This window comes from Moritella dasanensis ArB 0140, assembly GCF_000276805.1.
Taxonomy (GTDB): Bacteria; Pseudomonadota; Gammaproteobacteria; order Enterobacterales; family Moritellaceae; genus Moritella; species Moritella dasanensis.
The window spans coordinates 1-57671 of sequence record NZ_AKXQ01000031.1; the positions used below are offsets into that span (position 1 = coordinate 1).

Below are 57671 nucleotides of genomic sequence, written 5' to 3' on the forward strand. Positions count from 1 at the left end.
ACAGGCTTAGTTACTTCAGCAGTAACAGGCTTAGTCACTTCAGCAGTCACCGGCTTAGTTACTTCAGCAGTAACCGGCTTAGTTACTTCAGCAGTCACAGGCTTAGCTACTTCAGCAGTCACAGGCTTAGCTACTTCAGCAATAACAGGATTAGCTGTTTCTTCTTGAGATTGTTCAGTTTTCTGAACATCAGTCGGCTTAGCATGTCGAGGGCTACGACGAGTACGCTTAGCAGATTGTGTATTTTCATCATGCTTAGGCTTATCCGAAATTTCAGCTATTACAGGCGTTTGTTCTAACTCTGTTGTTGCTTGATCTTCGGTGTTATGCACGCGTACTTTTTTACGCATAGAACGGCGTTGACGACGTTCAGTTAAAACAGCTTGATGTTGTGGGCTGCTTTCTTCTTTAACTTCCGTATTTATAGCCGGCGCTGTTGGACGCGTTTGACTTGGCTTTACGTCTTTTGCTTCGAACTTAGTATGTTGCTTAACTTCAACTTCGACTTCGACTTTTTTATTCGTGTCTTGTTGTTTGTTCTCAACATTTTCCGGATTACGAGGCTTACGATTACGACGATTACGTGGTTTACGTGGTTCGTCGTTATTACGGTTACTCGGTGTTTTATCTGTTACTGGCTTTTTAGGCACTTCTTTAACAGGTTGTTTTACAGTTTCTTTAACAACAACTTTTTCTTCGCTAGCAAAGAATCCTGTAATGGCTTTACCAAGACGACTAAATACTGACTCTTTATCTGCAACAGGCTTCGCTGACTTAGCTTGGGCTGGTGCTTGAGGTTTTGTATTTGGTGTTGTTTTTTGAACAACTGGACTTGGTTTAACCGTTTTTGCTTCAGGCGTATTCATTTGCTGTACAAGCGGCTGAACTGTTTCGGTATTTACCTTTGGTTCATAACGGATAAATTCGCGAGGTTGTGCTAGGTCTGTACTTGCTAAGTCAGAGTTATCATCATCCGCTTTAACACGAGAAACTTCAAAATGAGGTGTCTGTAGATTTTCATTTGGAATGATGAAGCTTTTAACTTTATAACGTTTTTCTAAACGCAGAATTGAATTACGTTTTTCATTTAGTAAGTAAGCAGCAACAGGTACTGGTACTTGCGCTACAATGTGATTGGTATTTTCTTTAAGCGATTCTTCTTCGATTAAGCGAAGAATAGAAAGTGCTAAAGATTCATTATCACGGATTGTACCTTGGCCATCACAGCGTGGGCAAACATGCGTGCTTGATTCACCAAGAGAAGGGCGGATACGTTGACGAGACATTTCCATTAAACCAAATCGAGAGATACGGCCTAATTGAATACGTGCACGATCTTGACGTACCGCATCGCGTAAGCAGTTTTCTACTTCACGTTGGTTCTTAACTGGACCCATATCGATGAAGTCGATAACAACAAGACCACCCAGGTCACGAAGACGTAGTTGGCGAGCAACTTCATCTGCGGCTTCCATGTTAGTCGTCAGCGCTGTCTCTTCAATATCACCACCACGTGTAGCACGGGCAGAGTTAATATCAATTGACGTTAAGGCTTCTGTTGGATCAATAACGATTGAGCCACCTGAAGGTAAGCGAACTTCGCGTTGGAACGCTGATTCGATTTGAGTTTCAATTTGGTAATGATTGAATAAAGGCACGTCACCTTGATACAATTTAATACGGTCGATAAAGTCGGGGCGTATTAATTTGATGCGGCTCTTTGCTTCTTCAAATGCTTTTGGATGATCGATCAGTATTTCGCCAATGTCACGACGAAGATAGTCACGGATCGCACGCGCAATCACATTACTTTCTTGATGAATTAAGAAGGTACCTTGACGGTCTTTAGCACTCTCTTGGATTGCTCCCCAATGATTTAAAAGTACTTTAAGATCCCACTCTAACTCTTCAGCAGATTTACCAACACCAGCAGTACGAACAATCAGTCCCATGCCTTCAGGTAATTCTAAGGTAGAAAGTGCAGATTTTAATTCAGTCCGTTCATCACCTTCAATCCGACGAGAAATACCGCCAGCGCGAGGGTTGTTTGGCATAAGAACAAGATAACTACCCGCTAAACTGACGAATGTAGTTAATGCTGCACCTTTATTGCCACGTTCTTCTTTTTCAATCTGTACAATAACTTCAGTACCTTCAGCAACAACATCCTTAATACTTGGACGTCCACGTTGCTTACCAGAACCTGGTTTGAAGTAAGTGCGAGAGATTTCTTTAAGAGGAAGGAAACCGTGACGGTCTGCACCATAATCAACAAAAGCAGCTTCTAAACTTGGTTCTACACGAGTAATTTTACCTTTGTAGATGTTCGCTTTCTTTTGTTCGTGACCTGGGCTTTCAATATCTAAATCGTAAAGGCGTTGTCCATCTACTAGCGCAACGCGCAACTCTTCTTTTTGAGTTGCATTAATTAACATTCTTTTCATTTTTTTTATTCTTATAAATTAATTTTCATGCTTGGATAAATTAGTTAGATGTACATCAGGCCTTGTGTCTGTAAGATAATCAACCTCTCGGTTGTTTAAATTAAGGCGCTGTCAGATGCTCTAAATGTGATCAAGTGTCTTACGATTATTTCTGCACTTATTAGATTCCATCAATAACTAACGTGTATAATTGCATTCGAAAAGGTGATTTATATAGAAGTTGATATGTGGGAGGCGGTATCCTGCTGGATAAATGAAACTCCCTATCAACGTTCACCTTATATACAAAATGTATGCTAAAAACCCGCAGCAAGAATAACGACATCCTGGTTATTCTGTAAATATTAATATAAATAAATGATTATTTACATCAATAGCAGATATACTAAAGCCATTATCACTCTTGGCTGTATTTTTTTAGCAGTACAGAGGGTATTATCCCACTGCCTGTATTAATATAGCAAGTTAACTTTCCATTCAATTTAGAAATAAGTTTCAAATTGATACCTAAACGCATTTTGAGTTAGACAATAAAAAAATTATGACCGATAAAATTTCACCTAAAGTAGAATATGTAACTATTACTGAAGATTATCAAGGCCAACGCATTGATAACTTTTTACGCACCAAATTAAAAGGTGTGCCAAAAAGTATGATTTACCGCATCATACGTAAAGGTGAGGTGAGAGTTAACAAAGGAAGAATCAAACCTGAGTATAAATTGCAGCCAAATGATATTGTACGTGTACCGCCAGTACGTGTTTCTGAAACTGAAGCTATTTCACCATCAGCGAATTTAGATTCTGTGCGTGCGCTCGAAACACAAATCATTTATGAAGATAACTACCTCATTGTTATTAACAAGCCATCTGGTATGGCTGTGCACGGCGGCAGTGGATTAAGCTTTGGTCTTATTGAAGGATTACGTGCGATCCGTCCTGATAGTAAATTCTTAGAACTTGTACACCGTTTAGATCGCGATACATCTGGTTGCTTACTTGTGGCTAAAAAACGTAGCACGCTGAAAGCGTTACATGAGCAACTGCGTTTAAAAACAATGCGAAAAGATTATCAAGCACTTGTTGCTGGTGCATGGCCACGCAGTTCTCGAATTGTAAATGCACCACTATTAAAGAACACTGTAAGTTCAGGTGAACGCCTTGTACGTGTTGACAGCGAAGGTAAGGAATCTCAAACTCGTTTCAGCATCCTACAGCGTTATGAACATGGCACGCTAGTGCAAGCAAGTCCTATTACAGGTCGTACGCATCAGATCCGTGTTCACGCATTACATGCGGGTCATCCGATTGCCTGTGATGATAAATATGGCGACAAAGTCTTTACGCAACACATGAATGGTCTAGGCTTGAAGCGCTTGTTCCTGCATGCGGCACGCTTACAGTTCTTTAACCCTGGTACAGAAGAAACACAAGAAGTTGAAGCGCCGTTAGATATGGCGCTTGTTAGAGCATTGGAAAAAATGAAGAAATGCTAAAACGATTGACCATTAAGGTTAATCCTATTTTCTAATTGATTTCAATTAGCTTAAAAGCCAGCATTCAACATGCTGGTTTTTTTTATCCAAAAACCGACTTTTTCTAAGCACTTAAAACGTCGTAGCCTTGTTGCTGCAGAATTTCCACTAAACTAATTAACGGTAATCCGATCAAGGTATTTGGATCTTTACCTTCTAATTTAGAAAATAACGCAATACCAAGTCCTTCACACATAAAACTGCCGGCACAGTTATAAGGCTGCTCAGTTTCAAGATAGTAGCGAATTTGACTGCTCGTTAATGTTCTAAAGTGCACAATAAACTGTTCAACTATCGTATCTGTGCGACCTGTGCATTGATTTACAACAGAAAGCCCTGTGTAAAAAGTTATATTTTGTGCAGAAACGGCAGATAATTGTGCAAAAGCTGTTTCATAATTACCAGGTTTACCTATTATTTTGTTATTTATGACACAAACCTGATCCGATCCGATAGATATTGAGTTACTATACGCACGACTGGCAGATTGAGCTTTTTCTAGTGCTAGGCGTGATACAAGCATTTCAGCCGTTTCGTTTGGCTTGACGGTTTCATCAACTTTTGGGTTGAAGGTATCGAAAGGGCAGTTTAGTTTTTCTAAAATCTGTTTACGAAATGGCGATGTTGAAGCAAGGATTAGTTTAGGTTTCATGGTTTATCTATCATCAATTATTTAATTATTTGATGATTTTAACGCCAACTGACCTATTTTTGTAGGGAATTTCGATTTTTTTTCATTTTCCTTTGACTCTAACATGATGAATCTATATTATCCGCAACCTATGAAAAAGGTAAAACTACCAGTAACTGTTGATCCTTATCGTACCGCTCAACAAAGATTGGATTTCAGCACTTGTGTTGAAGGCAGTCTGTTGAAACGTATTACGGATGCAACAGCAGGTGTACCAAGTGATGCAGATGTATCAATATCGTACAGCAAAGATGAACAAGGTCTTATAGTGATACAGGGTAACGTATCATTAACTGTAAACCTTGAATGTCAGCGCTGTGGTGAGATATTCACGCAAGCTTGTGACACCGAATTTAGATATAGTCCTGTGAAAAATGATTCCCAGGTCGACGATCTGCCAGATGCTTATGAGCCCATTGAATTGGATGCAAATGGCGAAATAAATCAAATATCATTGATTGAAGATGAAGTGATTATCAATTTACCACTTGTTGCTTTGCACGAAGTGGAAGATTGTTCAGTGAATCCAAATGACATGAGTTTTGGTGAAATCGAGCCTGCTGATGAGCAGCCCAACCCATTTGCCGCTTTATCTGAATTAAAGCGCAAGTAATCAGGAGTATAGGCCAATGGCTGTACAAAAAAGTAAAGTAACTCGCTCTCGCCGCGGTCAACGTCGTTCACATGACGCTCTAACTGCAGCAGCTACAACTGTTGACGTGACTTCAGGTGAAACTCACCTACGTCACAACGTAACAGCTGATGGTTACTACAAAGGCGTTAAAGTAATTAACAAATAAGTTATTTACTTTGCCTAATCTAGCGATTGCGTTAGATGCCATGGGGGGCGATTTCGGTCCCCATGTCACTATCCCCGCCGCAATAAATATACTGAAAAAGTATAAACATCTCTCCCTTTACCTTGTCGGTAACGAAGCTGAAATAATCCCATTATTACAGAATATTTCTGCATCTATAAAATCTCGTTATACAATAATTCCTAGTCTCGATGATATACCCATGGATCTTGCTCCCGCTTTAGCGCTACGTAATTTTAAGCAATCCTCTATGCGTATGGCATTGAATCTTGTTCGTGAAGGCAATGCACAAGCTTGTGTCAGTGCGGGTAATACCGGGGCTCTGATGGTGCTTTCTCGCCATTTGCTCAAAGTACTTCCGTTTGTTGATCGACCTGCACTTGTTTCTACACTTCCTTCGATGACTAAACAGCCTGTTTATATGCTGGATTTGGGTGTCAATGTGAGTTGTGATGCTGATGCATTACTGCAATTTGCCTTGATGGGTTCTGCACTTGCTGAACATGTCGGTAATATTCCGGCACCTCGTATCGCGTTACTTAATGTCGGCCAAGAAGACATTAAAGGTAATGATTTAGTTAAACATGCGGCACAGTTACTTTCTAAACACCATAATCTAAACTATATTGGTTTTATTGAAGGGAATGATATCTTCTCAGGTAAAGCGGACGTCATCGTATGTGATGGTTTTACTGGCAATGTCGCACTTAAGACAAGTGAAGGTGTTGTTGACTTGGTTATTTCTCAATTAACATCTGTATCAAATAACAACATATTTACTAAATTATTATCATTATTGGTCAAACCACTGATAATGAACAGTCTAAGACGTTTGAAACCCGACCAGTATAATGGTGCAACTTTGTTAGGATTAGCGGGTATTGTAATTAAGAGTCATGGTAATGCTAAACAGCTTGCCTTTGAGTTTGCAATTGAACAGGCTGTAAAAGAAATTGAAAGTGGATTAGTCAGTAAAATATCCACAAGTCTTGATGTAATTGATTAAGATTCAGTTTTTGTAATTTAATTTGCCTCTTCTCTTGAAAAATTCGACCAATATCCTCATATTACTTTCTAGTTAGATAAGTTCATTTTCACATTGATACATGAATCTTTATTAATTTTTTATAGGTAATTTATGTCAAAGTACGCAGTAGTATTTCCAGGTCAAGGTTCACAAACAATTGGTATGCTTGCAGACCTAGCTTCAGATAATCCGGTTGTAGAACAGACGTTTTCACAAGCAAGTGAAATTCTTGGTTATGACCTATGGGATTTAGTGCAAAATGGAACAGTTGAAGAATTAAGCCAAACACAAATCACGCAACCTGCATTATTGGCTACCTCTGTTGCATTGTGGCGAATAGCCGCTGCGAAAGAAAGTTTTAAACCAGCACTCGTTGCTGGTCATAGTTTAGGTGAATATTCAGCATTAGTTTGTGCTGGTGTGATTAAATTTGAAGATGCAATCGCACTTGTTGAATTACGTGGCGAATTAATGCAACAAGCGGTACCAAAAGGTATTGGTGCGATGGCCGCTGTTATCGGCTTAGATAACGATGCAATCATTGCGGCTTGTGAAAAAGCGGCAGAAGCTGAAGTTGTTGCCGCTGTAAACTTTAACTCTCCTGGTCAAGTTGTGATCGCGGGTAATAAAGCGGCCGTTTCTCGTGCTTCTGCATTGTGTGTTGAAGCCGGCGCTCGACGTGTAATGCCGTTGCCAGTTAGCGTACCGTCTCATTGTGCATTGATGAAACCAGCGGCTGATGAATTAAAAATGGCATTAGAAAAAGTGACTTTTAATACGCCTGTCATCAAATTGATTAACAATGTAGATGTGGCCGCGCCAGTAGACGCCGACAGTATTAAAGACGCCCTTGTTCGTCAACTTTATATGCCAGTTCGCTGGACTGAAGTGATTGAATTAATGGCACAAGAAGAAATCACCGCATTATATGAATTTGGACCTGGTAAAGTATTAACAGGCCTTGTTAAACGTATTGATAAAACTATCACAGGTAGTGCAGTTAATAATCAAGCAACTATTGCTGATTTTGCATAGACAGTAGGAATAAATAAATGAGTTTTTCAAGTAAAACAGTACTCGTTACAGGCGCAAGCCGTGGTATTGGTCGCGCAATCGCGGAACATTTTGCAAAGTTAGGTGCCAAAGTTATTGGTACTGCTACTTCTGCACAAGGTGCTGAGCGTATTGGCGCATATTTAGGCGATGCCGGTTTTGGTTTAGAACTTAACGTGACAAGCCAAGATTCGGTGGATGCATTGTATGCTGAAATCAAAACCCAAGTAGGGCACATTGATATTCTAGTGAATAACGCTGGTATTACAGCGGATAATCTCTTCTTGCGTATGAAAGAAGATGAATGGTGTAATGTTATTGATACTAACTTGACCTCGTTATATCGTCTATGTAAGCCTTGCTTACGTGGCATGATGAAACAACGTTTTGGTCGTATTATTAATATCGGTTCAGTTGTCGGTTCTACAGGTAATGGTGGCCAAGCAAACTACGCCGCTGCCAAGTCTGGTCTGTTAGGTTTTACTAAGTCACTTGCAAGTGAAGTTGCGTCTCGCGGCATTACTGTTAATGCAGTTGCACCTGGTTTTATCGAAACGGATATGACCGCTGAGTTAACAGAAGAACAAAAACAAACAATATTAGCTCAAGTACCAACCAGTCGTCTTGGTAGTACAAATGAGATAGCTGAAACTGTTGGATTTTTAGCATCTGATGGTGCAAGCTATATTACGGGTGAAACCATCCACGTAAACGGCGGCATGTACATGGCTTAGCCATTTATATTTGATTTTGTTTGTAAATTTGCGATCTTTTTCACCAATCGTGGTTTGACCACCGAGTTAAGGCTTGCAAGTTTATGAGTAATCAATAAACTACTAATCAAAGTATTATATATTTTTCAAAGGAAAGTAAAAATGAGTAACTTCGAAGAACGCGTAAAAAAAATCATTATCGAACAACTTGGTGTTAAAGAAGAAGAAGTTAAAAACGCAGCTTCTTTTGTTGATGACCTAGGTGCTGATTCTCTAGATACAGTTGAACTTGTTATGGCTCTAGAAGAAGAATTCGATACAGATATCCCAGATGATGAAGCAGAGAAAATCACTACTGTTCAAGCTGCAATCGACTACGTTGTTTCTAGCGCTGAATAATTCAGCTGATTAGTTCTCTCTGAGAAAAAATCAAGTTAAAGTAATTATGATAATTACTTATAAATTTTAAAAGCGGTCGCAAGACCGCTTTTTTTTTGCCTATTTGGAGAACGAGTGTGGCTAATAATAGAAGAGTTGTAATTACAGGATTAGGAATTGTTTCACCGGTTGGCAACACTATTGCCACTTCATGGGAAGCGATTAAATCAGGTACCAGCGGCATTGAAAATATTGAGCACTTTGATACCACTAACTTTTCAACAAAATTTGCTGGCTTAGTTAATGATTTTGACGCTGAAGCGGTGGGTATTAATCGTAAAGATTGTCGTAAAATGGATTTATTTATCCAGTACGGAATCGTTGCAGCGGAACAAGCACTAAAAGATTCTGGTTTAGTTATTACTGAACAAAATGCAACCCGTGTGGGTACTGCTATCGGTTCGGGTATTGGTGGACTGGGTCTGATTGAGCAAAATGTGCATAATTTTGCTAAAGGTGGCGCACGTAAAGTGAGTCCATTCTTCGTACCATCAACAATTGTTAATATGGTTGCTGGACACGTTTCAATTCGTAATAATCTTAAAGGGCCAAACATTGCGATTGCAACAGCATGTACTTCAGGTACGCATTGTATAGGTCAATCGGCACGTATGATTGCATACGGCGATGCTGATGTGATGGTTGCCGGTGGTGCTGAAAAAGGGTCTACCGAAATGGGTATGGCTGGTTTTGGTGCCGCAAAAGCGCTATCAACTCGAAACGATGAGCCACAAAGAGCAAGTCGACCTTGGGATAAAGACCGTGACGGTTTTGTACTCGGTGATGGCGCGGGTGTATTAGTGATGGAAGAGTATGAGCACGCCGTTGCTCGTGGTGCGACTATTTATGCCGAGTTAGTTGGCTTTGGCATGAGTGGCGATGCATTTCACATGACGTCACCACCAGAAGACGGTGCGGGCGCTGCGTTATCAATGAATAATGCGATTGCAGATGCAGGTATTACTGCTGATCAAGTGGGTTATGTAAATGCCCATGGTACATCAACTCATGCTGGTGATAACGCCGAAACTGCGGCTGTTAAATCAGTGTTTGGCGATCATGCTTATAAACTTGCTGTTAGTTCAACAAAATCAATGACTGGTCATCTTTTAGGGGCTGCAGGTGCAATTGAAGCGATTTTCACCATCCTAGCATTAAAAGATCAAATATTACCGCCAACGATTAACTTGGATAACCCGAGTGAAGGTTGTGATCTTGATTATGTGACTGATGGTGCTCGCCCTGTGAGCATGGAATACGCATTATCTAACTCATTTGGTTTTGGCGGCACGAACGGCTCGCTATTATTTAAAAAAGCCGATTAATACGTGTTTTTCTTTATTTGATATTCACATGCAAGGTGATTAAAGCCACCTTGCATGTATCAAACATTTTTTCATTGGTGTAAAATGTGCGCTGGATTTCATTTACGCATTGAGCTATGAAAAAAATAATTACGGCTATTTCCTTACTGTTTACCATCCTATTAATTGCATGCGCACTTTTCTATTCTCGCTATCAATCTTTTGTGTCTGTTGAACGCGTTCAAACTGAGCATGTTTTGACGGTTGCGTCGGGTGATACTGCACAATCAATTGCTAATAGCCTGATTGTAGATCAGGATTTTGAATCAAAAGTATTTTTGCGGTTATTCTTCAAACAACACCCGTCTACAACCAATATCAAGCTTGGTTCTTACAAAGTGACTGCTGGTTGGGATTTTAAAACCTTATTTGAACATCTTGTCTCTGGCGATGAATTCCAACACAAAATCACCTTTATTGAAGGTTCAACATTCAAAGAATGGCGAAAGCAGTTATCACAGGCCTCAGGCGTTATTGATGATACCGCTGATTTATCAGAACAAGAAATTGCGCAGTTATTAAATATAGATAACCCTAAACTCGAGGGCTTAATGCTGCCTGAGACCTATTTTTATCCTGAAGGCACATTAGTGTCAGCGCTGTATCTTAAGTCTCATAAAAAATTACAGGCTTATTTAAATGAAGTGTGGGAAACAAGAGATAAGAAATTACCGCTGAAAAGCCCATACGAAGCTTTGATACTTGCTTCTATTATTGAAAAAGAAACAGGCTTAGAAAGCGAAAGAACAACCGTTGGCTCCGTATTCATCAATCGTTTGAATAAAAGAATGCGTTTGCAAACAGACCCAACTGTTATTTATGGTATGGGCGATGACTATAAAGGTAACATCCGTCGTAAGCATTTACGCCAAAGAACAGATTACAATACGTACGTGATCAGAGGTTTACCACCAACGCCAATCGCTATGGTGGGTAAAACATCGATCGATGCCGCATTACACCCAGCAACGACAAGTTATTTGTATTTTGTTGCGAGTGGCGATGGCGGACACTATTTTTCAAAGAATTTGAAAGAACACAACCGAGCTGTTCGTAAATACATTTTAAAGAAATAAATTGAAGAGAGTTATTGTGCAAGCAAAATTTTTAGTAATCGAAGGCCTTGAAGGCGCAGGTAAAAGTACCGCAGTGAACACTGTTATTAATTGGCTGGCAGAGCAGGGCATCACCGATGTGATCACTACACGTGAACCGGGCGGCACAAAGTTAGCAGAGAAAATGCGTGCTATTGTTAAAGACGTGGATACAGAAGAACCGTTGACTGAATCAGCAGAGTTAATGTTGATGTATGCAGCTCGCGCTCAATTAGTTGAAAATGTCATTAAGCCAGCATTAGCAAAAGGCCAATGGGTTGTTGGCGATCGCCATGACCTTTCCTCTATTGCTTATCAAGGTGGTGGTCGCGGTTTTGATATTGGTGTATTGAATACATTACGCCACGTTGCGATTGGTGACTTCAAACCAGATGTGACGTTATTATTAGATATCGACCCTGCAGTTGGTTTAGAACGTGCAAAAGTACGTGGAGAGTTAGATCGCATTGAACTAGAGCAATTGTCTTTCTTCCAGCGAATTGGTGCTAAATACCAAGAACTTGCTGCCGCAGATGACAGTATTTATAGTGTTGATGCAGGTCAGGATATTGATAATGTGCAATTACAAATTCGTGACGTATTAGCGACTAATGTTGATTGTCATCATCACAATGCAGATTAATTGATGCTATATCCTTGGTTACTACCTCATTGGGAAAAACAGCAAACGCAAATGACTGCCGGTCGTATGCATCATGCGTTGTTTATTACCAGTGCTAGCGGCATGGGCAAGTTGTCATTTGCACAGACCCTCGCACAAACATTGTTATGCAAAGAACCTGTTTGTTGGGAACCTTGTCATCAATGCCATCCTTGTCAATTATTTGAAACCAGTGTGCACCCTGATTATTATCTGGTTGCCACCGAACCCGGTAAAATTATTGGTGTTGATCAAATAAGACAGATCAGTCAGAAATTAAATGAATATTCACAGCTGGCTGGTAATAAAGTGGTGATTATCGAGCATGCTGAAAGCTTTAATTTAGCATCTGCGAACGCGTTACTTAAAACATTAGAAGAACCGAGTGACGGTAGCTATATAATTTTGCTTGCCGAAAATAAAGCGCAGGTTTTGCCAACTATTTATAGCCGTTGTCAGAAGCTGCACCTGCCTGCACCTCCAGAACTGGAGACGCTGTCATGGTTACAGCAACAGTTTCCGATAGAAAGTCCAACACTGACGTCTATCCGTATTAATCACGGCGCACCTTTACACACATTAAGTTATTTAAATAACGGTGATGATGATTTACGTAAAGAGATATTCGCTAACATTTCGCTGTTAACACAACAGCCCGCAGCGATCACTCGACTATGTGAAATCATTTCTGACCGTACATTAGAAAAACTGTCTTGGTTACAATTTATCTTAATTGATTTACAAAAAGTAAATCGAGGGGTAAGCATTGATTACATAGTGAATACCGATCAACTTGAATGGTTAACGCATTTTTCAACGCAATTATCACAAGATAAAATTACTCAACTACAATCAGAATTAACAGAGCTTCGTGAGTTATTAATGAAAAATAATAATTTAACCGCTGAAACTTTAGTCCTGTCCTTTTTGATTAAACTTAAAAGATTCATAAATTAATATGCTAGTAGATTCTCATTGCCATTTAGATGGTCTAAATTACGATACCATTCATACCGATCTTGCAGACGTTGTTAACAAAGCAACAGAACGCGGTGTGTCGCATTTATTAAGTGTGTCAGTGACACTGCCGCGCTTTAAAACCATGATTGAGTTGATTGCTGACTTTGATAATATTCATGCCTCATGTGGTGTGCATCCACTAAACCTTGAAGACGAATACGAAAAATCAGAGCTACTGGCGCTAGCTGGTAATGAAAAAGTGGTGGCGATTGGTGAAACCGGTTTAGATTATTTCTATTCACCTGAAAACAAAGATATCCAGCAAGCGTCATTTCGAAACCATATCCAAGTTGCGATTGAGCTTAAAAAACCACTGATTATTCATACGCGTGGTGCAGTTGATGATACGATCCGTATCTTGAAAGAAGAAGGCGCAGAAAAAATCGGTGGTGTTATCCATTGTTTTACTGAGTCTGATGCGATGGCTGCTGCAGTATTGGAAATGGGCTTTTATATCTCGATATCGGGTATTGTGACGTTCAAATCAGCTAAAGACCTGCAAGCCGTGGTTAAAACGATTCCCGCTGACAGGTTACTAGTGGAAACGGATTCACCATACTTAGCGCCTGTGCCATATCGCGGTAAAGAAAACCAACCAGCTTATGTGCGTGCTGTCGCCGAGTTTGTTGCCGAGCTACGCGGTGTAAGCTTTGCTGAACTCGCTGCAACAACAACAGAGAACTACTTCACGCTGTTTAACGCGAAAAAGTAATTTGAGGCAGAGATTGAAATCACGCTCTACTTTTGACGAAAGAGTGGAATGTGGTATTATCACCACCAATTATGGCGACATACAACAATTTTCGAGTTTCAGTTCGATAAATTATCAGTACTATTTATATAAATAACAGTGCGATCTCTATAAATATCAGTACTATCTCGATATTCGTGTGACGACTATCGAATTCAATTATTATTTGGAGGCATTTTGGCCCACCTAGTTACCTATACTTATAAAAAACAAGATAAGAAAATTCCATTTTCATACCGACAGTTTCACCACATCTATGAAGCGGCGGCTGCAGAAGAAGGCATCGACTTAACGCAATATATGATGATGGAAAAACAAGTTGAAGATGTCTCGAAAGGGACTAAATCAGTAAGAGAATTTCGTAAAAATCATTTTACTAAATTAGGTTTCAGTAACGTTTGGTTTATTAAAGACGGTATTGAAGACTAGTTAGCGTGAAATAAATAGGTGGTCAACTATATACTTCTATAGGACCACCTATTAAACAACATCTATTACGACAGTAAGGTTAAACCCGTCGGTAAGCAGTCACCAAAGATACGCTTCATTACCGTTTCATCAGACGTTTGTACTTCTTGTACTAACGCTAACCAAGATTCCGATAATTTATTCTGCGTTAACTTTTCTATCACAGCATCCCTGACTTTATCCTGAACATCCATTTCTCTATCACCGGTCTTTCTCGCGATCATAACGGCTGCAAAGGCAATGTGCGGTTCTTTCTGCCAATTAGCATCAAGTAATGTATTCAGCCATGTTTCCACGATATGTCGCGGGATAACATTATGTTGGCTGCCATAAAAAGCAACACGTGATGCGATACGACCTAATGCCCACCAATGTAATTGCTGATTTTGTGGTTTGCTTAATTTAGCTAACAGGTATTCACCAAATTCAACTTTCAGTGCCACTGGAATGTGTTCTAGCGATGCTGCAAGTCGGATAATATCATCATAGCTGCGTAACTTAGCTTGGTTGATCATTTTAGCGTGTTTGTTACTGTCTTCTACAAAGTAGATCGAAATTGTTTCGTATATTTCAATCTGCTGTTGCTCATTCAGGCCACCAGCGATACGACGCCATAAATTCCACCAATCACTCCATGACTGTGTTGATTTATTGTATTGGATCGCCGATTTAAATATCGGCCAAATCTGTTCAATACGCCAATCATCGGCAGGGTAACCAAAACCAGGGCGAAGCAAGAAGCTCGTTAGCTTTAACCAATTACGTTCATGCTGTTCGGTACGGCGGCGGTTTTTAGCAAACTGTAAACAAGGTGCTACCAGTTCGCGTAATAAATCAGTATCCCAAGTATCACGTTTACCCAGACGTTTATCTAGGTCATTACGTAATGACTTAACTAACTTTGGATCACTTTTTTTACTACTTGCACCGTATACTGCTTCAATTAACTGAATTGCATCAGGCAAGTTAGGATGAAGCTGTTTAATATCATTGATATTCTTGCTGTCATCATTCGATTTTTTAGTCGCTAAACTTGGACGAACAGAGAATTCTAGTGCCCAACGTTGTTTGCTGTTGGTTTCACTCACACATTCTAACTGCAAAGTACCAATACTGCTTAGCTTGCAAGACAGATAAACAGATTCAAAACGTTTATGGTCTTTGTGCTCAGGAATTGTAACTACAAAAGGTGGTAAAGGTGTTTTGCCTTTCAGTTGTGTTTCAAACTCTTTTTCAACGATGTCGCCAGGTTTGAAATTACTTTCATGACTGGTGGTTGCAAGATTAAAACGAATTGGCTCACCAATGGTTAACGAAAACAAACGGCTATCTAAATTAATAACTTGTTCTTCTTCTGTCCCCTTAGGTAATAGACAGATAGATTGCGATTTACCTGAGCGATCAGTTATTTCTATGAAGTAGTTACGTGCACTACCGCCGCCAATTTGTTTTTGCTTGCCCATCTTAGCAAAACCGAACTCAACGGCGCCATAAGCAACAGACAGATCTGGATTACCATTGTGTAACATCTGCACTTTTTGTTGTTTCCAACCAGATAATACTTTTTCGATTTGCAGTTTTACTTGTTGGCTATTAAAAATACCACCGTTAACCAGTATTGCCGCAGGAACGACTGCAGGGTCATAATCGTCCGTTGCGTCGACATCGTAATAAGTATGAATGAATTCAGCAATGTGTTTTGAAATCGCTGGATCTGACGTATACGGTAAACCAAATTCTACAACGGCATTTTTTCGGTGTGTTGGTAATTCGTTAAAGCCGCTGTTTGGTAAGAAACCATTAAACACCATGTCGATGACTTCATTCTTTGTCAGTTCACATTTCTTCGATTGTGCAATCAGTTTTGAGCCACGACCTAGCAGTGTAATTGATGTTGTGCTGGGTGGTTGTTCAGATAAAAACAGTTCTTTGGCTTGGCGTGTTTGTTGTATTAGTTGCCCTAACGCCGCAGTTTTCAAACGTTGATCAGGGGATATTCTTGATTCAACAATATGCGCTAGTGCTAAATCGATGTTATCACCACCGAGCATCAAGTGATCACCAACCGCAACACGGTTTAAATTTAATTCACCATGTGCTAATGACATTTCGATTAAACTTAAATCTGTTGTACCGCCACCTATATCACAAACAAGCATGGTTTTGTCTTGTTCGATCAAATCTGTTTTAGCCTGTTTATTACGGTGATACCAATCGTAACAAACGGCTTGTGGTTCTTCTAATAACGTCACGTTTGTTAAGCCAACAAGATCTGCTGCAGCGAGTGTTAATGCGCGAGCCGTGTCGTTGAAAGAGGCTGGGACTGTGATGGTAATATTTTGATCGGCAAGTAGGTGATCAGGATTGTGATAATTCCAAGACGCCTGAAAGTGCGCTAAATAGCTGGCACTGGCAATCACTGGCGATACTTTCTGAATATTATCTTCTACAGCCCAAGGTAGGATTGCCGCTTGTGCGTCGATGCTTGGATGGGATAACCAACTTTTGGCACTGGACACTAAGCGACCCTTGGTTTTAGTGCCTAAATCTCTAGCCCATTGACCAACGATGACATTGGCTATTTCACCGTCAAATCGTGTTGATTGCCAAGGTAATACACAATCCGTTGTGGCAATTTCATTGTCGTTAAAGTGATAGCGGAATGAAGGGAGTAGAGGTTTTCTTGAGACTTCGCCAGGACCAATCAATTGGTCAGTGTGAAATACAGACGCACTAGCTTGATAATCATCGATACTTTTGAAAGAAAGCACACTGTGGGTGGTGCCAAGATCGATGCCAATGACATATTGCGCTGTTTTGGAAACAGGTGAGGGCATTAAAAACTCCATATAATAAAACTCAGGGCTAAGTGCCCTGAGTTAAGTACACGTGGTATAAATATATAGTATCCATATAACGTGTGTATTGATTATGCTAAATCCTATTTACTGTCTAACAGTAAGCTCGATTTCCCACGTTTCATCACTGTCATTGGCGATAGCCTCAACTTTCAGTGTGCCCACTTCAGTCACAGTGACAGACAATGATACTGGTACGACATCACCACTATTACGGTTAGCAGAGTCAAGCGTTACTTCGATGTCTGGAAGCTGGTCAAGATCATCAGGTTGCCAGAAATCAAGGTGCGTACCCACAACATCTTCACGGCGCACTGTTGAACCGAAGAATTTAAATTTAACCGGTTGACCAACAACGAGACCAAACTGATAAGTTGATACGTCGTGGTTCGTGCCTTCTTCAAGACCAAATGGGGCAATGCAGACTGCTTCCAACGGTGCTTCAAAGCCAGGAATTGCTGGCATTGAGCTTTCAACACCCACGTAGTATGCGCTAGCGAGACCGCCTTTAATACGTACGCCTTTACCTTGTTTCGCATAACCGTGGTAACAAGCACCATTGGCAACGGCAAGGTCTAGATCAATACCCGTTAATAGTTTTGCTTCTTCTTCAACGTCAGCAGTAATTAACCAGTCGTTAATAATACCGATGAGTTTAGAACTGATGGCATCAGACTTAAACACACCACCATTAAATAATACTGCGGTCGGTTTAATGAAATCACCGGCATCTGTTGCGATAGCATCGTGCTGTTTATTCAAGAAATGCGCGATGTGTTTGGTGATCGCTGCATCTTGTGCATACGGTAAACCAATCTGTGTTAACGCCGTACGGGTATTTTGTTGTGGCATTTCTGACACTGCAGTTGCAGGGAAGAAACCATCTAAAATAGTTTGCTTCACTTCATCGCGTGTTAGTTCTGTTTGCATTGTGCCAGCAATCAGTTTTGAACCACGGCTTGGGATAACAATCGGCATTGTATCGATATCATTATCAGATAACAGTTGCTCTTTGGCATCACGACAGGCATGGGTAATGGCTTGAATTTGCCAAGGTTGTAATTGCTTACCTTCTTGCATCAATTTCATTTTTAGACGATACGCCAGCGCAAGGTCCATATTATCACCGCCAAGTAGGATGTGCTCACCTACTGCAACGCGTGATAATGTTAAATTACCTTCTACTTCTTCAACCGAGATTAATGATAAATCGGTTGTACCACCACCTATATCAACCACAAGTATGGTATCACCCACATTAACTTGGTCACGCCATTCATCGCCACAGGCTTGTAACCAGCTATATACAGCGGCTTGTGGTTCTTCAAGTAGGTTTAAATGTTTAAGGTTTAGCGCTTGTGCGGCTTGCGCTGTTAAGTTACGCGCGGCCGGATCGAACGAGGCCGGAATCGTGATTGTCACATCTTGTTCTGAGATTGGAGCATCTGGGTGTGCGTAGTTCCAAGCGTCGGCTAAATGGCTTAAGTACTGACTTGTTGCCGTCACTGGTGAGATTTTTTCAACTTCATCAGGGCTTGAGAAAGGTAAGATCGAATCATGTGGGCTGACGGTAGCATGGCTTAACCAGCTTTTAGCGCTCGACACCAAACGAATCGGTGTTTTAAGACCAAGGTTACGTGCGACATCACCGACAAGTGTCGTATTATCTGCGTTCCAAGGTAATGGTGTTTGATCTTTACTGATCTCATCTTCATGTGCTTGATAGACAAAAGACGGCAGTTGATATTTTTCTGTGACAGAACCCGGTGCAGAGAGTTGCGGGATAGCAAACAGTTGCTTTGCTACTTTATCGCCTTCTTGTTCTAAATCGATATAGGATAATACGCAGTGTGTGGTACCTAGATCGATACCAATACTGTACTTTGCCGTTGTTTCAGTTATGTCGCTCATAGTTCCACCTCTGCTGCTGCAACGATATTCGCGTTGTGGCCTTGTGCAAGTTTAGGCAAGTTAACCTTGGTTATTTTCCAGCCTGCGTGTACTAAAATACCACGGTAAGGTGCTGAACCGAGTACGTTACCAATTAGCTTAATTTCAGATGGGTTAAAACCTTCAGCGACGGTTACTTGGCTTTCTTCTTCTTCAGTGCGAATTGGCGTGAAACTAAAGTATTCATTGATTACTTTTTTGCTGCCAGTATGAATAATACGTGCTGCGGCACCAATTTGTTCGTCAGACGCGCCGGTTAAATCTTCTTGGATAAAATCGATAAAACGCGCTTCATTTTGGAGTAATGACAAAAGCTGACAAGCGGCAGCAGGGCTTGCTTCTTGTAGTGGGGCTTTGATTTCGACAATCTTTTCAACTTCAACGATTTTCTCAACGTCAACGTGTTTGATTACCTCTACAATTTTTTCTACTTCCACTTTAACTTCAATTTCTTTTTCAACAATCTTTTCTATTTCAACTGTTTTTTTACCGCCTCGAATGAGAGTGAGTAGTAACAGGATCACGGAAAGCGCGAATAAAGCAATGTGCGCTGCGTCAGGGCCAGCAGGTAGTTCAGAGATATTTGTAAGGTCGAAGTTCATATATTTTACTCAAGTTTGTATAAATCAATATTATCGCGATTTTATCATAGTTATTTATGTTGCGGAGTATAATGTGATTTTTTAGCTTATTTAGCCTGTAGTTAGGTACAAATCATTTGTAGTTAGGAACAAAGAGTAGCCATATTAGCGGAAATAATTAGAAACGTATTTTCAAGCTTAGTGATATTTTAAGAAATATAAAAAAAATAAAAAAAAGCCCAGTACAAATCCTTGTAATGAGCTTAGGGAAATTGGTATGAACGTGTATTTAAATATAGTAAATTATTTACATATATCAAATTACCGTCATTTTATTGTGCGCTTAAGCAAATTCAGAACCCACTATCGATGGGATCTGAATTCATTAACTCTTTATTCATTAAACAAGTTGTTATCGCGTACTAGGTCGCGTGGGTAATTATTTTTCAAGCGTTGATTAACACGCTTACCTAAACCAAGCACACTGCCTTCAAGTAATACAACAAGCTCACCTTGTAGGGCATCTAAATCTTCAATCTCGATATCAGAGAAGCTAATATCACGACCCATGATGTATTGTTTCGCTTGTTCAATATTCAGTGACACCGTGTTTTTATCACAGTGATGACCAAAAATACGCGCCCATTCATGTTGAGCTCGGAAGCCTTTCTTGAATTTTTCAGCAATTTTGATACCGATACGATCAAATTTGAATTTGCCAATGAACGCTGGAAACTCTTTAGGGAATAACCAGATTTCACTATCGCGATGATAGAAAACGCCACTCTCAAATTCAAAGCTAAATGCATCACGGAAATAATCACGAATGGCGTCATTTTCGTCACGGCTAACAGGGCTGAATGGGAATATTAAGCGTTTTTTCTTTTTAATAGGGCGTAAACCCTGCGATTCTTTTTTAGTGAATTTAGCAACAAAGAAACCTTCACTGTTATAAATCTGCGGCCAAACGTGTAAGTAACCTTCCGCAGTAAGACAGTTATTCGCGGTTGGGAACAAATCGTTAAGCGGAACTACTTCGGCATGGTCTGGATAGAGGTCGAGTAAATGTTGGCAAACCGCTTGGTTTTCAGTGTTGTTTAGTGTGCAAGTTGAATAGATTAACGTGCCACCGGGTTTTAACGCTTTAAATGCGCTTTCAATTAATTCTTTCTGAATGTCGGCAATGTCATTGATACTTTTTAACGACCAATTAAGCATTGCTTTGTCATCTTTGCGGATAGCGCCTTCACCAGAACAAGGCGCGTCCAGTAATACCGCATCAAACATTTCAGGTAACCAGGTGCCAAAAACATTCGCGTCATAGTGACTAAGGGCGATGTTTTTAATGCCACAACGTTGAATATTTGCACTGAGTACTTTTAAACGGCTTGATGACAACTCGTTCGCAACGATGAAGTTGTTGTTATTACATAATGCTGCAATTTGGCTAGTCTTCGAACCTGGCGATGATGCACAATCAAGAATAGTGGCATATTGCGCGGCTACATCTGTTACTTGTGCTTTGAATAATGCTGTAACAGGCAGCATCGAACTTGCTTCTTGAATATAGAATAAGCCAGCGATGTGTTCCCAGCTATTACCTAATTTAGTCTCAGTATTTTCTTGTTCTAACCAAAACCCTTCTAAACACCAAGGGATAGGGGTTAATAACCACTGTTTTGTTTTCGCTAACTGTTGAAATTCTTCAACAGAGATTTTAAGCGTATTAACACGAACACTGGTTTTCAATGGTGTTTTACAACAAGCAATAAAGTCATCCATAGAGAGATGTTCGGGAATAATGTTACCCATTAATGTGAGGTAATCTTCAGGCAGTTTTATATTGGAATGCACTTTATAAGCTCAATTGAAAAATAAGGGGGTATTTTATCACATACCCAAGTTACTTCAAGATGCTATATCAGGGGCGAACATGGGTATTTACCCCAGCTACTTCAAGGTTGGGATTGTTGAAGTAGCTGGGGAGGAGGCGTTACTTAGTTGGTTTTTCTATTTTAGGATCCCACTTAAGCCAATCTGGATTCACTTCTTGAGCCAAATTGAATTGGGTAAAAGGTGCAGCTAATTGGCCGCTGCCATTTGAATTATTACCTGCATCCGGTGTTGCAAACGCAATACCACCCGCTAAAATCGTTTTTAATGATTCAGCTTTTAACGTCGCACCGGTTAGACCGATATCGACGTTAAACCCAGAAACAGCCCAGAACCGACTATTATTACGGACTAAGTGTTGGTACTTAGGCTCGATGTTAAGTGTAATCAGTACTTTATCACTTTGTGCTGATAATTCTGAATAGGTCACTGAACCGACTTCGACCTGGCGGAAGTAGACAGGGGTTCCGGGTGTTAAGCCCATTAACCGTTGGCTAACGACAGTGACAGACAAACCAACATTCTCAGCGGCGATGTCCGGCGCACTATTAAGGACTTTAAAGCGACTGACGTGCTTGCCTTGGCCTTTCGTTACATTGATATAAGCACCTGAAATGAGTGTATTGGCGTTTTTAATGCCATCGAGACCCACTTCAACACTTTCTAACCAGTACTGGCTACCTTGCTGCACGAAGTATTTGGCATAATCAGTTTCTAGTTTAGCCGTTGCTTCAATAAAGCCTTGTTCTACTTTTAACTTGATCGCGCTAATTTCACCAACCTTGATACCTTTGTGTTTAATTTCGGTTCCGACATTAATGTCAGCCCCAGATGTAAAGGTTAATGTGACTGTCGGACGGTCATCGGTTGCAGCAGCAAAGCTACGGAACAATTTGTAATGCGTGGCTTTGGACTTAGCGAGGCTGACTTTGTTGTCATTAACAGGTTTGATGTTATCGAAGTTGATACCCCCAGTTGCAATGGTCAGTAACGATTCGGTTTGCACTTTTAAATTACTCAAGCTACCAGAGATATCAATGCCTGAAACATCCCAAAATACACTGTTACTGTTAATTAAGTGTGCATATTGGCTAAAAATATCCAAGGTGATCACAATATGTTCGTTGTCGGCAGCCAAACGGAAATCAGCCACTGAACCAACGGCGAGTTTACGGTAATAAACCGGCGCACCATTTGAAATAACGTGACTCGGTTTACTTAACAGTGTAATCGTCTTATTCGCTTTAAACGCATTGCTGCCTAATTTTGCCAGCGCAAGAGAAGGGTAGAGTTGGTATTGTTGATGACGACTTTTTGATTTGAATGCCTTGTCGTTCACAAGTTCGATACCACCACTGATTAATGCCGCAATGGGTGCTGACTTGATATTAAGACCTGACACATTGGCGTCGACAGACACACCACTGATATTGATAAAACGTGTCGAACGTTTAAGTAAATGGGCATAATCTTGGTAGATGTTAACGCCTAAATCTATCAGGTTAGTTTTAGTGTTAAACGTTACGTGGCTAATGTGGCCAATCGGGTAGTTCTTGTAATAGACTTTATTGCCTACCGCTAATCCATTTGCATCATTCGCGGCAATCGAAATCTGCTTGTTTGGAATAAGATCATCGACGTTTGATACTAAGTCAAAGGTGGTTTGTAGCTCGCCTTGCCCAGGAGTGAAAAGAATGTAATTACCGGTGACAAAATTAGCCACATTCTTGGTTTCAGTAACTGACAGTTTTGCTTTTTCAACCCAAAATTGAGTCCCTGCACGTAATAACTCGGCAACGTCTGGGTCGACGTCAGCAAATGCTTTTGGTGTTACTTGTTGTGTTTTAGGATCTATAGATTGCGTAATGACCTGTGTGACTTCACCAACCTGTTGACCGTTTAAATAGATATTGTTACCTATTTTAATGTCATTGGTGTTGGATAAATTAAATTCAATTTGAACTGCACGTTCAGCATCGCTTATATTGCTATAAAGCGTATAAGCTTGATTATTTTTGACTTCAATACCGTCTGTTGGTGAATCAAATGCGAGCGCACCACTGATAATCGCGGTGAGACTTTCAGTTTGAATTTTAACGCCATCAAAGCCAAACTCGGCATTAATACCGCTTGCATTCCAAAAACGTGAGTTGTCTTTTACCAGGTAGCTGTATTGGTGATTGATCACGGCTTCGATTAATATGTTGTCAGTGTCTTTATCTAGTTTGAAACTGTGAACTTGACCAACGGGGATCTTTTTATAAAATATTTCAGAGCCAGGGCGAACGGAAGCCAGTTTATCTGTGCTTAATCGTACAATTAAGCCTTGATCATCGGGCAAGTTGTTTGGTGCTGTTTGTACCGCATTAAACTTAATGCTGTATTCGCCATCCCCTGGGGCTACATCAATGTAATTACCCGTCACTAATGCGTCAAGTCCTGATATGCCGGCAATAGATGCTTTGGGCGCGACTAACCAAAACTGCGTATTTTCACGTAATACAGGTTCGGCTTTACTGTCAACTTCAGCGGTGACATAAACACTTCTAAGATCATCATCTAAGGCAATCTTTTTGACTTTACCGATGACCAAACCTTGATACTTGATCAGGGTTTTACCTTCGACAATACCGTTGGCATTCGCAAAATGAATGCGGAATTCAATCCCGGCTTGGGCAATACTTTGATACATGAGGTATAACCCAAGCAAGATTGCGACAATCGGTAATAGCCAGATTGGTGACATCACATTAGGTTTATGCAATACCGGTTTCGGGGCATTACAATTTTCAGGCATGTCTGGTTCGTTATTTTCTTTCATTTTTATGGTTTAAATCCCAAATTAAACGTGTGTCAAAACTTTCAGCAGCTAAGATTGTTAATACAACAACCAAACCAAAGCAAGTCGCTCCATATCCGGGATCCACTGAGAGTAAATTACCTCGGTTGATCACCGCGACCATAATCGATATAACAAACAAATCCATAATGGACCATTTACCGATCCAATGAATTGCATTAAATAATAATAATTTCCGTTTTGGTGCAATAAATATCTTATTTTGCACGGATAACAAAATCAGCCCTAACCCTATTATTTTAAATAACGGCACTAAAATAGAGGCCACAAAAATAATAATCGCGATGCCTAAATCGTTACTTTTTGCTAGTGCGATGGTACCCGACATAATGGTGTCTGGTGTCGCCTTACCTGTGCTTGTTAATGTGCTAATCGGTAATAAGTTTGCTGGGATCATCATGAATGCAGCCGCAAGTAGATAAGCCCACGTTTTTTGGATGCTACTCGGGATCCTAAAATGGACTTGTGTAAAACAGCGAGGGCAGTGTTGACGCTTAATATCCTCTTTTACGCTGATGAGCAGATGACACTCATGGCACTTAGCTATCTGATTATCTTTAGCGTTTTGCATTTTTTTCCATTTTTTGCCAGAAGGTTTCAAGGTTTAACCTATACATAATAAGGCTAGAGACAAACATCAGTGATACAAAACTGAGTAAGCCAAATTGTAATTTGATATCAGCGATGTCGGAAAGTTTAAATACCGCGATTAAAAAACTGACGAGGTAAACTTCTAACATACTCCATTCGGTAAAAAATTTAACTAGCTTGAGTAATAAAATAAGTTGCGGTGTATTACGTTTTGTCAGTAACAATAAGCAAGCTTGGGTGAGGCAAGATAAAAACAGAAAGGGGGCAACGAAACTACAAAAAATAACCAATAGGCCGACGAAATAAAACTTTTTGTCAAATAATGTCCAAGCACCTTGAATCAGCGTTGCGGCCTCTTCGACACCTAACATGGTGATGGTAAACATGGGGAATACATTGGCGATAACAACAAGTATGAGGCCTGTAATTGAAAGTGCCAATATACTGCTTATCGAAAAATCATTGTTTTTGTAGAGTAGCGTATTACAGCGTGGGCAGTGTGCATGTCTATTTTTTGCTATAGGCACGTGATTGACAATTAGGTCGCATTTATTACACACATTAATATTTGACATTCAAACCCGCTAATAGCTAATTATTTATGCTTGTATACACGCACCATTTAATCATTAAAGGTAGCACGTTTCATAATGTGTTCATTAATAGCATTGTTTTATTACAAATATCAACACTATCACTAATTTATGCTACATGAATATAGAAACAATACGGTGTTTTTGTTTATACCGGACTGAATCAAGCATATTTTATGGCCAACGACTTGAATTCATCGTAAATACTAAATACACTGTCATAATATACAGTGTATTTAGGGGATTGGTTCATGGCCGTAATAGTAAAGTATGTAGTTGAACGAAATGGTGTGGAAAAAATGACGTCTACAAGTAAAAAAGAAGCTGATGCATATGACAAAATGTTGGATGTTGCCGAGGGGCTTACCGACTTCATCAGCACATCGTCGCTTGAAATCGATGATCGCCTCACTGAAGAGTTAGCATTATACCTGGCACAAAACAGTACATCACTACAGCACATTTTAAAAGGCGGTAAGTTAAAAGCGCCAGAAGAGAAAGAACAAAAGGCCCCTAAAGCTAAAAAGGCGGCAAAAAACACCTCAGAAAAAGAAGCTGCTTAATCTTTCATCCGGTTAATTATTGTTTATGAAAGCATAAAAAATAGCCAGAATAGTTATTTTTTAACACCTTTTGGGGTTATGACGGCGGATTAAAGATAGCATTTAATTGCAATCGCTCTATAATAGCGATAAATTTTATACATGCGATATAGCAAGATTACGTTTTGTTATATCAGAACAATTAGAAGTAATTTAAGGTCATTCATGGAAAACATTGAAAAGCTAAAAAATAGCAAAGAAGTTATCGCTTATTTGGTAGAAATATTCCCAAAATGTTTCACTGCAAAAGGCGAAGCTAAACCGCTAAAAATTGGCATTTTTCAAGATCTGGCTGAGCGTCTAAAAGAAGACTCTAAAGTTAGTAAAACATTGTTACGTACGGCTCTTCGTCAGTATACTGCAAGCTGGCGTTACCTTCACGGCGCTAAAAAAGATGCTGTACGAGTTGACTTAGATGGCAACGAAGCAGGTGTTTTAGATGCAGAGCATATCGAGCATGCACAAAAAACACTTGAAGAAAGCAAAACTAAATTCTTCGCTGAACGTAATAAGAAAAATGCAGAACAGAAGGCTAAAGCTGAAAAGGATAAGCCTGCTGTTAAACGTGCACCTAAAAAAGTAGTTAAAAAACCTGCACCTAAAGTAGCTCAAAAACCTACAATTCAAGTTGAACGCCCAGTAAATGAAGCGGAACTTAAATCAGGTCTAGCAGTCAAAGTTGTAATTGGTAAAGCACCGGTACAAGCAACTATCGTTGAAGTATCTAAAGATGGTGTTCAAGTTCAATTACTATCAGGACTTTCTCTAAAAGTAAAAAGAGAGCACCTTTTTGTGTAAAGCAATAAGAGTGTTCTGAATTTTTAATAGTTGAGTGTTAGCTAAATATATGAAATTTAGCTAATACTTGACTATTATTAATTTAGCGTTACTTATTCTCAAAAGGATTTTTAATGAAAAAAGTTTTAAAAAGAACTTTTATCAGTGCTTCGGTACTATTAGCCACACATGCGTTTGCATTTGAACCCGCTATTTCAATTCAAGAACTCCCCACATTAAAGCAAGAAGCTCAGCATTCTGAAGCAAGTAAACGTCTCGTCAATTTATTCACGCGCTCTCACTATAAATCTGTAGATTTTGATGACACTTTCGCTGTTGAAGTTTTCGATCGTTATTTAAAACACCTTGATGCTTATCGTACTATTTTCTTGCAAAGTGATGTAGATAGTTTTAATAAATACGCTCTTTCATTTAAGAATGATTTCCGTCAAGGTCGTCTTGCCCCTGCTTATGATATTTATACCGTCGGTTTACAACGTCGTTATGAACGCTTTGCTTATGCATTAACCTTGCTTGACACTGAAATTAAATTCGATACAGATGATGAGTACTATTTCGATACATCTGAGTCAGAGTGGGCTAAAACAACAGCACAACTTGATGAGTTATGGCGTCAAAAAGTTAAGTATGAAGCACTTAATTTAAAATTAACCGGTAAAGACTGGCCTGAGATAAAGAAATTACTGCATAAGCGTTATGATACTGCTATCAAACGTCTGAAACAGACGCAGAGTGAAGATGTTTTCCAAACATTGATGAACTCGTATGCACGTAGTATCGAGCCGCACACTTCTTATTTATCCCCCCGTAACGCCGACCGCTTCAAAACCGAAATGAATCTTTCATTAGAAGGTATTGGTGCGGTATTACAGACGATTGACGATTATACCGTTATTCGCTCTTTAGTTGCTGGTGGACCTGCTGATGCGACCAAACAATTAAAAGCCGAAGATAAAATCGTTGGTGTTGCGCAAGATGACAAGACCATCGTTGATATTGTTGGTTGGCGCTTAGATGACGTCGTTGATAAAATTAAAGGCCCTAAAGGCACTAAAGTTCGCCTTGAAATCGTTCGTGGTGAAGGTGCAAGCGAAAAGCACAAGATCGTCGAAATCATTCGTGACAAAGTGCGTTTAGAAGACCGCGCCGCAAAGTCGAAAGTGATCGATGTTGATGGTGAGAAGGTGGGTGTTATCGAAATCCCAAGCTTCTACGATGGCTTAACTAAAAATGTATTGACTGAATTAACCAAACTCAAAGAAGACAAGGTTAGTTCTATCATTGTCGACTTACGTGATAATGGTGGCGGTGCATTAAAAGAAGCTAACTTACTTTCAGGTCTGTTTTTTGATTCAGGCCCGACAGTACAAGTGCGAGATGCGCGTAATAAAGTCAACGTACTTGAAGATCGTGATGGCAAAACTTACTACGACGGTCCACTTGTTGTGTTAGTTAACCGTTATAGTGCATCAGCATCAGAGATCTTCGCGGCGGCATTACAAGACTACGGTCGCGCCTTAGTCGTTGGTGAACAGACATTTGGTAAAGGGACTGTACAACAGCACAGAACACTTGCGCGTTTGTATGATCTATATGACAAGCCTATTGGCAGCGTGCAATATACTATTTCAAAATTCTACCGTATTAACGGTGGCAGCACGCAATTAAAAGGTGTATTACCAGACATCGCTTTCCCGTCGGCTGTACAACCAGAAGACACCGGTGAGTCAATTGAAGATAATGCACTGGCTTGGGATCAGATCCGTAAAGCAAGTTATCAGCAATCATTAGTTATACAATCAAGTGTGAACACGTTAACTGAACGTCATAATAAGCGTGTAGCAACTAACCCTGAATTTAGTTATATCCAAGCCGATATTATTAAATATAAGCAGGAACTTGATAGTAAAACAATTTCTTTAAAAGAGTCTGTGCGTATTACCGAACGTGAAGAAAACGAAGCACTTCGTTTGAAACGTTTAAATGAGCGTTTAGTACGTAAAGAATTACCTGCGGTGAAATCATTTGATGATAAACCTGAGGACTTTGAGTTTGACGATGCCTTCTTATTAGAAGCCGCCAACATTGCTATTGATTTAAGTAAATCGAGCTAAACTACCTCCGTTTTTACTTCAAGTGCAGCGTGATGCTGCACTTTTTTTTCCTTTTTTTTATGTCTCTATCCGTCGATAGATTAGGACTATAAATGACAGTTAAGCCTAATGCCAAGCATTTAAAAGACTATACAGCCCCAAATTATTTCATTGATAATATTGATCTAGACTTTAACCTTGATGATAGTAAAACTAAAATTGTCGCTATTAATAAGGTGCGTCGTAGTGGTAGCCATAACGATCCGCTTATATTAGATGGCGTTGATCTCACCTTGCTCGCTGTTTCTATAGACGGTCATCAAATTGATAATTATTTAGTGAAAGACAATCAGCTTATTATTTCTGATTTACCGTCTGAATGTGTACTTATCATTGAGACCGAAGTAAACCCACAGGAAAATACCAGCTTAGAAGGGTTATACAAATCAGCAGACGCTTTCTGTACGCAATGTGAATCTGAAGGCTTCCGTAAAATAACTTATTACCTTGATCGCCCCGATGTACTTGCTGTTTTTAGTACTAAGATCACAGCAGATAAAGCGGCTTTCCCGTATCTATTATCTAACGGCAACTGTGTCGACAGTGGTGAACTCGATAATGGACGTCACTGGGTGCAATGGCGTGACCCATACCCGAAACCAGCGTATTTATTCGCATTAGTTGCGGGTGACTTTGATGTATTAAGAGATAGCTACATTACGACGTCAGGTCGTGATGTAAAGTTAGAGCTATTTGTTGATAAAGGTAATCTGTCACGTGGACATCATGCTGTTGAGTCGCTTAAAAAATCAATGAAGTGGGATGAAGATCGTTTTGGTTTAGAATACGATCTAGATGTGTACATGATTGTCGCGGTTGATTTCTTCAACATGGGCGCAATGGAAAACAAAGGCCTTAACGTATTCAATTCTAAATATGTATTGGCTGATGCGGCAAGTGCAACAGACGTTGATTACCTTGGTATTGAAGCGGTCATTGGGCACGAATATTTTCATAACTGGACTGGTAACCGTATTACTTGTCGTGATTGGTTCCAGTTAAGTTTGAAAGAAGGCTTAACAGTATTCCGTGATCAAGAATTCAGTTCTGATCTTGGTTCGCGTGCCGTGAATCGTATTCAAAATGTGAAAGTGTTACGTTCAGCGCAATTCCCTGAAGATGCAGGCCCTATGGCGCACCCAATTCGCCCGGCTTCCGTTATCGAAATGAATAACTTCTATACCGCGACGGTTTATAATAAAGGTGCTGAAGTTATCCGTATGATCCACACGTTATTAGGTGAAGCTAATTTCCGTGCCGGTATGGATTTATACATTAAGCGTCATGATGGTCAAGCCGTAACCTGCGATGATTTTGTTGCTGCAATGCAAGATGCCTCTGATGTCGATCTGACGTTATTCAAGCAATGGTATTCACAATCTGGGACACCAGAAGTAACGGTGACGGATCATTACGATGCACAAACTAAAACGTATACGTTATCAATGCAGCAGCATACACCAAGCACTGCAGACCAGAAAGTGAAGCAAGTGTTACATATCCCTGTTGATATTGAGTTACTTGACGAGCAGGGTAATCAACTCGCTTTAACCTTTGAAGGGAAGTCGGTTCATCATGTATTGAACCTGACTGATAAACAACAAGACTTTGTATTCGACAATGTGACATCAGCACCCGTGCCAAGTTTATTCAGAGAGTTTTCTGCACCGGTTAAACTGCATTATGCCTACAGCAATGCGCAACTTGCGATGCTGATGGTACATGCAACGAATGACTTTGCGCGCTGGGATGCTTCGCAGTTATTAATTAATAAACATGTTGTTGAAAATGTTGCCCGTCTTGCTGATAAGCAAGCGCTTGAGTTACCGGCTGAATTCGGCCAAGCTTTCCGTGATTTGGTTGCCAATGCGCAGTTAGACCCCGCGTTGAAAGCGGAGATGCTACAGTTCCCATCAACGAACAGCTTAATGGGCTTGTTTGTTGAAGTGGATGTTGATGCATTGTTAACAGTTACTGGTTTTATTAAGGCGCAAATTGCAACGAATGTAGCGACGACATGTGCTGCTATGTATGCCGATATGCCAACCCGAAAGTATGAAGTAGCGCACGATCATATTGCTATGCGTTCATTAAAGAATGTATGCCTGGAATATATCGCATTAGCAAATGTAACCAATGTTAACGAGTTGGTATTAGCACAGTTTGAACAGTCAGATAATATGACCGATACGATGGGGGCAATCAGTGCGGCAAACAAAGCGCAGTTACCTTGCCTTAAAATGATGATGTCTGCATTTGAATCGACTTGGTCGCATGACGGTTTAGTGATGGACAAATGGTTTATTCAAATTGGTCTTAATCCGAGTGAAAACTGCCTAGCTGTAGTGAAAGAAACCTTAACACATGGTAGCTTCTCTTTAGTTAATCCGAATCGAACACGTTCATTAATAGGTAGTTTTTCTGCACTCAATACCAAAGCGTTCCATGCGATTGACGGTAGTGGTTATGCTTTCTTAGCGGATATTCTGTGTCAGCTAAACAGCAGTAACCCACAAGTTGCTTCACGATTAATCACACCGCTTATTGAATTTAAGAAATTTGATTCAGTACGCCAAGGGTTAATGAAAGCACAACTTGTTCGATTAAGTAACATTGATGCTTTAGCCGCCGATTTGTTCGAAAAGATTGACCGTGCTTTAGCCTAATCTGACTGCAACATAACAAATTTAACATTTAGTTAAACGATTGTTTTATAAAAACGGGGTATATGGACCAATTCTGGCGTCATATACCCACTTTTAGTAATTTATCAATGTTTTATTCTTAAAAACTTCCATTTATCTTTCTATCTTGTTGCCTCTGTAGCATTTTTATTACAAATATTAATGTTAGAATGCCCGCTGAATTACCGTCATAAGTTACTTTTTTAGCTAGACTTAATAAACCGAGATTTAAAGGATTGCTAGTATGTTGAATAAAACGCCTATTCCTGTGTTACTGGAAAACGTAATCAGCCTTGTAAAGACCAAAGTAGATGCGAAAAGCAATACATTAGTCGAGCAGTTTGTCACTGCATTATATGCTGGAATGAGGCAGGAAGATCTCTCTTCGCGTAGTGATAGTGATCTGTATTGTGCTGCAATTAGTTTGTGGAACAGATTAAATAGTAGTAATAATAACGGCCCTGACATTTGTGTTTACAACCCAGAAATTAGCCTTAATGGTTGGCAGTCAACACATACGATTGTTGAAATCATTGTCGCTGACTCACCATTTTTGACTGAATCGGTCATGATGGCTTTATCTCGACTTGGCGTAATATCACATTTGATGTTACATCAGCCAATTGCTTTGAAACGAGATGATAATGGCCGTGTAAACAAAATTCTAACCAATCCTAAAAATGCCAAGAATTTTACCTCTGAAACCGTATTCTTAATTGAAATCGATCGTCAAACAGAAAACAGCAAATTAGATGCCATTAGTGCTGAATTAGCTTCAGTATTAAATGAGATTGCGTTGGCGGTTAATGATTGGTCTCCAATGCATGATAAGTTACTTGCTGTTATTGAACAGCTGTCTGCAAAGCCAAAGAAAAAAGGTATCGACTATGCTGATACACTTAAGTTCTTAGCATGGTTAGCTGATCACAATTTCACCTTGCTCGGCTACCGTCGTTACGATATCGAACCGGTAAAGGGTGACTATGTTATCACGCCTGATTGTGATTCAAGTTTAGGTATCATGAAAAATTCGGTCAATAACCAAGGTTATGGCTTATCTAATTTATCCTCTGACGCCAAACGTGAAGTATTATCTCAAAACACCCTTATTTTAACCAAGAGTGACGCTAAATCTCGCGTACACAGACCTGCAAATATCGATTATGTCGGCATTAAAATATTCGATGAAGATAATAATGTAATTGGTGAAGAGCGTTTTATTGGTTTATACGCGTCATCAATTTATAACAGCAGCGCCATTGATATTCCGCTTATCAGCGATAAAATTAAACGTGTACTTGATACGTCTGGTTACAACCCTGTAAATCATTCATATAAAGCATTGTTAAACATTTTAGAAACCTATCCGCGTGATGAATTGATCCAATCGAGCGAAGCAGATATTTTGCATTGTGCTTTGGGTGTTTTACACATGCAAGATCGCGATCAGGTTAAACTGTTTGTACGAAAAGACTTATTCGGTCGTTATTATTCTTGTCTGGTTTACGTGACGAAAGAACGTTACAACACGCACTTACGTGAGAAGACCCAGCAAGTACTGGCTGACTATTTAGGCAGTGATAAAGAAGTTGAATTTAATACCTATTTCTCTGAAGGTAATATGGCTAGAACACAATATATTGTACATGTTGATCAGAATGAAAAAGAAGTACAAGTAAATCTAGCTGAAATTGAGCAGAACTTAACTGAAGCGGCTAAGTCGTGGAATGATAAATTAAAAACATCGATCGTTAGTCATTACGGTGAAGAGAAAGGCCGTTCTTTATCTGAGAAGTACATTCATGCTTTCCCTCAGTCGTATAAAGAATATGTGTTACCTAACTCTGCAGTAGCTGATATTATCAAGTTAGAAACACTGTCGACTGAGCACAAACTTGAAATGATTTTCTACCGTGCGCAAGAAGAGCAACATGACTCTAACCACGTACGTCTAAAATTATTCCATAAAGACCAACCAATCCATTTGTCAGATGTATTACCTATGTTAGAAAACATGGGTTTAAAAGTACTTGGCGAAACACCGTTTAAAGTAAAAACAGCAGACGGTACGATATATTGGGTACTCGATTTCACCATGCTTTATACCGGTGATAACGTACTGGATACGACTGAACGTAGTGCTGACTTTATGTCGACGTTCCATCAAGTATGGGAAAATCGTTTAGAGAATGATGGTTTTAATAAATTAGTACTTAAAACTAATTTATCAGGTCGTCAAATCTCGGTATTAAGATCATATGCTAAATACATGCGTCAAATTGGTAACAACTTTAGCCAAGCTTATATCGAGAATACCTTAGCGTCATTACCGGAATTGGCCAATAGTTTGTATTGCTATTTCCATCAAAAATTTGCAATGGACCAAGGTGAAATTGATAGCCTAGATATCATTGCTAATTTTGAAACGAAACTTGAAAAAGTGAACAACTTGGATGATGACCGTATTATTCGTCGTTTCATCGACCTTATCACGGCAACATCACGTACTAACTTCTATCAAGTTGATTCAAGATTAAAAACAGCAAATAAAAGTAAAGCCTATATCTCATTTAAGTTTGAGTCGTCACTGATCCCTGACATGCCATTACCATTGCCAAAATTTGAAGTGTTTGTGTATTCACCGCAGGTTGAGGGTGTACATTTACGTGGTGGTAAAGTAGCCCGTGGTGGTTTACGTTGGTCTGATCGTCGTGAAGATTTCCGTACTGAAGTGCTTGGCCTCGTAAAAGCACAGCAAGTTAAAAATACCGTCATTGTGCCTGTTGGTGCTAAAGGTGGTTTTGTTTGTAAACAAATTCAACCTAGCCACAGCCGTGATGAAGCATTCAATATTGGTAAAGAATGTTACCGTACATTTATCCGTGGTTTACTTGATATCACCGATAACATTGTTGATGGTGAACTTGTTCATCCAACAAATGTACGTTTCTATGATGAAGCGGATTCATATTTGGTAGTAGCAGCAGACAAAGGTACGGCCACTTTCTCTGATATCGCCAATGAGATCAGTGATGAGTACAACTTCTGGCTAGGTGATGCATTTGCATCAGGTGGTTCAGTGGGTTATGACCATAAAAAAATGGGTATTACCGCAAAAGGTGCGTGGGAATCGGTTAAACGTCACTTCCGTGAAATGGGCATTAACTGTCAGGAAGAAGAGTTTACCTGTATTGCGGTGGGTGACATGGCTGGTGATGTATTTGGTAACGGCATGCTGCTATCAAAAAGCACGAAGTTAATCGCGGCATTTAACCACATGCACATCTTCATCGATCCAAACCCAGATTGTGCAACCAGTTATGCAGAACGTGATCGTTTATTTAAACTACCGCGTTCAAGCTGGACTGATTACGATCGTTCTATTATGTCTAAAGGCAGTGGTATCTTCTTACGTTCAGCAAAAGCGATTACACTAACGCCTGAAATTAAGAAAATGTTGGGTACGAAAGTATCATTAATGACGCCGACTGATTTAATCAAAGCGATTCTAACGTCACGAGCCGATTTACTGTGGAATGGCGGTATCGGTACTTATGTTAAAGCAGCAACAGAAACAAACAATGATGTTGGCGATCGTGCCAATGATCATGTCCGTATTAACGGCAGTGAACTTAACGTTAAGATTGTTGGTGAAGGTGGTAATTTAGGTTGTACACAACTTGGTCGTATTGAATACGGCAGGAATGGCGGTCGCATTAACAGTGACTTCATTGATAACGTGGGTGGTGTAGATTGCTCAGATAATGAAGTAAACATTAAGATCTTACTTAACAGTATCGTTAGTAGCGGTGACTTGACGCGTAAGCAACGTAATGAACTGTTGTACTCAATGACAGATGAAGTATCTGAAATTGTATTAAACAATGCTTACAAGCAAACATTGTCGGTATCTGTTACGCAAACACGTGCAGCAGAACAGTTAAAAGAACAAATTCGCTTCATCCAAATGCTTGAACGTAGTGGTAAGTTAAATCGTCAACTTGAGTTCTTACCAAGTGAAGATGAATTGGCTGAACGACTCGGTAAAAATGAAGGGTTAACACGACCAGAGCTTGCAGTTTTACTTGCATACGCAAAAATGCAGTTAAAAGAACAACTCAATTGCCCTGAAGTATTTGAAGACGAATTCTTATCTGAATTGCTTATCACTGCGTTCCCGCAGTTGCTACAAGACAAGTACAAAGTACAAATGCAAGATCACCCACTTAGAAATGAAATCATTGCAACACAGCTTGCCAATGAAATCATTAATGACATGGGCTTGAACTTTGTTGGTCGTATGCAAGACGAAACTGGTTCAACGGTTGTCGAAATTGCAAAATGTTTCGTTATTTCTAAGCATGTTATCGGCATGGAAAACATGTGGGACATCGTGACAGGGTTAGATAACAAGGTTGATTCTTCAACACAGCTAGATATGTTATTTGAAAGCCGCCGCTATATTCGTCGTGCTTCATGTTGGTTAGTGCGTTACCGTGACCGTAACATGAGTATTTCAGATACGATTGCTTTCTATAAACCTATTTATAAGGGTATGAAAGAAAATACCGAACAAGTACTTGTTGACGCAGATAAAGAAAAACAAAGTAAACGTATTAATGCATTTATTGAAAAATCAGTACCTGCAGATATCGCTAATGAGATTGTTCATCAGAACACTTTATTCTCGGTATTTGATATTGCAGACTTGTGTAAACAACATCAAGTACCAATGTCTTTAGTACAATCTGTTTTCTTCTCGTTAGGTAACAAACTCCAGCTGCATGACTTTATGCATCAAATCAACTTGCAACCTGTTGCTAACCATTGGCAAGCACTTGCAAGAGCCGCGTTCCGTGAAGAACTTGCGCTACAACAACGTAGCTTAACATCAGTGGTGTTATCTACTTGTTCATCAACAGGTAAGTGCGATATAATCATTGACGAATGGTTATCTGATCATGACGCGCTTGTTGTTCGTTGGCTGCAAATGTTAGCTGATTTTAATATGAGTTCTTCGCATGAGTTTGCTAAATTCTCAGTTGCATTACGAGAATTGAATTTACTTCACTTAAGCTGCAGAAATGCGAGCTAACGAGTAAATTGATATATGCGTAAGCACTCAATTAAAATGATTTAATTATGAAGCACTGTTGATACAGTGCTTTTTTATGAGGAATAGAAAATGTTATATCGTATTGCACGTGAATTTTTCTTTATGCAAGACCCAGAAGTAGTGCATGAAATGACAATTAAAGGCTTAAAATTAACGGGTTCTACTCCTTTAAGTTGCTTATATTCGCAGAAATTACCGAGCAAACCAGTCACGGTAATGGGACTGGAGTTTCCTAATCCAGTTGGTTTAGCTGCTGGCCTTGATAAAAACGGTGAATGCATTGACGCGTTTGCGGCAATGGGATTTGGTTTCATTGAAGTGGGTACCGTTACACCGCTTCCACAAGCTGGTAATGAAAAGCCGCGTATATTCCGTATTACCGAAGCTGAAGCGATTATTAACCGTATGGGCTTTAATAACGCCGGTGTAGACGCGCTTGTTGAAAACGTTAAAAATGCGCAATACAAAGGTATTTTAGGTATAAACATTGGTAAAAACAAAGATACGCCAATCGAAAAGGGTAACGATGATTACCTTATTTGTATGGATAAGGTTTACCAGCACGCGTCTTATATTACTATTAATATCTCGTCACCAAATACACCAGGGTTACGTACGTTACAGTATGGTGAAGCATTGGATAGTTTATTAAGCTGTCTTAAAGAATGCCAATCTGAACTGACGAAAACACATGAAAAATATGTGCCGTTAGCCGTTAAAATTGCACCTGATTTAACCGATGATGAGTTAGCGCAAGTTGCTGAGTCATTAGTTAAGTATAAAATGGATGGTGTTATTGCGACAAATACGACATTAGACAGAACATTAGTCCATGATATGCCACATGCGTGTGAAGCCGGTGGCCTAAGTGGTCGTCCAGTTCAACATGCAAGTACAGAAATTGTGCGTAAACTTGCAGTATTGCTTGATGGTCAATTACCGATTATCGGGGTAGGCGGTATCGACTCTGTTGTGTCAGCAAAAGAAAAATTTGTTGCCGGCGCAGAATTAGTACAGGTGTACAGTGGATTTATCTACAAAGGGCCTAAATTAGTTAAAAAGATTGTCAAAAGTTTATAACTTTATACTTGGTTTTAGTCTATATTTCTGATAAGGGTATTTACATATGGATGGGGTGTAGTTAAACTAGCAGACAGTTAATTACACTACTGGTATCAGGATGTTACTAGAACCAAGCAATAAGTGGTATTGGAAATATGACTGCGCAAGTCAAAGTATCGTGATTCAACTATCCGATGGACTTGCAATGTCGTGTCATTTAAATAAGCGGAATATGAATAATTTGTGCAAAGGTCGTGTTAACTTTTGCGCAGAAGATTCAAGCTATTATTACTATTTCTTAGAGGCGCTAAAAGATTTAGCCTTTAGTGTGCCTGAAAAAGTACAAATAGCATTAAACGCGGTGACTAATTTACGTTTTCAAAAAATAAAAATGCCGCAAAGCTGGTTCTTTGATTATAAATACTCTGATGTTTCGTTTAGTACTGGTGACCTTATTACCTTGTCTTTAAAAGGCGATAATGTTCAGTTTGTGATACTCGAAGCAGATGAACGCGTATCCATGTGTATGCTGTTAGAAGACACCGTAGAACTTTCTGATTCCAAAACATTAGTTAAATTTGATGTTATCCGGGTGATGAACGATCGTGTACAACTACAAAATACTGTATCAAAAGCATTAACAGATGATTCTTTTTCCTTCGTTCAGATCATGGCATAGCTTAATCCTTCAATAATCTAGCAAAAACCCCCTGTTTATCTAAGAATTTCCCCAACATGACTATGCGACTATAATGCCGCGTGGTATAGTTCGCCCCCATTAATAATCACATTGCTTACTTTCTTTTTTATTAGGAAGTATCTCGAAATAATATAGGCTTTCAAATTGACTACACTCAACACTTATTTTGCTTCTTCTCCTAAGGGTTTAGAACTTCTACTTAAAGAAGAACTAATTGAACTTGGCGCACAAGACTGCCGTGAAACAATGGCTGGTGTCGCATTTAAATCTACTCAATTAACAGCGTATAAAATTTGTTTGTGGAGCCGCTTAGCATCTCGAGTGACCTTGCAATTAAAAACATTCAAAATTTTCGATGTATTAGACCTATACCTTGCGGTAACCGGCATGCATTGGGACAAAATATTTGATATCGATAAAACGTTTGCTGTTTCTTGCTCAGGCACGAATGACAGCATCCGCGATACCCAGTTTGGCGCGTTGAAAGTAAAAGATGGTATTGTTGACCGTTTTAGCAAATCGATGGGCGACCGTCCAAATGTAGCTAAAAATGATCCGGATGTTCGTATTCACCTGCACATCCGTCGTGAAGACGCGACACTGTCTCTTGATTTATGCGGTAATGGCTTGCATCAACGTGGTTACCGTCAAGGTACCGGCGCGGCACCATTGAAAGAAAACTTAGCAGCCGCAATCATTAAACGCAGTGGTTACACTGATGGTTTACTTGTTGATCCTATGTGTGGTTCTGCAACATTACTCATCGAAGCGGCGTTAATGGCACTTAAAGTACCTGCTGGTATCTTACGTTCACGTTACTGTTTCCAACAACTGAATGATTATAATCAATCAGGCTGGGAAGAGTTAGTTGCACAAGCTAAATATCAAGCACGCAAAAACATCGCGGGTACTGATCTTAAAGTTTACGGCTTTGATAAAAGCTGGCGTGTACTTGACCAAGCTAAAGCCAACGTGCGAGCTGCGGGTCTAGAACACGTGATTGAACTGGAAGTGGGTGACGCTAAAAACCTCGTTAACGATTTCACCAGCGAAGGTACATTAATTTGTAACCCTCCTTATGGTGAGCGTATGGGTGAACAACCAGAACTAATTGTGTTACACCAAGTACTGGGTGAGCGATTAAAGAGTGAGTTTTCTGGCTGGCACGTTGCGTTTTTCTCATCAAGCCCTGATTTGCTATCTCGTTTAGGTATGCGTGCCAATAAACAATACAAATTGTTTAATGGTGGCCTTGAGTGTTTCCTTAAGCTTTACCAAATTTCATCGGTTGCACGTCAAGTGCAAGCGCATGTTGAAACGCAAATGACCCCTGGTTTCGCCGAAGACTTCCGTAACCGTTTGAAGAAAAACATCAAACTGTTGACCAAATGGGCTAAAAAAGAAAACGTTAACTGCTACCGTTTATACGATGCTGATTTACCAAACTACAATGCCGCTATCGATATGTATGGTGATTGGATTGTGGTACAAGAATATCAAGCACCAAAAGACGTACCTGAGCAAAAAGCGAAACAACGTATCATGGATATCGTTGCTGTAACGCTTGATGTGACTGGTATCGATCCAAACAAATTGGTATTGAAAGTACGTCAAAAGCAGAAAGGTAATAACCAGTACGAAAAATTACAACAAGTTAAGTCTGTATTCACTGTAAATGAATACGGCGCTGAATTTGAAGTGAACATGAAAGATTACTTAGATACAGGTCTGTTTATCGATCACCGTTTAACACGTCAGATGATTGGTAAAATGAGTGCTGGTAAACGTTTCTTAAACTTGTTCTCTTACACGGGTAGTGCGAGTGTACATGCTATCTTGGGTGGCGCAGAGTCATCTGTAACGGTAGATATGTCTAATACTTACCTTGATTGGGCTAAACGTAACTTCGAATTAAACAACATCAGTATGCGTAAGCACGAAGTTGTACAAGCGGATTGCTTAGCTTGGTTGGCACGTTGTGAAGACAAGTTTGACCTTATCTTTATTGATCCACCAACATTCTCAAATTCAAAGCGTATGGAAGATAGCTTTGATGTTGAACGTGATCATATTCAATTATTCACGTGGTTAGAAAACATTCTTTCTGCACGTGGTGAAATTGTTTTCTCTAATAACAAACGTAACTTCAAATTAGATACTGAAGCGTTAGAGAAACTAGGCTTGAAAGCGACAAATATTACCGAACAAAATCGTTCTAAAGATTTCGCGCGTAACAAGAACATCAATAACTGCTGGCTTGTAAAACGAGTAGGCTAATGACTAAGTTTGCATTCTACACCACAGAAGGTTGTCATTTGTGTGAACAAGCTTGGGCACTTATTATAGCGCAAGACTTAGTAACGGAAATGACACAAGTTGAAATTATTCACGATTCAGCGAATGTTGCTCTTTATGGCATTCGCATACCGGTGATTAAGAACAACGACAACGATAAGGAAATCGGTTGGCCATTTGATGCTGTAGAATTAGCCGACTTTATCGAGAAAGACTGATTTATCTGATTAAATCCGAGCCGCTTTCAATTACAAGGTGAATTTCTGTTCCCTTTTAAATGAAATAGTTAGGCTCGGATTTTTTCTATTTTACAACTTTATGTTAGAATCTCACTAACTGCTTGTGTCTTCGTATATGAATTTTCAGCGAAGCAACAATACATTATTTTATTAAGGAATTACCGTGGCTGTTATCACGTTACAAAATGCTTGTCTTGCCTTTGGCGACCTACCGTTATTAAATCATGCTGATGCTGTATTTGAACGCAAAGAACGCGTATGTCTTGTGGGACGTAATGGTGCAGGCAAATCAACAATGATGAAAGTTATTGGTGGCGAAATTCAACTTGACGATGGTGTCCTTAGAGTAGAACAAGATGCTGTTGTTTCTCGTTTAGAGCAAGATCCACCAAAAGTAAGTGGCGTGACCATTTTTGATTTTGTTGCGGGTGGTCTAGCTGACATCGGCCAAGTGCTAAAAGACTACCATCACCAAGCGATCCTTGTGGGTGAAGATTACAGCGAAAAAGCATTAAATAAATTGATGCGTTTACAAGAAGAACTTGATAACCGTAACGGTTGGGAGTTTGAGCAAAACATTGAACAAGTATTGACACGTTTAGATTTAGACGCTGATATGATGCTTGATGATTTGTCGGGTGGTTGGTTACGTCGTGCGGCATTAGCACGTGCACTAGCAAGCAAGCCTGATATCTTATTACTTGATGAACCAACCAACCACTTGGATATTGAATCTATTTTGTGGTTAGAAGAGTTCTTAAAAGATTTCGCCGGTACTATTATCTTCGTAAGCCATGATAGAAGTTTCATTCGTTCTATGGCAACACGTATTATTGATATCGACCGCGGTAACTTAATGTCTTTCCCTGGTAACTACGATGAATACATCGTTGGCAAAGAAGAAGCACTACGTGTTGAAGACGAACAAAATGCATTATTTGATAAGCGTTTAGCACAAGAAGAAGTGTGGATCCGTCAAGGTGTTAAAGCCCGTCGTACACGTAACGAAGGTCGCGTTAAAGCACTGAAAGAAATGCGTAACGAACGTAGTGATCGCTTGAACGTACAAGGTAAAGCCAAAATTAGTGTTGATGAAACATCACGTTCAGGTAAACGTATCTTTGAAGGTGAAGACGTATCTTACGGTTTCGAGAACAAGCAAATTGTTAAAGACTTTACCTTTAACATCATGCGTGGCGATAAAATTGCATTCGTTGGTCCAAACGGTTGTGGTAAGAGTACATTAATCAAGTTATTGCTTGAAGAATTACAACCACAAGCTGGTATCATCAAATGTGGTACTAAATTAGAAGTATCTTACTTCGATCAACATCGTACAGAGCTTGATCTAGAAAAAACAGTAATCGACAACTTAGCTGACGGTAAACAAGAAGTTGTAGTAAATGGTAAACCGCGTCATGCACTTGGTTACTTACAAGACTTTTTATTCCACCCACAACGCGCACGTACACCGGTAAAAGTATTGTCTGGTGGTGAACGTAATCGTTTATTATTAGCAAAATTATTCCTAAAACCATCTAATCTTTTGATTATGGATGAACCAACCAACGATTTAGATATCGAAACATTGGAACTTTTAGAAGAATTACTTGCCAATTATCAGGGTACGTTATTATTAGTAAGCCATGATCGTAACTTTATCGATAACACAGTAGAAAGTTGCTGGATGTTTGATGGTGAAGGTAACATCACTAACTTTGTTGGTGGTTACCATGATGCTAAGAATCAACAAGCAAATACAATCTCTATGTCAGCAATACCAAAAGCTGCTGTCGTTGAAAAATCAGTAAAAAAAGAGAAGCCAGCTAAAGCAGTTAAGACTAAAAAACTGCCGTATAACATACAAGTTGAACTCGAAAAACTGCCTGCAAAAATGGAGCAACTAGAAGCATTAGTTGAAACATTGCAAGCTGAAATTAATCAACCTGAATTCTTTAATAAGCCAGCTGATGAATCGAAAGTCATGCTTGAAAAACTTGCAAGTAAAGAGCAAGAACTAGAGACCGCTTTCGCTCGTTGGGAAGAGCTAGAAGAAATGAAAGGCTAAGGAAGTAATAAAACAATGCAATTAAAAAAGACTAAATTAGCAGGGATTATTAGTCTCTTATTCTGCTCGAATGCAATGGCGGTCGTCTTTAGTGATCCGCCTATTGCAGTTCTAGAAGACAGCAGTAGATTTGGACCATTTGTATCAGCTATGGATACATCAAGTGCTGCAACTGCAACAACTACTGCGATTAATACCAACACATATGCACAGCCATTTATGTATGATATTGGTGCGCCGTGGACATATAACGAATATTGCGTTTATGACGATGATGTCTGTTATATGTTTTGGGATGGAACAGGGTCTGGAGGTAGTGACGGATTTTTTGTTTGGCGTCGTAATATCTTATCTACTTATGCTGGTATTAACGGTCCTTACGAATCTGAATCTAAAACATCTGTAGATGGTACGGATATTGCCATTCCTAGCCTCTTAACTGAGTCTCGTAAGATTACAGCAATGACATCTGATAATCAGGCTGGTTATGCTACTGAGTCTGGATCTAAGATTGTTAGACGTGGTTTTTATAATGATATTCCACTTGTCCCTTTAGGTTTTGACGATAAGGGCGGTTTTAGTGCCGCGCATGACTTTGCTAAAGTAAGTCTAACTGGTGACAATGGTACATTTTCTCCTAAAACGCTTATTGTAGGACAAGCGAGTGTTCAGTGGGCTAATGCTGATGATCAAAGTCGTTTCGATTATTGTTTTAATTATTCAATTGATGATGATCGTTATGACTATGATGATCTTTATAACTGTCCTGGTTTTGATTTACAAGCAAGTTACTGGAATGATGATGGTAGCGTTATCGCATACTTATCAAATGATTCTGCGACAAATTGGATAGGTACTGGTGGTGATGCTATTTTTATTGCTAATGCTTATGCGATAAATACATCAGGTTTTTCTGTTGGTTTTTCTACGCAGCAGATCTATTCTTCGACAAGTGGCGGGCGTGCACGCGCAACCATTTTCAAGCCAACGGTAAGCGGTACTGATCAGCTTTCTTTTGCTATGACTGAGATTAAAAAGCCTAAAACGGATACTGGTAGTGATTATGATAATGTTATACGTGACACTGTTGCGGTAGACATTACTGATAAAACTTTTGTTGAGGCTAGTTCTACATTTGTAGATGCAGCAGGTACCGATGACCCTTCACAAGCGTTTATTGTCGTTGGTAACCGTACCTACAATCTACCTCAAAATAGAAGCTATGCAACTGAGTTCTATACTTATAACGTAGCGAGTGGCAAAACAGACTATCCACTTAAAGATAATCCGATTAAAGGCGCTAACTCACAAGTTAGTAAAATTAATAATGACGGTTTAGTTGTTGGTTGGCGTGATGCTCGTGGTGAAACGTCTCCTACAGCAGAAGGCTCAGCGCGCTTTCAAAGTGCATTTGTGTATGATTATAAACTCGATAAATCAGTATATTTAGATGACTTATATTGTAAATCAATAAATGAAAACCCAGCCGACGGGCCGATTAAATATCGCTTCGTCAATGCAATAAGTATCAGTGATAACAACAGTGATACTTATACTATTGTTGCTAATGGTTTTGATTATGGTAACGCAGAAAACTATAAGAATCGAGTTGGATCAACACCAGTTGTGTTATCGATGACAGTTACTCAAGCTGATTTAACTGATTTTGATAATTCATCTCAATGTCCGATTAAAGCTGATGAACCTTACGAACGTAGTGGCGCAGGCATGGGTTGGTTTGTACTACTACCGACTATGATGTTGTTATTCCGTCGTTTTAAACGTTAATCGTTAAGCGAAAACATCGTTTTTATGTTTCTTAAAGGCACAGTAATTTAATTACTGTGCCTTTTTTATTTGATTTGTTGAATATCTTAATCTATTAGTTAATAGAGGCATGGAAAGTCTCAGCTTTAAGTTATACATTTTTTGAGGAATCTAGAATGAAGAGACAGAAACGAGATCGTTTGGAAAGAGCATATTCGAAAGGCTATCAGGCTGGTTCAGCGGGTCGCTCGAATGAAGTTTGTCCATTTCAAAGTGCGGATTCGCGAGGACAATGGTTAGGTGGGTGGCGTGAAGCACAAGAGAGCCGAGGTACAGGGCTCCTGATTAAATAGTCACTTCACAAATGAAAAATACAACAAATCAGAAAATTAAAACGTCAATAAATAGAATAATAGTATAAATACAATAAAGGCCCATATAGGATCTTATTACCCCCGTTATATTAGGCTTAGCCCCAGTTAACGGGGGTTTTCGTGTTTAATGGGTACCGTAAATAATACTCATCGGCGTACTATCAATCAATCTCACTCAATATCAATCACTTTCAATTCTGCCGCTTTATTCCAACGCACAAAATACGATCCAATCATATCTGATTACGATTCATTGTTGATCAATCTTATTATTCTTATTGGGATAATGTGGACGGTGTGCTGACAAACTCAAGTGAGTTCGCCCCTATCTAACTTTACCTTATGGGGCTAATTAGCGCGCCAGATGGCGTAGATCGCAATGTTTGGGATATGGATACTGGTATGGGTAGCGAAACTATTTATAACGCGTGGCAAAGCAGCCCTGAGTTTACAGAGAGAGAACCAACATTAGGCTCTACCCAAACATCATATCGCGCCTTTGTTGTCATGTTAACGCATGAAGGGAAACGGCTTAATACTGTGATGAAGGATAAACTAAGTGCAAATATTACAAATTTTGCACGAGAGGATGGCAAGCACAAAATATACAATGGCGGTACATTTTCAAGCAGAAACTTTTGGCATGCAACAGGGCAAAGAGCTATGATTAATCTTGTTGATCTGAAAGAAGAAAAATTAATTAAAGATAAATAGAACAGACACAAAAAAGCCCCAAATAATGGGGCTTTTTTATTACTCTATATTCGTAAAACTTAAAATACAGTCGTATCTTGGAATAAACCAACTTTCAAATCTTTTGCAGTGTAAATGACTTTACCATCTACAAGCATTTCTGCGTCAGCAATACCCATTACTAAGCGACGAAGTACAACACGCTTCATCACAATTCTGTAGGTCACTTTTTTGTTTGTTGGTAATACTTGACCAGTGAATTTAACTTCACCCACACCCAGTGCGCGTCCTTTACCTTTAGCGCCATTCCAACCAAGGAAGAAGCCAACTAACTGCCACATTGCGTCTAGGCCTAAGCAGCCAGGCATTACAGGATCACTGTCGAAGTGACAGTCAAAAAACCATAAATCAGGTGTAATATCGAGTTCAGCTATGATTTCGCCTTTACCGAATTCACCGCTTGTGCTGTCAATGTTTAGAATGCGATCCATCATCAGCATATTGTCTTTTGGAAGACGGATATCAGATTCGAATAACTCACCGTTACCACATTTTACTAAGTCTTCTTTATCGAAGCTATTGCGTTCTGTTGCTGACATAGATACCACTTCAACCTCTAATTCATTTATCATAATATAATCCCTTTTTTCTTGAAGTCATCTTAGCGTACAAGTGTACGCTTAACAAGTCCAATCAGTTGTCACTTCCCTGTTTACCAATGATGTTAGCCCACAATTGTTTAAGTTTGGTGACAAACTCGTGTTCATCATCATCTAATTTGTCATTTTCTTCAGCAATCTGATGAATGATATTGTAGAGCGTTTTTTCTTCGTCAATACTGCCGGCTTTGATGTCCATTAACAATTCAATCGCTTGATCTATATGGGTAACAGGATAGATAGCTAGCTGTTCATTGTTAACGGCAGTGATGAGCTTATCACTTAAATTTAAATTGATTATATTCGCAGCGGGAATTAAAACGCCCATATCTGTTTGGCCATTGAGTTCACAGATGCGAAGGAAACCTTCCAGTTTCTCATTAATACCACCAACAGCCAGCACGGTACCAAATTGATCGATAGCGCCAGTCACCGCGAGGTTTTGCGCTATTGGTCGATTCGCCAGTACAGATAACAAGGCGCACGTACCTGCTAAGGCCGCACTATCACCATCAATTTCGCCATATGATTGTTCAAATACTAAATTTGCACTGATAGGTAAAGGTAATGGTTTGGCAAATGTATGAGTGAAAAAGCCCTGGATAATCATCATCGACTTGGCGTGAATGTTACCCGCTAATTCAGCTTTACGCTCGACATCAGAGATATCGCCATCGCCATTAAGGTGACCTGTCGCGGTAATACGGATTGGTTCACCAAAGCTCTCGGGATGGCCATCTATTTCAAGCACAGATAAACCATTAATTTGGCCAACTTTACTGCCATGAGTTTCTAAGATAATTTGTTTTTCGATAATACCTTCGTTACTCATACGAATATGGCCATTCAGCGCTTCATGTTGCAGTGATAACACGGTATTGATGGTGTCACTGTCTATATGATCTAACTGGTTCGTTAATGCAATTTGATGGCAATAGCTTAATAAGGTTAATAACTTGGCTTCGTTAAGACTCAGGTAGTTATTATGCTCGCACCAACGACTGCTTAATTGTAAAAGGCGTTTAAGGCCGCTGCTTGAAAGAGTTAGCAGTTTAGCGTCTGTAATCAATAATTTAATATAACCGATATAGTTGGCTATGTGTTGCTCGCTGAGATTAAACTCAGTAGAAAAATCAATGAATGAACTGGCAATACTTGATAATTCTCTTTCACCTTCAGCCAGTTGACTTATCGCGAGTCGGTCACCAACTAAGATAACTTTAACGTCGATAGGTGCTGGATCTGGTTTTAGCTCTGTTTGAACGGTTTTATTACTCGACTGCCAGTTCAAAGACCCTTGTTTGATCACTGATTTCAATTGATACCATAAGGCGGAGTTACTAATAAACTCATCGATCTTGATCACGATGTAGCCGCCATGGGCTTGATGTAACAGACCTGGTATTAACTGCGCTACGCTGCTGGTATAACTGCTGTTTTTATACAGCGTATCTAAGTTACCAAACAGGGTCGTTACATCTAAGTTTGTTGCATTGATTAGACTGGTAGTAGGGGATTGCTCATCCGCTAATACTTTGAACGCCTGCTCGACATTAAATTCGTTGAGGTTGCGTAACAGTGGCACAAGGTGAGGGTATGGCTTGATAAGGCATAAATTAAGCTGGTCTTCAGCAATCTCACCCGTGGCAATAATTTGTTCAATGAGTTGCTTAAACAGGCCTGTTTGATCGCGCCAAATTTCAAATGCATGTGCGCGGCCAACTTTAGTGACATCTTCAACATAACAAATAGATTTAGCACGTTTATTTGGCATGTTTTGCAACATGTCTGAGAATGATTTTATGTGGTCAAAACCGTCAAAATCTGTTGCTACAAGTAACTTAGCCGTTGCAGTCTTATGGAATAGCGCAAACAGTTCGTTATTTTCAGGAAACAATTGATCTCGCGTTACTGTATCAAACTCTTCAAGTTTGCAGCGCGAGCCAAGGTCAAAGACAGGAACAAGTTTATCAGCAGTAATTTTCTCAGTTAGCAAGGCTATCACTCATTGTAAGGTAGATAGATAAATTATATGAGATTGTCTTATAAACAGATAGGTTTATTCGCCGCTTAAATCAAATAGTCTACTTTTGAGCGGGATTAATAACCAGATTCGATGTGGTTAACAGAAATAGTCGAGATAGGAATTACATTATGATCATCCCGCTTAAAAATTAACACCAGGTTTATTTTAAGCGGGATAACAAAGACTAATTAATGAGCGTGATTACCACATTAAGTCATCTGGAATTTCGAAATCTGCGTACGGGTCATCTTCGTCAACTTCTGTCGCGGTATTCTCGTTCAATACAAGTACGTAGGCTTCATCAACCGCTCTGATTTTTTCTATTGCAATACCAGGCATCACATAAGACTTACCTTCTAGTACACATAAACCAATTTGGCCTCTGGTTAATGCGTTGTAGCTTGGTTGATCAACTGATAATGTTTTAACTTTATTATCCAATACGTAGTTAAATGAAAGCTCACCGATAAAATCAGTGATATGAAGCTGTTGGATCATTTGCTTCACTTTACCATGCTCTGATTTCAGCTCAATTTGTTCTTGAATTGCTTTATTACGTGCTGCGTCTAGTTCTGCTTGCGCATTTTTTTTAATTTTGATCTCATCTTGCAAAGTCGTGTCGGCACTTTGCTGATTTTTACGTACTGCTTTATTGGTTTTATTTTTTTCTTTACGAATCTTTTTCGCTTTTTTTTCATCGCCTAAGCCGGCTTTTAAAAGCTGATCTTGTAGTGAAGCCATGTTTATAATTCCTATCGATTTGTTTTATAGGCGGATCATAGCAGTGTTAAGTTTAATTCGCTAGAGCAAAACACTTGTCGCTACTAGAGTTATATTTCGAGATCAAAAAAGGCGGTGATTAGCCGCCTTTGTCGTATTAAATGAGTAAATAAGCCTGATTACTGCTCGATACCGGTAATTAACCACGGCGCGTTAGCCTGGGTTAGGTTTCGTTCTAAATGCCACACTTCATCGATGTCTGCTTCTACATCTTCGTGGCTATCACGGTAGCGACCGTTAAATTTAACACTGACTTGTGAAAGTGATGCTGTTGACTCGGCACGCACTAACTCAGCGTCAAGGAACATCACTTCTGTATGTTGTACGCCTTCTAGTTCTTTACGTTGCACATGGAGTTCATTGTAAAGTTCGATAGAAACATATTCTTGGATTGTTTCTAAATCGTTTTCATTCCACGCTTTCTGTAACGTCTTATAATGGCTACGAGCGCCAGTTAAGAAGTTCGTCAAATCAAAATCAGCCGGTAGGTTAAAAGGTACGTCATTGTTTGCACCCGCAAAGCCACCTTGGCTTGCCGTGTTGAATGTTGCGTCAGGCTGTGCTTCTTGTCTAAACGCAGGACCAGATGCTGGCTGTGGTCCACCTTGTTGTGACGCTGCTTTAGCGCGCATCATCCCTTTGAACAAGCGGAATAATAAGAAGGCAACACCAGCCATGATGATCATGTCCATGAATTGGAAACCTTCGAAAGCGCCACCAAACATAGACGCGATTAAACCACCCATCAGTAAGCCACCAAGCATACCGCCTAGCATGCCTTTTTTGCTCATACCTGGTTTAGCAGGCGTCGCAGCCGCTGGTGATTGTTTTTGGGGTGCTGTTTTATAGCTTTTACCAAAAGACTTACTGCCACCGAATTTTTTAGCGTGAACGTCAGGCGCCGCTAATGAGAAAGCGAATACCATCATTAGAACTGTTAAAATGTTTTTCATTATATCCCTTCAATTAATACATATATTAAATACGTTTTTATGTAATTAGCATCATAGCAACGGTATACTGTGCGTCAATTGCCTTTGCTTACTTTTTACATTAGTTGACATAAAATGTCATAGGATATGTTTTTTTAAGTAATTAAGTGACCTACGCACAATATTTCACCTTAAATGATGGCACGACATAAGCTATCCCTGGTTGGATTTATTTTATCCATATTGTAGTGCTCGTTAGCGCTATACTTACGTTATGAAAATGAACAGTGCTGACGATTAACCATCACTGTAATAACAAACTCGAGAGAGGCTTATTTTGAAACTAATTAAAGTGATTACAATTTCCGGAATCATATCACTCTCAATAAGTGCTTATGCCAATGATGACATAACACCTTATGTCGTCGGGGGGGTTGATAGTAAAGCATTAGAATTACCTTGGCAGGTATATATAGAAATTGAAAAAAATGGCGCTACCTATGCCTGTGGCGGTACATTAATCACAGATACTTGGGTTGTTACTGCAGCCCATTGTCTGAACGCTAGTGATAGCCGCTCAGTATTTGTCGCCGTTGGTGCTGGTCAAGTAACCGTGTACTCGGGGTCCATTGATAAAACCAGTAGCGGTAATAGATCAAAGAATACAGTAACTAATTTAATTGCGAATTTAGATTATGAGCAAAATAATAATACTGGTGATATTGCGTTGTTAAAGTTGTCCTTACCAGTGGCGTTACCAGCACTTCCAATCAAACTGATGAATAACGCGTCACAACCTGTTGCTGATGCAGAATTTGATAATGGATTTTCTGATAATCTGGTGGTTTCTGGTTGGGGCAGAACATCCGCCGATCGAGTCGAAAGGACTGATATTCTTCAGAAAACGGTAGTGAGTGGCGTCGGTGATGCAAGCTGTGCATTAAATTGGGGCTTTTTTGGGGTTGAATCTAATTTCATTTGTGCGAACGCATATGAACGCGGTTCTTGTAACGGTGACTCTGGTGGTCCATTGATATGGCAAGACAAAAGTGCCGCAAGTGATAATGATCGTGGCTATCGATTGGCTGGTGTTGTCAGCTTTGGTCACTTGGACCAATGTGCAAATTACTTATATCCTGATGTTTACACTGAGGTAAATAACTATAGTGAATGGATCAAAACCGAGATTGATAAGGTTGATGGACCAGACTCTTATCAATCCCCGGAATCTTCATTCTCTCAAGACATCTTCTTTTTTGAAGAATATCCTCAGCCATCAAAAAGCAGTGGCGGTGGGATCGGTTATGCATTCTTGACCTTATTAACAGGGCTATTATGGTACCGCCGTAAACGTTGAAATGTAACGTCGTACTCGGTCTTATATAAGCATTAAATATGTCTTATATAGAAGGCTAAATATTTCTTATAATAATCCCTGATAATAATCCCTGATAATAATCCCTGATAATAATGTCCTGTAGGGTAAGTCATATCATTGATCCTATACTTACCTTACAAGATATTATATTAAAGGGATGACTATGTTCGTAAAGTCTAAGCTTAACTTCCTATCAAAATCACTCGCTATCCTATCCTTGGTATTCGTTGGACCCGTGATCGCACAACAATATACTCTGCCAAGTTCAGATTCGAGACTGATTGGTGAACGTATTCAGCATAAAGTCGAAGTGGGTGATTATTTTCATTCTCTTTCACAGCAATATAATATCGGGCTGATCGCATTGATGGCGTCTAATCCAAGCGTAGACCCATTTTTACCGTTACCCGGTACTCGGTTAGAGTTACCGACGTCTATGCTATTGCCAGACGTTGAATACAAGGGCATTGTCATTAATCTACCTGAACTACGATTGTATTACTTTCCGAAAAACACCAACGAAGTACATGTCTTTCCCGTCGGCATTGGTCGAGAAGGACGTGAAACGCCACAAATGAAAAGTGTTGTTAAAACCAAGATAAAAGATCCGGTTTGGACACCCACCCAAACAACACGCTCCGAATATTTAGATAAACATAAAATGGTGCTACCGCGAGTTGTACCAGCAGGAAAGCATAATCCTTTGGGTAATTTTGCTTTGCGATTGGCTTACGGACAAAGTAATTATCTTATTCATGGCACCAATTCAGATTTTGGCATTGGTATGCGTATCAGTGCGGGTTGCATTCGAATGAATCCTGATGATATTGAGTGGTTATATAATAATGTGAAGGTGAATGAGTCTGTCAGGATCATTAATCGACCGATAAAGTTTACGCTAGAACCTGATGGTCAAAATTTATTGGAAGTCCATTCGCCATTATCAACTAAAAAATTGAATCGGGAAGTGAATACCACAAAGGTCATTAATGCACTAAAAGAGAATAGTCTGGTGGACAATAATGCGGTTCAAGAGGCCTTGCTACTCCATCACGGCTTACCGATTAATGTGAGCATTTAACACTCTAGAGATACATTGTATAGACTAACGCGGTATAGGGTATAGGTAAGATAGACAATGATGGACGGGAATAGGCGATAGGGGCAAGCTAATTTAAGATAGATTAACAATAGCGATTGTTAATCTATCTTAGGTCATGTGAGTAATTATTTGCTGTATGATGCTGCGATATTATCTATACGTGAATTCGCACGCTGTGCGTCTTCTTGTGCTTGCATGGCGGCATCTGTCGCTGATTGTAGCTGAGATTTCAAGCCTGCATGTTCAGATTCTAAATTTTGTACTTGTGACGTTAATTCGGTGACTTCAGAGGTCAGGCTACCAACACTTTTTTGTACATCGGCTTCGTTGCTGGCACAACCACCTAGAAAGACTGATGTTGCAATAGCACCTGCAATTAGTAATTTATTATTCATTGAAATACCTCTTTCTGTTAGTTATTCAATACTTAAAATTTGACTCGTGTCGCAATTAAGTATGTCAGAGATTTGTCAATTTGCCAGTTCACTACGCTATTAATCAATTGTAATGACTACTTTATCTATGTGAATACGAATTCAACGTTATATTAACACGCCTTTAGACGCCTATTATCGATCATAAACTTACCGTGTGATGGCGAGTGTTTCGTTGTCATTTTACTGGCAGGAAACGCACAACAGGGTAATAAATCAATGCTATTGCTTAGGTAATGACTGGGCAAGATGTTCTATATCTCGGTGTAAGAGCGCTTCGTCAGCTAAATTTAACTGCACCAATCTTCGTAATTCAGAAATGCTATTAATATCAATGCGCGTACAGCGCATACCTAATACATGTTCTTCATTATGAATAAGCTCAGCTTCCATTATAATCACTTGTTCAGGAGATAATTTAATTGATAATGTCATGAGTTGATTAACATCAAAAGTAACATTTCTTGGTTTTGTACAAGAAAGTCCTCGCAACGATAAATCGATTACATTTGTTGACCATTGATGCTCATTACATGTTAATGAAGCATCGTGATTGAATAACACACGTTGAAATTGACGCTTATTTTTCATATCTGCACCTAATAATTAAACTATATAACTTAATATTTTAGGCTAAAAATCAGCATTTTGCTGGTGGCTATATCGCACTATTCAACTAATTAGCTGGTTATTTTTCAGCCGAGTTTAGATTAAATCACAATAATACAATATAATTCACAATGCTCTTATAAATTAAACCGCAATAATGAAATCGTAAGCTATTGTTTATTATGAAGCAGACGAAATAATATGTTTATGATATATCAACCTATGCAGTTGAAGTACACCAAGTCAGACCACGTAGTATTGTTGCAAAAAAGCGCATAGTGTAAAGTGCATAAACCAACAGTTGGTAAAGACTGACGAGTAACCTGAATATGAAAATTGAAGATTCATTTTTACCTATTTTAATTATCCGCGATGGACAAATTAAGTCTTGTAATAAAGTGTTTTCAACACTGGTTGGTCTGACCTGTCTGAAAATTGTTGACATGAAAATCAATGACTTATTACGTTTGGATAATAACCAAAATATCAATAATACAAGTCAGTTATTCGATAATTTTTACGTGAGTGAAGTGGGGGTTTTTGCCACTGCTGAACTTGTCGATTGTAATTTTTATCATTTAAAAGTCGAGTTATATTGTAAAAAATTAGACCGTGACGAATTTAAATTGTGTTTTAAAGTCATCGAAAATAAAGCCATAGATCCGATTTCAGGCCTGCCAAATGGCTGGGCAATGACTGCGCGAGCTACAAACTTATTCAATACTGTTCACTCTGCCACTCCTAAAATGCGCTTACTTGTACTCAGTGTTGATAATTTCTCGACCATCAATTTTCGATATGGCTTTGATGCTGGCGATAATTTTCTTGCTGTCTTTGGCAATAAGTTAAAGTCTGCAGTCCAAGACGATGGATTAGTTGTACGTTTTTCAAATGCCCGCTATGGTATTTTAATTGAAAACCAACATAAACTATCTCACGCTGATTTCACTGCATATATAACCCTGCTCAGTCAGGAGCTATGTGATTTATCACGTAAACCGTTAATCCTCGCCAGTGGTATAGCGATCAATAAATCCATTAGTATCGGTATCAGCGGCGAGCATTGTGACTATGAGAGTTTTTTCGCGATGGAAATTGCTGGCGAAACGGCAATGAGAGAATCTGAACGTCATAGTAACTCATATTATTGTTTTGCAAAGCCAGAATTGAAACCTCAGTTGATGACAGATAAACTCATTATTGATGAATTCCCTAATGCAATTTCACAATGCTTAATTAAAATTCATTATCAACCACAATACGATCTCAGTAACAATGCGTTAGTCGGATTTGAGGCGTTATCACGTTGGATACATAAAGATTTAGGTTACATTGCACCTGACGTATTTATTCGGATCGCCGAAGAAATTGGCCTACACTTTGAATTTGATTTGTGGGTATTTACGCAAGTTTGTAACCAGATTGTACAATGGCAAGAAGCCGGTATTTACACGCCAAGGATTGCCATTAACGTCTCTTTCAAAACGCTGGAAATGTCCAATTTTGTATCTCGTATCGCGGCGATCATTGAAGAGTCTGGTTGTCCTAAAGACTTACTTGAAATTGAAGTGACCGAAACGGCTTCTATCAGTAATATGGCCATGTTAATTGACAATGTAAGAGCAGTAAAAGCACTCGGTATATACATTGCAATTGATGACTTTGGTACGGGTTATTCCTCACTAAGCTTAGTCAGGAAACTACGCTCATCGCTTGATACATTAAAAATTGATCGTTCATTAGTCGCAGATATATGTTCATCAAAGCTAGATCGTGAATTTGCGCGCAAAGTGATTGGCTTGGGTGAAGTACTCGAGGTTAAAGTACTTGCTGAAGGTGTTGAGACGTTAGCGCAGCGCGATCTTTTACAACAACTGGGTTGTGATTACGCACAAGGTTACTATTTTGACAAAGCCTTATCTAAACAAGATGCTGAGATCCTTATCATCAAGCAAACCTGCGAACAGCCGCGCTACTAATAACGTTCAATAAATCGTCATCATTATTCATGAAACCTCGAAGATCCTGATATTTCCTTATTATTTATAAATATGTAGCCACTTTTGTATAAAGTTAGGATAATTTTCGATTTGTGACTGTCTGATTACTTGACCAGAACAACCACAAACAGATAAACAATGATTATGAGAGGTTATTTCGATGAACAGATATTTACTCGCAACCGTGTTGACGGCTAGTGCTTTCATTTCTCCCAGCCTGATGGCTGCAGAGGTAAGTTTCCCTCATTTAGAAACAACGGGAATGGGCGAAATTATCACTTCACCCGATATGGCTGTGTTTTCAGTACAAGTATCTGAAAATCGTAAGTCGGCTAAAGCAGCAAAATCTGCAGTTGATAATGTAATTGCGGCTTTCAATAAACGATTAGAGGCTCAAGGCGTTGTTCGTACAGATATTGAAAGTACCAATATTACATTACGTCCAGAGTATCAGTATAAGAAAGACAGCAAACCAGAACTGATAGGCTATCGAGCAAATCGTATCGTCAACGTTACTGTTCGTGATTTAGATAAACTCAATGACTATTTAGATGGGGCGCTTGGTGATGGCATCAATAGCATTACCAATATTCAATTAAAAGTCAGTGATGAATCTACATATATTGAACAAGCGAGACAAGCGGCAATCGTCGATGCGAAAGAAAAAGCTGCATCGTTGGCAAAAGGCTTTGGCGAAAAAGTGGATGGTGTTTGGAAGATAACATACAGAAATTCATCACCAAGACCAATGCTAATGCGCTCCATGGCAATGGACTCTACGGCTAATGTTGAATCAACTTATCAAGACGCTCAAATTATTATTCGTGACCAGGTAGATGTTGTTTTCCGTCTCGAAGATTAAACTGTTATTAAAAAAACGCCACACTGTTAGAGTGTGGCGTTTTTTTGATTATTTATTTAGAATGACATTAATTAAAACTGAGTTAACTACTATAACGTAACTCTATAATTTAACTCTTATAACTCAAAGGTTTAGTGCTGATCGCCACGTTATCAAAGTACGCAGTTGAATCTCGATCTACAGCCCAATCGCTATTATTACCACCATGCCATAACTGGAAGTATTGATAATTGATTGCGTATTTGCCATTTTCCGAAAATGTCATATCTGTTTTTTCAAGTACTTTAAAACCATTCACATAAATTTTAACAATGCCATTTGCTTGATTTGCATCGTTCATTTTTACGTATTGCTCAATTAAATATGTTTTGTCACGTTTAAACGAAAAGTTCTTACCTTCATATTGATAATCAATTTCATCACCACATTTACTCGTTTTGTCTTGATGGTAAAAATAGCCAATTGCACGGCCGTCTTCACGGAACATCGAACGTAAACTAAAGCCATCATCTTCACCAACAGTATCACAACCGTCAGGCTTGGTGCTTACGTTTGGATTTAAGCCGGCTAAGCCAGGCATCTTACCACCCATAGAGAAATCGTAATCTTTACCGAATGTAATCTCATATGAAAAGTTTAATTCGTTAAATTCGTTTAAGTTTTTACCACTCGAAATACCTTTTTTATAATGATCTTTTGGGTGGGTGATTGCTAATACCTTTGAACCGTCTTTATCGGTAATATTCGCACTACCAGTAATACTTTCCCATTCATTATTAAAGTCTGTGTCGAACATGTCTTCTGTATATTGACCGTTAGATCTGTCATTAAAGTTAACATAATCAATAACAGCCGAACTATTATAATCGACACCAGGTACAACATCATGAATATTCGCAGGCGCATCTGGATCTGGTGTTGGATCTGGTGTTGGGT

At 39.4% G+C, this 57671-nt stretch carries 46 protein-coding genes (1 of these 46 running past the window's edge); 30 read left to right on the forward strand and 16 right to left on the reverse strand.

Annotated features, from left to right (window positions below):
* Window positions 1–2444 (reverse strand): ribonuclease E (gene rne, locus A923_RS0119365; protein ID WP_272942724.1); only part of this gene is annotated, 2444 nt, incomplete at its 3' end.
* Window positions 2445–2985: 541 nt separating this feature from the next.
* Here rne and rluC point away from each other — a divergent pair.
* A complete protein-coding gene (gene rluC / locus A923_RS0119370) occupies window positions 2986–3939 on the forward strand; it encodes a 23S rRNA pseudouridine(955/2504/2580) synthase RluC (RefSeq protein WP_017223350.1) in 954 nt (317 codons plus the stop codon).
* Window positions 3940–4042: 103 nt separating this feature from the next.
* Here the strand turns inward: rluC and A923_RS0119375 are convergent, their stop codons facing one another.
* Window positions 4043–4630 (reverse strand): Maf family protein, encoded by a 588-nt coding sequence (locus tag A923_RS0119375; RefSeq protein ID WP_017223351.1) that lies wholly within the window; start codon window positions 4628–4630, stop codon window positions 4043–4045.
* A 103-nt stretch (window positions 4631–4733) separates the two neighbouring features.
* Between A923_RS0119375 and yceD the strand changes: the two genes are divergently transcribed.
* The 12 genes from yceD (at window position 4734) to A923_RS0119435 (ending at window position 14037) form a co-directional block, all read left to right on the forward strand.
* Window positions 4734–5282, forward strand: a complete 549-nt coding sequence (gene yceD, locus A923_RS0119380; protein WP_017223352.1) for a 23S rRNA accumulation protein YceD — start codon at window positions 4734–4736, stop codon at window positions 5280–5282.
* Window positions 5283–5298: 16 nt separating this feature from the next.
* Window positions 5299–5469: a 50S ribosomal protein L32 gene (gene rpmF / locus A923_RS0119385; protein ID WP_006033904.1), complete on the forward strand. Its 171-nt coding sequence runs from the start codon at window positions 5299–5301 to the stop codon at window positions 5467–5469.
* Window positions 5470–5479: 10 nt separating this feature from the next.
* Window positions 5480–6493 carry a phosphate acyltransferase PlsX gene (gene plsX, locus A923_RS22375; protein ID WP_026006369.1) on the forward strand — a complete coding sequence of 338 codons (1014 nt, stop codon included), beginning with the start codon at window positions 5480–5482 and terminating at the stop codon, window positions 6491–6493.
* Window positions 6494–6625: 132 nt separating this feature from the next.
* Window positions 6626–7549 (forward strand): ACP S-malonyltransferase, encoded by a 924-nt coding sequence (fabD, locus tag A923_RS0119395; RefSeq protein ID WP_017223354.1) that lies wholly within the window; start codon window positions 6626–6628, stop codon window positions 7547–7549.
* A 17-nt stretch (window positions 7550–7566) separates the two neighbouring features.
* Window positions 7567–8301, forward strand: a complete 735-nt coding sequence (gene fabG, locus A923_RS0119400; protein WP_017223355.1) for a 3-oxoacyl-ACP reductase FabG — start codon at window positions 7567–7569, stop codon at window positions 8299–8301.
* Window positions 8302–8442: 141 nt separating this feature from the next.
* A complete protein-coding gene (acpP, locus tag A923_RS0119405) occupies window positions 8443–8679 on the forward strand; it encodes an acyl carrier protein (RefSeq protein ID WP_017223356.1) in 237 nt (78 codons plus the stop codon).
* A gap of 116 nt (window positions 8680–8795) precedes the next feature.
* On the forward strand, window positions 8796–10043 hold the full coding sequence (gene fabF, locus A923_RS0119410) for a beta-ketoacyl-ACP synthase II (protein ID WP_017223357.1): 1248 nt from the start codon (window positions 8796–8798) through the stop codon (window positions 10041–10043).
* A 116-nt stretch (window positions 10044–10159) separates the two neighbouring features.
* Entirely contained in the window at window positions 10160–11158 is a 999-nt protein-coding gene (gene mltG, locus A923_RS0119415) for an endolytic transglycosylase MltG (protein WP_017223358.1), read from the forward strand.
* A 16-nt stretch (window positions 11159–11174) separates the two neighbouring features.
* On the forward strand, window positions 11175–11819 hold the full coding sequence (tmk, locus tag A923_RS0119420) for a dTMP kinase (protein WP_017223359.1): 645 nt from the start codon (window positions 11175–11177) through the stop codon (window positions 11817–11819).
* A 3-nt stretch (window positions 11820–11822) separates the two neighbouring features.
* Window positions 11823–12794 (forward strand): DNA polymerase III subunit delta', encoded by a 972-nt coding sequence (gene holB / locus A923_RS0119425; RefSeq protein ID WP_017223360.1) that lies wholly within the window; start codon window positions 11823–11825, stop codon window positions 12792–12794.
* Between the two features lies 1 nt (window position 12795).
* Window positions 12796–13569 carry a TatD family hydrolase gene (locus A923_RS0119430; protein ID WP_017223361.1) on the forward strand — a complete coding sequence of 258 codons (774 nt, stop codon included), beginning with the start codon at window positions 12796–12798 and terminating at the stop codon, window positions 13567–13569.
* A gap of 216 nt (window positions 13570–13785) precedes the next feature.
* Window positions 13786–14037: a DUF2960 domain-containing protein gene (locus A923_RS0119435; RefSeq protein ID WP_017223362.1), complete on the forward strand. Its 252-nt coding sequence runs from the start codon at window positions 13786–13788 to the stop codon at window positions 14035–14037.
* Between the two features lie 65 nt (window positions 14038–14102).
* Here A923_RS0119435 and A923_RS0119440 read toward each other — a convergent pair whose 3' ends face one another.
* The 7 genes from A923_RS0119440 to A923_RS0119470 all read right to left on the reverse strand — a co-directional run bounded on the left by A923_RS0119440 (window position 14103) and on the right by A923_RS0119470 (window position 25249).
* Window positions 14103–16913, reverse strand: coding sequence for an Hsp70 family protein (locus A923_RS0119440; RefSeq protein ID WP_017223363.1), 2811 nt, complete (start codon window positions 16911–16913; stop codon window positions 14103–14105).
* Between the two features lie 108 nt (window positions 16914–17021).
* Window positions 17022–18845, reverse strand: a complete 1824-nt coding sequence (locus tag A923_RS0119445; RefSeq protein ID WP_017223364.1) for an Hsp70 family protein — start codon at window positions 18843–18845, stop codon at window positions 17022–17024.
* Window positions 18842–19486, reverse strand: a complete 645-nt coding sequence (locus A923_RS0119450; RefSeq protein ID WP_017223365.1) for a DUF2760 domain-containing protein — start codon at window positions 19484–19486, stop codon at window positions 18842–18844. Before A923_RS0119450 ends, A923_RS0119445 begins: the two co-directional genes overlap by 4 nt.
* 372 nt (window positions 19487–19858) lie before the next feature.
* Window positions 19859–21319 (reverse strand): 16S rRNA (cytosine(1407)-C(5))-methyltransferase RsmF, encoded by a 1461-nt coding sequence (rsmF, locus tag A923_RS0119455; RefSeq protein ID WP_026006370.1) that lies wholly within the window; start codon window positions 21317–21319, stop codon window positions 19859–19861.
* Window positions 21320–21458: 139 nt separating this feature from the next.
* Window positions 21459–24179: a PqiB family protein gene (locus tag A923_RS0119460; protein WP_017223367.1), complete on the reverse strand. Its 2721-nt coding sequence runs from the start codon at window positions 24177–24179 to the stop codon at window positions 21459–21461.
* The gene (locus A923_RS0119465) at window positions 24166–24789 is read right to left on the reverse strand and encodes a paraquat-inducible protein A (protein WP_017223368.1); all 624 of its coding nucleotides are present in this window, start codon (window positions 24787–24789) and stop codon (window positions 24166–24168) included. The genes A923_RS0119460 and A923_RS0119465 overlap by 14 nt, the downstream gene beginning before the upstream one ends.
* Window positions 24776–25249 (reverse strand): paraquat-inducible protein A, encoded by a 474-nt coding sequence (locus A923_RS0119470; RefSeq protein WP_237716247.1) that lies wholly within the window; start codon window positions 25247–25249, stop codon window positions 24776–24778. Before A923_RS0119470 ends, A923_RS0119465 begins: the two co-directional genes overlap by 14 nt.
* Before the next feature lie 404 nt (window positions 25250–25653).
* Between A923_RS0119470 and A923_RS0119475 the strand changes: the two genes are divergently transcribed.
* The 13 genes from A923_RS0119475 to A923_RS0119535 all read left to right on the forward strand — a co-directional run bounded on the left by A923_RS0119475 (window position 25654) and on the right by A923_RS0119535 (window position 45974).
* Window positions 25654–25965, forward strand: a complete 312-nt coding sequence (locus A923_RS0119475) for a YebG family protein (protein WP_017223370.1) — start codon at window positions 25654–25656, stop codon at window positions 25963–25965.
* A 204-nt stretch (window positions 25966–26169) separates the two neighbouring features.
* On the forward strand, window positions 26170–26802 hold the full coding sequence (gene proQ / locus A923_RS0119480) for an RNA chaperone ProQ (protein WP_017223371.1): 633 nt from the start codon (window positions 26170–26172) through the stop codon (window positions 26800–26802).
* Window positions 26803–26915: 113 nt separating this feature from the next.
* On the forward strand, window positions 26916–28916 hold the full coding sequence (prc, locus tag A923_RS0119485) for a carboxy terminal-processing peptidase (protein WP_017223372.1): 2001 nt from the start codon (window positions 26916–26918) through the stop codon (window positions 28914–28916).
* Between the two features lie 92 nt (window positions 28917–29008).
* Window positions 29009–31621, forward strand: coding sequence for an aminopeptidase N (gene pepN / locus A923_RS0119490; protein ID WP_017223373.1), 2613 nt, complete (start codon window positions 29009–29011; stop codon window positions 31619–31621).
* 262 nt (window positions 31622–31883) lie between these two features.
* Window positions 31884–36734: an NAD-glutamate dehydrogenase gene (locus A923_RS0119495; RefSeq protein ID WP_017223374.1), complete on the forward strand. Its 4851-nt coding sequence runs from the start codon at window positions 31884–31886 to the stop codon at window positions 36732–36734.
* A gap of 90 nt (window positions 36735–36824) precedes the next feature.
* A complete protein-coding gene (gene pyrD, locus A923_RS0119500; protein ID WP_017223375.1) occupies window positions 36825–37835 on the forward strand; it encodes a quinone-dependent dihydroorotate dehydrogenase in 1011 nt (336 codons plus the stop codon).
* 100 nt (window positions 37836–37935) lie between these two features.
* Window positions 37936–38496 (forward strand): cell division protein ZapC domain-containing protein, encoded by a 561-nt coding sequence (locus A923_RS0119505; protein WP_026006372.1) that lies wholly within the window; start codon window positions 37936–37938, stop codon window positions 38494–38496.
* Window positions 38497–38661: 165 nt separating this feature from the next.
* A complete protein-coding gene (gene rlmKL / locus A923_RS0119510; protein ID WP_017223377.1) occupies window positions 38662–40794 on the forward strand; it encodes a bifunctional 23S rRNA (guanine(2069)-N(7))-methyltransferase RlmK/23S rRNA (guanine(2445)-N(2))-methyltransferase RlmL in 2133 nt (710 codons plus the stop codon).
* Window positions 40794–41030 carry a glutaredoxin family protein gene (locus A923_RS0119515; protein WP_017223378.1) on the forward strand — a complete coding sequence of 79 codons (237 nt, stop codon included), beginning with the start codon at window positions 40794–40796 and terminating at the stop codon, window positions 41028–41030. The genes rlmKL and A923_RS0119515 overlap by 1 nt, the downstream gene beginning before the upstream one ends.
* Window positions 41031–41214: 184 nt before the next feature.
* Window positions 41215–43119 carry an ATP-binding cassette ATPase Uup gene (gene uup, locus A923_RS0119520; RefSeq protein ID WP_017223379.1) on the forward strand — a complete coding sequence of 635 codons (1905 nt, stop codon included), beginning with the start codon at window positions 41215–41217 and terminating at the stop codon, window positions 43117–43119.
* A 15-nt stretch (window positions 43120–43134) separates the two neighbouring features.
* The gene (locus A923_RS0119525) at window positions 43135–44907 is read left to right on the forward strand and encodes a DUF3466 family protein (RefSeq protein ID WP_017223380.1); all 1773 of its coding nucleotides are present in this window, start codon (window positions 43135–43137) and stop codon (window positions 44905–44907) included.
* A 155-nt stretch (window positions 44908–45062) separates the two neighbouring features.
* On the forward strand, window positions 45063–45239 hold the full coding sequence (rmf, locus tag A923_RS0119530; RefSeq protein WP_017223381.1) for a ribosome modulation factor: 177 nt from the start codon (window positions 45063–45065) through the stop codon (window positions 45237–45239).
* A gap of 423 nt (window positions 45240–45662) precedes the next feature.
* Window positions 45663–45974, forward strand: coding sequence for a hypothetical protein (locus A923_RS0119535; RefSeq protein ID WP_237716248.1), 312 nt, complete (start codon window positions 45663–45665; stop codon window positions 45972–45974).
* Window positions 45975–46033: 59 nt separating this feature from the next.
* Here A923_RS0119535 and fabA read toward each other — a convergent pair whose 3' ends face one another.
* The 4 genes from fabA to A923_RS0119555 form a co-directional block, all read right to left on the reverse strand.
* Window positions 46034–46552: a bifunctional 3-hydroxydecanoyl-ACP dehydratase/trans-2-decenoyl-ACP isomerase gene (fabA, locus tag A923_RS0119540; protein WP_033197667.1), complete on the reverse strand. Its 519-nt coding sequence runs from the start codon at window positions 46550–46552 to the stop codon at window positions 46034–46036.
* Window positions 46553–46646: 94 nt separating this feature from the next.
* The gene (locus A923_RS0119545) at window positions 46647–48608 is read right to left on the reverse strand and encodes an AAA family ATPase (protein ID WP_017223384.1); all 1962 of its coding nucleotides are present in this window, start codon (window positions 48606–48608) and stop codon (window positions 46647–46649) included.
* Between the two features lie 231 nt (window positions 48609–48839).
* A complete protein-coding gene (locus A923_RS0119550; RefSeq protein ID WP_017223385.1) occupies window positions 48840–49379 on the reverse strand; it encodes a DUF2058 domain-containing protein in 540 nt (179 codons plus the stop codon).
* Between the two features lie 158 nt (window positions 49380–49537).
* On the reverse strand, window positions 49538–50371 hold the full coding sequence (locus A923_RS0119555) for a Tim44 domain-containing protein (protein ID WP_017223386.1): 834 nt from the start codon (window positions 50369–50371) through the stop codon (window positions 49538–49540).
* 316 nt (window positions 50372–50687) lie between these two features.
* On the opposite strand from A923_RS0119555, the gene A923_RS0119560 reads away from it, so the two are divergent.
* Both A923_RS0119560 and A923_RS0119565 read left to right on the forward strand, forming a co-directional pair.
* Complete coding sequence (locus A923_RS0119560) at window positions 50688–51707, forward strand: trypsin-like serine protease (protein ID WP_017223387.1); 1020 nt, start codon at window positions 50688–50690, stop codon at window positions 51705–51707.
* Between the two features lie 184 nt (window positions 51708–51891).
* Entirely contained in the window at window positions 51892–52809 is a 918-nt protein-coding gene (locus A923_RS0119565; protein WP_017223388.1) for a L,D-transpeptidase family protein, read from the forward strand.
* 146 nt (window positions 52810–52955) lie between these two features.
* On the opposite strand, the gene A923_RS0119570 is transcribed toward A923_RS0119565, so the two are convergent.
* Complete coding sequence (locus A923_RS0119570) at window positions 52956–53225, reverse strand: Lpp/OprI family alanine-zipper lipoprotein (RefSeq protein WP_017223389.1); 270 nt, start codon at window positions 53223–53225, stop codon at window positions 52956–52958.
* 261 nt (window positions 53226–53486) lie between these two features.
* Complete coding sequence (locus tag A923_RS0119575; protein ID WP_017223390.1) at window positions 53487–53855, reverse strand: PilZ domain-containing protein; 369 nt, start codon at window positions 53853–53855, stop codon at window positions 53487–53489.
* Between the two features lie 347 nt (window positions 53856–54202).
* Here A923_RS0119575 and A923_RS0119580 point away from each other — a divergent pair, with 347 nt between their 5' ends.
* Both A923_RS0119580 and A923_RS0119585 read left to right on the forward strand, forming a co-directional pair.
* Window positions 54203–55852 carry a putative bifunctional diguanylate cyclase/phosphodiesterase gene (locus tag A923_RS0119580; protein WP_017223391.1) on the forward strand — a complete coding sequence of 550 codons (1650 nt, stop codon included), beginning with the start codon at window positions 54203–54205 and terminating at the stop codon, window positions 55850–55852.
* A 181-nt stretch (window positions 55853–56033) separates the two neighbouring features.
* Window positions 56034–56735 carry an oxidative stress defense protein gene (locus tag A923_RS0119585; RefSeq protein WP_017223392.1) on the forward strand — a complete coding sequence of 234 codons (702 nt, stop codon included), beginning with the start codon at window positions 56034–56036 and terminating at the stop codon, window positions 56733–56735.
* 109 nt (window positions 56736–56844) lie between these two features.
* On the opposite strand, the gene A923_RS22380 is transcribed toward A923_RS0119585, so the two are convergent.
* Window positions 56845–57671: part of a polysaccharide lyase coding region (locus A923_RS22380; protein WP_017223393.1), annotated on the reverse strand (this coding region is incomplete at its 5' end). 56 nt of the annotated region lie beyond the right edge of the window; the window shows 827 of its 883 annotated nt.

What these genes read in the sequence shown, in the direction of transcription:
- rluC (WP_017223350.1), top strand. Translation starts at nt 2,986, where the DNA reads ATGACCGATAAAATTTCACCTAAAGTAGAATATGTAACTATTACTGAA.
- A923_RS0119375 (WP_017223351.1), bottom strand. Translation starts at nt 4,630, where the DNA reads ATGAAACCTAAACTAATCCTTGCTTCAACATCGCCATTTCGTAAACAG.
- yceD (WP_017223352.1), top strand. Translation starts at nt 4,734, where the DNA reads ATGATGAATCTATATTATCCGCAACCTATGAAAAAGGTAAAACTACCA.
- rpmF (WP_006033904.1), top strand. Translation starts at nt 5,299, where the DNA reads ATGGCTGTACAAAAAAGTAAAGTAACTCGCTCTCGCCGCGGTCAACGT.
- fabD (WP_017223354.1), top strand. Translation starts at nt 6,626, where the DNA reads ATGTCAAAGTACGCAGTAGTATTTCCAGGTCAAGGTTCACAAACAATT.
- fabG (WP_017223355.1), top strand. Translation starts at nt 7,567, where the DNA reads ATGAGTTTTTCAAGTAAAACAGTACTCGTTACAGGCGCAAGCCGTGGT.
- acpP (WP_017223356.1), top strand. Translation starts at nt 8,443, where the DNA reads ATGAGTAACTTCGAAGAACGCGTAAAAAAAATCATTATCGAACAACTT.
- mltG (WP_017223358.1), top strand. Translation starts at nt 10,160, where the DNA reads ATGAAAAAAATAATTACGGCTATTTCCTTACTGTTTACCATCCTATTA.
- holB (WP_017223360.1), top strand. Translation starts at nt 11,823, where the DNA reads ATGCTATATCCTTGGTTACTACCTCATTGGGAAAAACAGCAAACGCAA.
- A923_RS0119430 (WP_017223361.1), top strand. Translation starts at nt 12,796, where the DNA reads ATGCTAGTAGATTCTCATTGCCATTTAGATGGTCTAAATTACGATACC.
- A923_RS0119440 (WP_017223363.1), bottom strand. Translation starts at nt 16,913, where the DNA reads ATGCCCTCACCTGTTTCCAAAACAGCGCAATATGTCATTGGCATCGAT.
- A923_RS0119445 (WP_017223364.1), bottom strand. Translation starts at nt 18,845, where the DNA reads ATGAGCGACATAACTGAAACAACGGCAAAGTACAGTATTGGTATCGAT.
- A923_RS0119450 (WP_017223365.1), bottom strand. Translation starts at nt 19,486, where the DNA reads ATGAACTTCGACCTTACAAATATCTCTGAACTACCTGCTGGCCCTGAC.
- A923_RS0119460 (WP_017223367.1), bottom strand. Translation starts at nt 24,179, where the DNA reads ATGAAAGAAAATAACGAACCAGACATGCCTGAAAATTGTAATGCCCCG.
- A923_RS0119465 (WP_017223368.1), bottom strand. Translation starts at nt 24,789, where the DNA reads ATGCAAAACGCTAAAGATAATCAGATAGCTAAGTGCCATGAGTGTCAT.
- A923_RS0119475 (WP_017223370.1), top strand. Translation starts at nt 25,654, where the DNA reads ATGGCCGTAATAGTAAAGTATGTAGTTGAACGAAATGGTGTGGAAAAA.
- proQ (WP_017223371.1), top strand. Translation starts at nt 26,170, where the DNA reads ATGGAAAACATTGAAAAGCTAAAAAATAGCAAAGAAGTTATCGCTTAT.
- prc (WP_017223372.1), top strand. Translation starts at nt 26,916, where the DNA reads ATGAAAAAAGTTTTAAAAAGAACTTTTATCAGTGCTTCGGTACTATTA.
- pepN (WP_017223373.1), top strand. Translation starts at nt 29,009, where the DNA reads ATGACAGTTAAGCCTAATGCCAAGCATTTAAAAGACTATACAGCCCCA.
- A923_RS0119495 (WP_017223374.1), top strand. Translation starts at nt 31,884, where the DNA reads ATGTTGAATAAAACGCCTATTCCTGTGTTACTGGAAAACGTAATCAGC.
- pyrD (WP_017223375.1), top strand. Translation starts at nt 36,825, where the DNA reads ATGTTATATCGTATTGCACGTGAATTTTTCTTTATGCAAGACCCAGAA.
- A923_RS0119505 (WP_026006372.1), top strand. Translation starts at nt 37,936, where the DNA reads ATGTTACTAGAACCAAGCAATAAGTGGTATTGGAAATATGACTGCGCA.
- A923_RS0119515 (WP_017223378.1), top strand. Translation starts at nt 40,794, where the DNA reads ATGACTAAGTTTGCATTCTACACCACAGAAGGTTGTCATTTGTGTGAA.
- A923_RS0119525 (WP_017223380.1), top strand. Translation starts at nt 43,135, where the DNA reads ATGCAATTAAAAAAGACTAAATTAGCAGGGATTATTAGTCTCTTATTC.
- rmf (WP_017223381.1), top strand. Translation starts at nt 45,063, where the DNA reads ATGAAGAGACAGAAACGAGATCGTTTGGAAAGAGCATATTCGAAAGGC.
- A923_RS0119535 (WP_237716248.1), top strand. Translation starts at nt 45,663, where the DNA reads ATGGGTAGCGAAACTATTTATAACGCGTGGCAAAGCAGCCCTGAGTTT.
- fabA (WP_033197667.1), bottom strand. Translation starts at nt 46,552, where the DNA reads ATGTCAGCAACAGAACGCAATAGCTTCGATAAAGAAGACTTAGTAAAA.
- A923_RS0119550 (WP_017223385.1), bottom strand. Translation starts at nt 49,379, where the DNA reads ATGGCTTCACTACAAGATCAGCTTTTAAAAGCCGGCTTAGGCGATGAA.
- A923_RS0119555 (WP_017223386.1), bottom strand. Translation starts at nt 50,371, where the DNA reads ATGAAAAACATTTTAACAGTTCTAATGATGGTATTCGCTTTCTCATTA.
- A923_RS0119565 (WP_017223388.1), top strand. Translation starts at nt 51,892, where the DNA reads ATGTTCGTAAAGTCTAAGCTTAACTTCCTATCAAAATCACTCGCTATC.
- A923_RS0119570 (WP_017223389.1), bottom strand. Translation starts at nt 53,225, where the DNA reads ATGAATAATAAATTACTAATTGCAGGTGCTATTGCAACATCAGTCTTT.
- A923_RS0119575 (WP_017223390.1), bottom strand. Translation starts at nt 53,855, where the DNA reads ATGAAAAATAAGCGTCAATTTCAACGTGTGTTATTCAATCACGATGCT.
- A923_RS0119580 (WP_017223391.1), top strand. Translation starts at nt 54,203, where the DNA reads ATGAAAATTGAAGATTCATTTTTACCTATTTTAATTATCCGCGATGGA.
- A923_RS0119585 (WP_017223392.1), top strand. Translation starts at nt 56,034, where the DNA reads ATGAACAGATATTTACTCGCAACCGTGTTGACGGCTAGTGCTTTCATT.